The organism is Saccharopolyspora sp. NPDC000359 (assembly GCF_040300525.1).
In the GTDB taxonomy this organism is placed as follows: Bacteria; Actinomycetota; Actinomycetes; order Mycobacteriales; family Pseudonocardiaceae; genus Saccharopolyspora.
In genome coordinates, this window is the sequence record NZ_JBEPDU010000019.1 from 1 (window position 1) to 57,671 (window position 57,671).

Annotated in this window: 51 protein-coding genes and 1 pseudogene (1 of these 52 running past the window's edge); 19 read left to right on the plus strand and 33 right to left on the minus strand. The window is 72.8% G+C overall.

The features are described 5' to 3' along the window. Together ABT324_RS14485 and ABT324_RS14490 are read left to right on the plus strand one after the other, a co-directional pair. Nucleotides 1–276: helix-turn-helix transcriptional regulator (locus ABT324_RS14485; RefSeq protein ID WP_351176294.1), on the plus strand; the 276-nt coding region annotated here is incomplete at its 5' end. Between the two features lie 421 nt (nt 277–697). Further along, nucleotides 698–1,219, plus strand: a complete 522-nt coding sequence (locus tag ABT324_RS14490; protein WP_351176296.1) for a lytic polysaccharide monooxygenase auxiliary activity family 9 protein — start codon at nt 698–700, stop codon at nt 1,217–1,219. 61 nt (nt 1,220–1,280) lie between these two features. On the opposite strand, the gene ABT324_RS14495 is transcribed toward ABT324_RS14490, so the two are convergent. From ABT324_RS14495 to ABT324_RS14510, 4 genes are read right to left on the minus strand one after another with little or no spacing between them, the layout of a single operon-like run. Next, nucleotides 1,281–1,988, minus strand: a complete 708-nt coding sequence (locus ABT324_RS14495) for a YqjF family protein (protein ID WP_351176298.1) — start codon at nt 1,986–1,988, stop codon at nt 1,281–1,283. Then, the gene (locus tag ABT324_RS14500) at nt 1,985–3,025 is read right to left on the minus strand and encodes a type III polyketide synthase (protein WP_351176537.1); all 1,041 of its coding nucleotides are present in this window, start codon (nt 3,023–3,025) and stop codon (nt 1,985–1,987) included. The genes ABT324_RS14495 and ABT324_RS14500 overlap by 4 nt, the downstream gene beginning before the upstream one ends. Further along, complete coding sequence (locus ABT324_RS14505; protein ID WP_351176300.1) at nt 3,019–4,197, minus strand: acyl-CoA dehydrogenase family protein; 1,179 nt, start codon at nt 4,195–4,197, stop codon at nt 3,019–3,021. The genes ABT324_RS14500 and ABT324_RS14505 overlap by 7 nt, the downstream gene beginning before the upstream one ends. Before the next feature lie 6 nt (nt 4,198–4,203). Continuing rightward, nucleotides 4,204–4,923 carry a methyltransferase domain-containing protein gene (locus ABT324_RS14510; RefSeq protein ID WP_351176302.1) on the minus strand — a complete coding sequence of 240 codons (720 nt, stop codon included), beginning with the start codon at nt 4,921–4,923 and terminating at the stop codon, nt 4,204–4,206. Between the two features lie 27 nt (nt 4,924–4,950). Between ABT324_RS14510 and ABT324_RS14515 the strand changes: the two genes are divergently transcribed. Then, nucleotides 4,951–5,775, plus strand: coding sequence for a UbiA family prenyltransferase (locus tag ABT324_RS14515; protein WP_351176304.1), 825 nt, complete (start codon nt 4,951–4,953; stop codon nt 5,773–5,775). A 3-nt stretch (nt 5,776–5,778) separates the two neighbouring features. Here ABT324_RS14515 and ABT324_RS14520 read toward each other — a convergent pair whose 3' ends face one another. After that, the gene (locus ABT324_RS14520; protein WP_351176306.1) at nt 5,779–6,414 is read right to left on the minus strand and encodes a class F sortase; all 636 of its coding nucleotides are present in this window, start codon (nt 6,412–6,414) and stop codon (nt 5,779–5,781) included. Between the two features lie 10 nt (nt 6,415–6,424). Continuing rightward, nucleotides 6,425–6,841: a hypothetical protein gene (locus ABT324_RS14525; protein ID WP_351176307.1), complete on the minus strand. Its 417-nt coding sequence runs from the start codon at nt 6,839–6,841 to the stop codon at nt 6,425–6,427. A gap of 192 nt (nt 6,842–7,033) precedes the next feature. Between ABT324_RS14525 and ABT324_RS14530 the strand changes: the two genes are divergently transcribed. The 3 genes from ABT324_RS14530 (at nt 7,034) to ABT324_RS14540 (ending at nt 10,337) form a co-directional block, all read left to right on the plus strand. Beyond that, nucleotides 7,034–7,732, plus strand: a complete 699-nt coding sequence (locus tag ABT324_RS14530) for a response regulator (protein ID WP_351176309.1) — start codon at nt 7,034–7,036, stop codon at nt 7,730–7,732. Further along, a complete protein-coding gene (locus ABT324_RS14535; protein WP_351176311.1) occupies nt 7,722–9,596 on the plus strand; it encodes an ATP-binding protein in 1,875 nt (624 codons plus the stop codon). The genes ABT324_RS14530 and ABT324_RS14535 overlap by 11 nt, the downstream gene beginning before the upstream one ends. Before the next feature lie 135 nt (nt 9,597–9,731). Further along, nucleotides 9,732–10,337, plus strand: a complete 606-nt coding sequence (locus ABT324_RS14540; RefSeq protein ID WP_351176313.1) for a dioxygenase family protein — start codon at nt 9,732–9,734, stop codon at nt 10,335–10,337. Nucleotides 10,338–10,561: 224 nt separating this feature from the next. On the opposite strand, the gene ABT324_RS14545 is transcribed toward ABT324_RS14540, so the two are convergent. The 3 genes from ABT324_RS14545 to fabG all read right to left on the minus strand — a co-directional run bounded on the left by ABT324_RS14545 (nt 10,562) and on the right by fabG (nt 13,251). Then, nucleotides 10,562–11,584, minus strand: a complete 1,023-nt coding sequence (locus ABT324_RS14545) for a ferrochelatase (RefSeq protein ID WP_351176315.1) — start codon at nt 11,582–11,584, stop codon at nt 10,562–10,564. A gap of 69 nt (nt 11,585–11,653) precedes the next feature. Then, a complete protein-coding gene (fabI, locus tag ABT324_RS14550; protein WP_351176316.1) occupies nt 11,654–12,424 on the minus strand; it encodes an enoyl-ACP reductase FabI in 771 nt (256 codons plus the stop codon). A 122-nt stretch (nt 12,425–12,546) separates the two neighbouring features. Beyond that, nucleotides 12,547–13,251 (minus strand): 3-oxoacyl-ACP reductase FabG, encoded by a 705-nt coding sequence (gene fabG, locus ABT324_RS14555; RefSeq protein WP_351176318.1) that lies wholly within the window; start codon nt 13,249–13,251, stop codon nt 12,547–12,549. A gap of 184 nt (nt 13,252–13,435) precedes the next feature. Between fabG and ABT324_RS14560 the strand changes: the two genes are divergently transcribed. Both ABT324_RS14560 and trxA read left to right on the plus strand, forming a co-directional pair. Further along, a complete protein-coding gene (locus ABT324_RS14560; protein ID WP_351176320.1) occupies nt 13,436–16,297 on the plus strand; it encodes an FAD-binding and (Fe-S)-binding domain-containing protein in 2,862 nt (953 codons plus the stop codon). A gap of 77 nt (nt 16,298–16,374) precedes the next feature. After that, the gene (trxA, locus tag ABT324_RS14565) at nt 16,375–16,728 is read left to right on the plus strand and encodes a thioredoxin (protein ID WP_351176322.1); all 354 of its coding nucleotides are present in this window, start codon (nt 16,375–16,377) and stop codon (nt 16,726–16,728) included. Between the two features lie 86 nt (nt 16,729–16,814). Here the strand turns inward: trxA and ABT324_RS14570 are convergent, their stop codons facing one another. The 8 genes from ABT324_RS14570 to ABT324_RS14605 all read right to left on the minus strand — a co-directional run bounded on the left by ABT324_RS14570 (nt 16,815) and on the right by ABT324_RS14605 (nt 24,590). After that, nucleotides 16,815–17,504, minus strand: coding sequence for an MgtC/SapB family protein (locus ABT324_RS14570; protein WP_351176539.1), 690 nt, complete (start codon nt 17,502–17,504; stop codon nt 16,815–16,817). A gap of 65 nt (nt 17,505–17,569) precedes the next feature. Further along, nucleotides 17,570–18,166, minus strand: a complete 597-nt coding sequence (locus ABT324_RS14575; protein ID WP_351176324.1) for a class I SAM-dependent methyltransferase — start codon at nt 18,164–18,166, stop codon at nt 17,570–17,572. 106 nt (nt 18,167–18,272) lie between these two features. After that, complete coding sequence (locus ABT324_RS14580; protein ID WP_351176542.1) at nt 18,273–19,253, minus strand: VWA domain-containing protein; 981 nt, start codon at nt 19,251–19,253, stop codon at nt 18,273–18,275. A 2-nt stretch (nt 19,254–19,255) separates the two neighbouring features. After that, nucleotides 19,256–20,137: a DUF58 domain-containing protein gene (locus ABT324_RS14585; protein ID WP_351176545.1), complete on the minus strand. Its 882-nt coding sequence runs from the start codon at nt 20,135–20,137 to the stop codon at nt 19,256–19,258. A gap of 83 nt (nt 20,138–20,220) precedes the next feature. After that, nucleotides 20,221–21,348: an AAA family ATPase gene (locus ABT324_RS14590; protein ID WP_502949740.1), complete on the minus strand. Its 1,128-nt coding sequence runs from the start codon at nt 21,346–21,348 to the stop codon at nt 20,221–20,223. A gap of 227 nt (nt 21,349–21,575) precedes the next feature. Then, entirely contained in the window at nt 21,576–22,136 is a 561-nt protein-coding gene (gene mobA, locus ABT324_RS14595; protein ID WP_351176326.1) for a molybdenum cofactor guanylyltransferase, read from the minus strand. Between the two features lie 126 nt (nt 22,137–22,262). Then, the gene (locus ABT324_RS14600) at nt 22,263–23,552 is read right to left on the minus strand and encodes an NlpC/P60 family protein (RefSeq protein WP_351176328.1); all 1,290 of its coding nucleotides are present in this window, start codon (nt 23,550–23,552) and stop codon (nt 22,263–22,265) included. Nucleotides 23,553–23,768: 216 nt separating this feature from the next. Further along, nucleotides 23,769–24,590: an SIR2 family NAD-dependent protein deacylase gene (locus ABT324_RS14605; protein ID WP_351176330.1), complete on the minus strand. Its 822-nt coding sequence runs from the start codon at nt 24,588–24,590 to the stop codon at nt 23,769–23,771. A gap of 172 nt (nt 24,591–24,762) precedes the next feature. Between ABT324_RS14605 and ABT324_RS14610 the strand changes: the two genes are divergently transcribed. Genes ABT324_RS14610 through ABT324_RS14640 form a run of 7 tightly spaced genes read left to right on the plus strand, consistent with a single transcriptional unit; the run spans nt 24,763 to nt 34,238 of the window. Then, nucleotides 24,763–26,151, plus strand: a complete 1,389-nt coding sequence (locus ABT324_RS14610) for a nitrate/nitrite transporter (RefSeq protein ID WP_351176332.1) — start codon at nt 24,763–24,765, stop codon at nt 26,149–26,151. Further along, nucleotides 26,144–28,219 carry a molybdopterin oxidoreductase family protein gene (locus tag ABT324_RS14615; protein WP_351176334.1) on the plus strand — a complete coding sequence of 692 codons (2,076 nt, stop codon included), beginning with the start codon at nt 26,144–26,146 and terminating at the stop codon, nt 28,217–28,219. The genes ABT324_RS14610 and ABT324_RS14615 overlap by 8 nt, the downstream gene beginning before the upstream one ends. Then, nucleotides 28,216–29,601, plus strand: coding sequence for an FAD-dependent oxidoreductase (locus ABT324_RS14620; RefSeq protein WP_351176336.1), 1,386 nt, complete (start codon nt 28,216–28,218; stop codon nt 29,599–29,601). Before ABT324_RS14615 ends, ABT324_RS14620 begins: the two co-directional genes overlap by 4 nt. Continuing rightward, nucleotides 29,598–32,117, plus strand: coding sequence for a nitrite reductase large subunit NirB (gene nirB / locus ABT324_RS14625; protein WP_351176338.1), 2,520 nt, complete (start codon nt 29,598–29,600; stop codon nt 32,115–32,117). The genes ABT324_RS14620 and nirB overlap by 4 nt, the downstream gene beginning before the upstream one ends. Further along, the gene (nirD, locus tag ABT324_RS14630; protein ID WP_351176340.1) at nt 32,114–32,440 is read left to right on the plus strand and encodes a nitrite reductase small subunit NirD; all 327 of its coding nucleotides are present in this window, start codon (nt 32,114–32,116) and stop codon (nt 32,438–32,440) included. Before nirB ends, nirD begins: the two co-directional genes overlap by 4 nt. Then, a complete protein-coding gene (locus ABT324_RS14635; protein ID WP_351176342.1) occupies nt 32,437–33,573 on the plus strand; it encodes a uroporphyrinogen-III synthase in 1,137 nt (378 codons plus the stop codon). Before nirD ends, ABT324_RS14635 begins: the two co-directional genes overlap by 4 nt. After that, a complete protein-coding gene (locus ABT324_RS14640; RefSeq protein ID WP_351176344.1) occupies nt 33,558–34,238 on the plus strand; it encodes a sirohydrochlorin chelatase in 681 nt (226 codons plus the stop codon). The genes ABT324_RS14635 and ABT324_RS14640 overlap by 16 nt, the downstream gene beginning before the upstream one ends. A gap of 34 nt (nt 34,239–34,272) precedes the next feature. On the opposite strand, the gene ABT324_RS14645 is transcribed toward ABT324_RS14640, so the two are convergent. Further along, nucleotides 34,273–35,205, minus strand: coding sequence for an EamA family transporter (locus tag ABT324_RS14645; protein ID WP_351176346.1), 933 nt, complete (start codon nt 35,203–35,205; stop codon nt 34,273–34,275). A 254-nt stretch (nt 35,206–35,459) separates the two neighbouring features. Between ABT324_RS14645 and acnA the strand changes: the two genes are divergently transcribed. Next, complete coding sequence (acnA, locus tag ABT324_RS14650) at nt 35,460–38,276, plus strand: aconitate hydratase AcnA (protein ID WP_351176348.1); 2,817 nt, start codon at nt 35,460–35,462, stop codon at nt 38,274–38,276. A 98-nt stretch (nt 38,277–38,374) separates the two neighbouring features. On the opposite strand, the gene ABT324_RS14655 is transcribed toward acnA, so the two are convergent. The 3 genes from ABT324_RS14655 to ABT324_RS14665 all read right to left on the minus strand — a co-directional run bounded on the left by ABT324_RS14655 (nt 38,375) and on the right by ABT324_RS14665 (nt 43,152). Then, nucleotides 38,375–39,604: an MFS transporter gene (locus ABT324_RS14655; protein ID WP_351176350.1), complete on the minus strand. Its 1,230-nt coding sequence runs from the start codon at nt 39,602–39,604 to the stop codon at nt 38,375–38,377. 253 nt (nt 39,605–39,857) lie between these two features. After that, complete coding sequence (gene htpG, locus ABT324_RS14660; RefSeq protein ID WP_351176352.1) at nt 39,858–41,768, minus strand: molecular chaperone HtpG; 1,911 nt, start codon at nt 41,766–41,768, stop codon at nt 39,858–39,860. 124 nt (nt 41,769–41,892) lie between these two features. Then, nucleotides 41,893–43,152 (minus strand): cytochrome P450, encoded by a 1,260-nt coding sequence (locus tag ABT324_RS14665; protein ID WP_351176354.1) that lies wholly within the window; start codon nt 43,150–43,152, stop codon nt 41,893–41,895. A 70-nt stretch (nt 43,153–43,222) separates the two neighbouring features. Here ABT324_RS14665 and ABT324_RS14670 point away from each other — a divergent pair. After that, nucleotides 43,223–43,633: pseudogene (locus ABT324_RS14670) on the plus strand (BTAD domain-containing putative transcriptional regulator); the annotation flags it as partial. Here ABT324_RS14670 and ABT324_RS14675 read toward each other — a convergent pair. Both ABT324_RS14675 and ABT324_RS14680 read right to left on the minus strand, forming a co-directional pair. Next, a complete protein-coding gene (locus ABT324_RS14675) occupies nt 43,603–44,268 on the minus strand; it encodes a class I SAM-dependent methyltransferase (RefSeq protein WP_351176358.1) in 666 nt (221 codons plus the stop codon). The pseudogene ABT324_RS14670 and the gene ABT324_RS14675 sit on opposite strands and share 31 nt — an antisense overlap. 311 nt (nt 44,269–44,579) lie before the next feature. Next, nucleotides 44,580–44,705 (minus strand): hypothetical protein, encoded by a 126-nt coding sequence (locus ABT324_RS14680; protein ID WP_351176360.1) that lies wholly within the window; start codon nt 44,703–44,705, stop codon nt 44,580–44,582. 280 nt (nt 44,706–44,985) lie between these two features. Between ABT324_RS14680 and ABT324_RS14685 the strand changes: the two genes are divergently transcribed. Continuing rightward, nucleotides 44,986–46,050, plus strand: a complete 1,065-nt coding sequence (locus ABT324_RS14685; protein WP_502949741.1) for an NAD(P)-binding domain-containing protein — start codon at nt 44,986–44,988, stop codon at nt 46,048–46,050. 128 nt (nt 46,051–46,178) lie between these two features. On the opposite strand, the gene ABT324_RS14690 is transcribed toward ABT324_RS14685, so the two are convergent. The 3 genes from ABT324_RS14690 to ABT324_RS14700 all read right to left on the minus strand — a co-directional run bounded on the left by ABT324_RS14690 (nt 46,179) and on the right by ABT324_RS14700 (nt 48,474). Beyond that, nucleotides 46,179–46,982: an SAM-dependent methyltransferase gene (locus ABT324_RS14690; protein WP_351176363.1), complete on the minus strand. Its 804-nt coding sequence runs from the start codon at nt 46,980–46,982 to the stop codon at nt 46,179–46,181. A 71-nt stretch (nt 46,983–47,053) separates the two neighbouring features. Then, nucleotides 47,054–47,251 carry a ferredoxin gene (locus tag ABT324_RS14695; RefSeq protein WP_351176365.1) on the minus strand — a complete coding sequence of 66 codons (198 nt, stop codon included), beginning with the start codon at nt 47,249–47,251 and terminating at the stop codon, nt 47,054–47,056. Further along, on the minus strand, nt 47,242–48,474 hold the full coding sequence (locus ABT324_RS14700) for a cytochrome P450 (RefSeq protein ID WP_351176367.1): 1,233 nt from the start codon (nt 48,472–48,474) through the stop codon (nt 47,242–47,244). The genes ABT324_RS14695 and ABT324_RS14700 overlap by 10 nt, the downstream gene beginning before the upstream one ends. Nucleotides 48,475–48,616: 142 nt before the next feature. Here ABT324_RS14700 and ABT324_RS14705 point away from each other — a divergent pair, with 142 nt between their 5' ends. Further along, nucleotides 48,617–49,273, plus strand: coding sequence for a TetR/AcrR family transcriptional regulator (locus ABT324_RS14705; RefSeq protein ID WP_351176369.1), 657 nt, complete (start codon nt 48,617–48,619; stop codon nt 49,271–49,273). On the opposite strand, the gene ABT324_RS14710 is transcribed toward ABT324_RS14705, so the two are convergent. From ABT324_RS14710 to ABT324_RS14740, 7 genes are all read right to left on the minus strand, one after another. After that, nucleotides 49,258–50,613 (minus strand): uracil-xanthine permease family protein, encoded by a 1,356-nt coding sequence (locus ABT324_RS14710; RefSeq protein WP_351176371.1) that lies wholly within the window; start codon nt 50,611–50,613, stop codon nt 49,258–49,260. The two genes, ABT324_RS14705 and ABT324_RS14710, sit on opposite strands and share 16 nt — an antisense overlap. A gap of 138 nt (nt 50,614–50,751) precedes the next feature. Further along, the gene (locus tag ABT324_RS14715; protein WP_351176374.1) at nt 50,752–51,750 is read right to left on the minus strand and encodes a TIGR03842 family LLM class F420-dependent oxidoreductase; all 999 of its coding nucleotides are present in this window, start codon (nt 51,748–51,750) and stop codon (nt 50,752–50,754) included. Nucleotides 51,751–51,859: 109 nt separating this feature from the next. After that, nucleotides 51,860–53,260, minus strand: coding sequence for a dihydropyrimidinase (hydA, locus tag ABT324_RS14720; RefSeq protein WP_351176377.1), 1,401 nt, complete (start codon nt 53,258–53,260; stop codon nt 51,860–51,862). Further along, nucleotides 53,257–54,555 carry an aspartate aminotransferase family protein gene (locus ABT324_RS14725; RefSeq protein WP_351176380.1) on the minus strand — a complete coding sequence of 433 codons (1,299 nt, stop codon included), beginning with the start codon at nt 54,553–54,555 and terminating at the stop codon, nt 53,257–53,259. The genes hydA and ABT324_RS14725 overlap by 4 nt, the downstream gene beginning before the upstream one ends. A 10-nt stretch (nt 54,556–54,565) precedes the next feature. Continuing rightward, entirely contained in the window at nt 54,566–55,408 is an 843-nt protein-coding gene (locus tag ABT324_RS14730) for a nitrilase-related carbon-nitrogen hydrolase (RefSeq protein ID WP_351176383.1), read from the minus strand. A 258-nt stretch (nt 55,409–55,666) separates the two neighbouring features. Continuing rightward, nucleotides 55,667–57,148: an amidase gene (locus tag ABT324_RS14735; protein WP_351176386.1), complete on the minus strand. Its 1,482-nt coding sequence runs from the start codon at nt 57,146–57,148 to the stop codon at nt 55,667–55,669. 45 nt (nt 57,149–57,193) lie between these two features. Beyond that, a protein-coding gene (locus ABT324_RS14740) for an NAD(P)/FAD-dependent oxidoreductase (RefSeq protein ID WP_351176389.1) crosses the window boundary here: on the minus strand, nt 57,194–57,671 show its 3' portion. It continues 920 nt past the right edge of the window; only the last 478 of its 1,398 coding nucleotides appear in the window; its start codon lies beyond the right edge, outside the window; its stop codon occupies nt 57,194–57,196.

Genomic DNA, 57,671 nt, shown 5'->3' on the forward strand with positions numbered 1-57,671 from the left:
CGGGACCGCGACGGCACCGCGCTGGGCGCGCAGGTCGGGGCCAGCGAGCGTACGTTGAGCCGCCTGTTCCGGGCCGAGATGCGGATGACCTTCCCGCAGTGGCGCACCCAGCTGCGGCTGTGCCACGCCCTGCGCCTGCTGGCCGACGGCGAGGCCGTCACCGCGGTGGCCCACCGCACCGGCTGGTCCTCGGCCAGCGCGTTCATCGAGGTGTTCCGCCGGACGTTCGGCCACACGCCGGGAAAGCAGCCCACCGGGAATCGGCCAGGAGTGTGACTGGCAAATGGCGGATGCCGGCTTGCCTGATCACACGGGAACACACCCGGTCGGCGGATCGACCACGACCACCGCAGCGGCGAATTGGCGCTGGTCAGCGACCACTCACACACCCGGAGCCGGGATGCGCGCATTTCGGTGACGACCGCCAGAAGGCGCAACTTCGCGTGTGCCGCGCATTTCGCCGCCTCGGGAAAAACGGGAAGTCACGTGGGAAAAACGCGTCGATGTTCGAGTAACGCGCAATCCTTGACCCCGGTTGAATCGCCCACTTATGGTCCAGACCACGGTTCGCACGGTTAAGCCGCGGTGAACCGGCGGTCGTCGGAGTGCCCCTCTCCCCTTCCTCGGCCAGGTTTTAACAGCGCCGCTACCAGGACGTTCGCCGTCGCTGGGCGCGGTCTCCCCCGAAGGAGCAGAGATGAACAGAAAGCCGAAGTTCGCCGCCGCCGCAGTCGGTGCAGCGATCGCGCCCTTCCTGGTGGCGATCCCGACCAGCACCGCCAGCGCGCACGGCTACATCGACTCCCCGCCCAGCCGCCAGGCGCAGTGCGCCGCGGGCACCGTCCCGTGCGGCCCGATCAAGTACGAGCCGCAGAGCGTCGAGGGCCCCAAGGGCCTGACCAGCTGCAGCGGCGGCAACGAGGCCTTCTCCGAGCTGGACGACGACGGCAAGGGCTGGGAGGTCACCCCGGTCGGCAACTCGGTGACGTTCAACTGGACTCTCACCGCGGCCCACGCCACCAGCACCTGGGAGTACTTCATCGGCGGCAACCGGGTCGCCGTGTTCGATGAGGGTGGCAAGCAGCCGCCGAACCAGCTGTCGCACAACGTGGACCTCAGCGGCGTCAGCGGCCCGCAGAAGGTGCTGGCGGTGTGGAACGTCGCCGACACCGCCAACGCCTTCTACGCCTGCGTCGACGTCAACGTCGGCGGCAAGTGACGGACCACTTCCGGTGATGGGCGGGCCCGCACTCCGATCTCGGAGGCGGGCCCGCCGCTTGTCACCACCCGCTCGGCGCGCCGAACCGGGCGTCCACCCTGGACGCGGTGAGCGCCACCGGCCGGTCCGGGCCCGGCAGGCCGAGCGAGTCGATCAGCCCGGAGTCCGCGCAGGACAGCAGTTCGGCGCTGCGCAGGGCCCACGGTTCGTGCTCGACCGGGATGTGCAGGGGGTGCCCGTGCCAGGTGCAGAACATCCGCCAGCGCGCGGTGGCGAACCGGGCGGCCTCGTCCGAGGCGGTGCGCGGCCCGCGCCGCACCCGCAGTTCCACGCCCTTCCCGCCACGCTCCACCCGGTAGCCGATCTCGCGCCCGCTGCGCACGCAGTCGACCTGGGCGAACCGGTACGGCAGACCGGCCACGGCACGCGCGACCCGCACGAAGGAGCGGTTCGACGCCTCCATGCTCAAAAACACCAGCCCCCGGCGGCCCCGGTCGTCGACGGCGTAGGTCCGGACGTTGACCTCGCTGAACTCTCGGAACTCCCGCGGGGTCGGCGCACCCAGCACCGACGTGACGTTCATCCGCAGGCCGATCAGCCCGATCCAGCCGGTACCGGCGAACACGTCGGGGCGGGTGCCGCGCGGCAGCACCGGCCGCAGCAGGGCGGGCTCGCACGGCCAGTGGGCGAACACCACGTCGCGCCAGACCTGGGCGGTCGTGGGCCAGCGGATGCGGTGCGGGGCGGTGAGCGTCAGTGGTTCGGTCATCCGCTCACCTCCAGCAGGGCGGCGTAGAGCGTCAAGCCCGGGCCGAAAGCCAGTGCCACCACGTGGCTTCCGGGTGGCATGCCGCTGCCGGTCAACTGCCGGAGCACCAGCAGCAACGTCGCCGAGGAGCAGTTCCCGTGCTCTGCCAGCACGTTCCGCGACTCCCGCAGCGCAGTCGCGGGCAGCCCCAAGGTCTCCTCCACGGTGTCGAGGATGCGCGGCCCGCCGGGGTGCACCGCCCAACCCGCGACGTCGCGCAGGCCCAGCCCGTTGCGGCCGAGCAGGTCGCCGACCACCGGGCCGAGGTGGCGGGCCAGCACGTCGGGCACCTGCGGCGAGAGCCCCATCCGGAAGCCGAGGTCGGTGATGTCCCACGTCATGTGGTCCAGCCCGCTGGTGTCGGTGAACGCCACCAGGTCGACCACCGCGAGCCCGGCCGCGCGCGGGTGCACCACCACCGCCACCGCCGCGTCGCCGAACAGCGCGTGCGAGACGATCTGCTGCGGGTCGGCGGTGGGCGGCTGGATGTGCAGCGAGGTCAGCTCCAAGCACAGCAGGACGGCGGGCTGGCCGCGCGCGGCGACGAAGTCGACCACGCCACCGAGCGCCGGGAGGGCCGCGTAGCAGCCCATGTGCCCGACGAACAGCCGCCGCAGGTCCGGGCGCAGGCCCAGCGAACCGGCGAGCTTGATGTCCAGGCCCGGCGTGCCGTAGCCGGTGCAGGAGGCGACGGTGAGCAGGCCGACCTCCCGCGGGTCGAGCCCGGCCGCGGTCAGCGCGGCGCGCACCGCGCGGTGCCCCAGGGGCGGCGCCTGTTCGTCGAAGCGGCGCATCCGGGCCGCTGTCGACCACCCGGAGAGGTCCTCCTCGACCGGGTTCACCACGGTGTGCCTGCGTTGCACCCCGACCGCCGAGAACAGCCGGCGCGCCAAGGCGCTGCCCCCGAAGTGCGCGGCGAAGAAGCCGTGCCACAGCTCGGTCTGCTCGGCGCTCTCCGGCAGCGCCGAGCCGAACCCGGTGATCGCCGGGGTCACCAGCGCGGTGCTTCGGTGTCGCGGTCGGGGTCGCCGCCGAGCGCGGCGACGCCGAGCCAGTCGGCGCAGACGTCGGAGGTCGCCGGTTGCAGCGCGCCGCAGCGGGCGTCGCGGTAGATGCGCTCCAGCGGGTGCCCGCGCCGGGTCGCGGAGGTGCCCGCTGCTTCCAGCACCGAGGAGGCCACCTGCGCGGCGGTGTCGCCCGCGACCAGCTTCGCCCGCCACACCCAGCGGTTCGTCTCCGGCTCGCCGGGTTCCAGCGCCACCCGCCGCGCGGCTTCCCGCACGACTGCTTCGGCCGCCGCCACCGCGGCGTCAGCTCGCCCCATCCGGTTGCGCACCGCCGGGAGGCCGTGCAGCCCGCGCTCGCGCAGGTGCGCGCTGCCCACGCGCAGCGCCGAGCGGGCGACTCCGACGTACACCGCGGCGTAGGACGCGACCAGCCACTGCGGCATCACCTGCGCGACCAGCAACGTCAGGCCCTCCAAGCCACCGAGCAGCGCCTCCGGACCGACGGCGACGTCGAAGTGCACGTCGTGGCTGCCGGTGGCGCGCATGCCCAGCGAATCCCAGGTCGGCTCGACCTGGACGCCCTCCCCCGCCGGGACCAGGAAGTACGACACCTGGGGTTCGGTGCCGTCGACGTCCTTGGCGGTGACCAGGTAGGCGTCGGCGTGCCCGGCGCCGGAGACGAACGCCTTGCGCCCGGTGATGCGGAACCCTCGGTCCCCGCGGCGGTACCCGGTGGTGGTGCGCGACAGCCGGGATCCGCTGCCGCGCTCGCTCATCGCCACCGCGTACAGCGCCCCGTCGGCGGCGTCGGACAGCATCCGGTCCCGCGCGTCGAAGCAGCTCTCCGGCGCACCGAGCTGGTGGAGCAGGTCATCGGGCGTGTTCGCGAGAGCTCCGGTCACCGAGGCGTGCATGTTGAAGATCAGCGCGGTGGCACCTGCCCCGGTGGCCAGTTCGGTCGCCACCGCCGCGTAGTCGGCGAACGAAGCACCCAAACCGCCCAGGTCCCGGGGAACCATGAGCCCGAGCAGCCCCCGGTCGCGCAGGTCGGTGAAGTCCTCGGCGGGGAAGGTGCCCCCGGCGTCGTAGTGCTCGGCTCGCGCGGCGATGCGCGGAACGAGGTCGCGCACCACCTCCTGCGCGGACGCAGCTGACAGCGACACCGGCTCTCACCCCTTCTTCCACCCGATGGCCTGGAACAGCACGGCGGTGGCGCGCGTCGGGACCATGCGGACGGCGTTGCGCCGTCCGGCCGTCCACGCCGCCAGGTCCCGCAGCGACGGCCGCAGCCCCCGCAGTGCCAGGTCGACACCGTGCCGGGCCGCCGCACCGGCCAGCACCCCGCGGTCGACCAGCAGGGCGGGGTCGTGCGCGCCACGCGGCGCGATGCCGGGCAGCCGCTCGGCGACACCGATGGCCAGCACCCGGCACAGCGCGGTAGCGGCCAGCGTGTCCAGCACGAGCAGACCGCCGGGCCGCAGGATCCGGCAGGCTTCGGCGACCGCGGCCCGCAGGTCCGCCACGTGCTCCAAAACCTGCCCCGCCACAACGCAATCCGCGCTGTCCGCCGCGAGCGGAACCGCCTGCACGTCCCCGACCAGCGGGAGCACGCCGTGCGCAGCGGCTTGGCGCAACGCGCTCTCCGACCGGTCCACGCCGATGTGCTGGTAACCCTTGTCCACCACGTGCGGTGCCAGCAGACCTGCCCCGCACCCCAGGTCGACCAGGACGGCGTCCGTCCGCGGAGCGGTGGGCACGAGTGCTGCGCGGGCGGCGGCGAGCCAGTGCAGCATCGCGAAGACGCCCCGCGGCTGCCACCACTGATCCGCGTAGGTCTCGTAGAGCTGCGGGTTGTCGCGCAGCGCGGTCCGTGTCCCGCCGCGTGCCATGCGCTCAAGGCTGGCACACTCGGCCGGGTGCGGCACTTCGCAACCGCCTCGGCGCTGCTGCGCGCCGCGCACCCCGTCCCCGCGCTGGCGGTCACCGCGATGACAGCCGGACTGGCCGCAGCGGTGGGCAGCGGAGCGCTCGGAATGCTCGGGGTGGTGGCCGCGGTGCTGTCCGGGCAGTTGTCCGTCGGTTGGCTCAACGACCTGGTCGACGCCGACCGCGATGCTCGGGTGGGGCGGGCTGGCAAGCCGGTGGCGACCGGCGCGGTGTCCCGGCGGGCGGTGCTCGTCGCGGTCGCCGCCTCGGCGCCGGTCGCAGTCCTGCTGTCGCTGCCGTTCGGTGTGGCGGCGACGGCGGCGCACCTGGTCGCGCTGGTGTCGGCCTGGGCGTACGACCTCGGGCTGAAGTCGACGGTGTTCTCGGCGCTGCCTTACACCGTCTCCTTCGGACTGCTGCCGGCGTTCGTGGCACTGGCCTCTGCCGTGGCGCCGCCGCCGTGGTTGGTGCTGGCCGCAGCGCTGCTGGGCTCCGCGGCGCACTTCGTCAACGTGCTGCCCGACATCGCCGACGACGCCGCCACCGGTGTGCGTGGCCTGCCGCACCGGCTCGGCGCGGTGCGGAGCACTGCGATCGCGGCGGTCCTGGTCCTGGCCACCGCTGCACTGCTCGCGCTGGGTCCGGTGGGTGCCTCCCCCGCTGGGCTGCTGCTGCTCGCGCTGGCGGTGGTGCTGCTCGGCACGGGGCTCGTGCTGGGCCGCCGCCCTGGTTCCCGGGCCGCTTTCCACGCCGTGCTGCTGGTCGCGCTGCTCGACGTGGTCGTCCTGCTGGGCAACGGGGTGCCGCCGAGTTGAGCGCTAGCCGCTCGGGACGGTTCCGGTGAAGGTGGCGAAGGCGATGATGTTGTCCCGGTAGCTGCGCGCGGTCGCGTCGAACGACCCGCCGCAGGTGATCAGCCGCAGCTGCGGGTCGGCGGTGTCGCCGTAGACCTCGTCGGCCGGGAAGCCGGTCTTCGGCTCCTGCGCCATGCGGTGCACCACGAACCGGGCGACCTGGCCGTCCTGGCGGCCGATCAGGACCTCGTCACCCGGGCGCAGCTCCCGCAGCCGCGCGAAGATGCCGTCCTGGCCGTCGCCGTTGACGTGCCCGAGCACCACGGCGGGCCCGACCGCGCCGGGCGTCGGGCTGTACTGGTACCACCCGGCCTGCATCGGTTCGTGCACCGACGGGGTCTCGATCGTGCGGTCGGGGTTGAGCCCCAGCGGGACCAGCGAAGACCGCGCGGCTATCCGGGGGACCTCGATCCACGTCGGCGGCGAGGGCGCCAGCGCGGTCGAGGCCTGCACCTGCTGGGGTGTGGTGGTGGCGCCGAGGTCCAGGGGCCGGTCCGCCGCCGAACACCCCGACAGCACCAGGGACAGCGCGGCTACCGCGAGGGCCGGGGCGGTCGCGCGACCGCCCCGGCTCCCCCGTGCGCGGGAGGGCACGTTCATCCCGGACGCCTCAGTTCGCGCCCGCACGCCGACGGCGCAGCACGACCGCAGCACCGCCACCGGCCACTGCCAGCGCGGCCGCCCCGCCGAACGCCGCGGCGCCGAACCCGGACTCCTCCGGGCCACCACCGGTTTCCGGCGCGCCGACCGGGCGCTCGGTGACCTGGGACAGCTTCTCCCGCTCCGGCGAGACCGGCTCCGCCCGCGGCGGCTCGACCGGTCGGCTCTGCTCCGCCCGCGGCGGCTCGGCCGGTCGGCTCTCCTCCGGCGCCGGCACCTGCTGCTCGGCCGCCGGGGCCGGGTACTTCACCTGCTCGTCGCCCGCCGGGACGGCCTGCGGCTCGTCGGCCCAGCCGACCGCGGCGGTCAGCGGCAGCGCGGTGGCCCCGAGCAGCGCGGCCGCGGCGACGGTACGCCCAAGCTTCATGTTGCGTCCTCTCGTCCTTGCGGTCCGGGAGTTCCGGACGAGGACCAGCATGCGGAGCGCTTTTCAAGATCCGGTGCAGCAGGTGTGAAGAACCTGTTTGGATTTGCGCACCGCAGCGCCAGTTGTGAAGAACCTGTTCAGATGCGCTGTCCGGCGCACCGCCGCGCACCGGCGGGGGCGATAATGCGCCGCGTGAGCGCACACGTGCTGGTCGCCGAGGACGACCCGAAGCAGGCCGAACTCATCCGGCGGTACCTGGAGCGCGACGACCACCGGGTGGTGGTGGTCGCCGACGGGCGGGCGGCGATCGACGAGGCGCGGCGGCGCAAGCCGGACCTGGTCGTGCTCGACGTGATGATGCCCAAGGTGGACGGACTGGACGTCTGCCGGGTCCTGCGCGCCGAGTCCGACGTGCCGATCGTGCTGCTGACCGCGCGGACCACCGAGGACGACGTGCTGCTCGGCCTGGACCTCGGGGCCGACGACTACATCACCAAGCCCTACAGCCCGCGCCAGCTCGCCGCGCGGGTGCGCGCGATCCTGCGGCGGGTGCGGCGCGTGCAGGACCGCGGCCACCAGCCGCTGCGCGTCGGTGACCTGGTGGTCGACCAGCAGCGGCACGAGGTCACGCTGGGCGGCACCGCGCTGGACTGCACACCCGCGGAGTTCCGGGTGCTGGCAGTGCTGGCCGCCGAACCCGGGCGGGCCTTCACCCGCGGGCAACTGCTCAGCCAGGCGTTCGGGATGGACAAGTTCATCACCGAGCGCACAGTGGACGTGCACGTGATGAACCTTCGCCGCAAGCTCGAACCGGATCCGCGCCGACCGGTCCGGCTGCTCACCGTCTACGGCGTCGGCTACAAGCTGCAGGACTGCCCCGATGGCGCGTAGGCACAGCCTGCTGGCGCGGCTGCTGGCCATGTCGGTGGTGGTGGCCGGGTGCTCGATCGGGGCGACCGCGTGGCTGGCCGCGCAAAGCACCAGCGGGGCGATCAACCAGGAGATCGGCGAGAGCCTGGCCACCGACGCCAAGATCTACGACGCGCTGCTCGGTTACGCCGCCAGCCACCCGCAGTGGTCCGGCGTGCAGGACGTGGTGACCGAGCTGTCCGGGCGCACCGGTCGACGCATCACGCTGACCACCCCGGCCCGGGCGCTGATCGCCGACTCCGGCGACCCGCGGGACACGCCGCTGCCGCGGACGCCGTCGGCCGTGGTCGACCCGCTCGCCGTCGACCCGGTGCTCAAGCCCGGGGACGCGATCGACCCGCGAGCCGTCGGTCCTTACCAGCTGACCACCGCCGAGCGCGCGAAGCTGGCCGCCGAAGCGGAGCGCCAGCTCTCCTGCGTCCGGCGCAGCGGCGCGGACGGCCGGATCGTCGAGCTGCCCAACGGCCGCTCGACGGTCGAGGTCGTCGAACCGCAGCAGGACGAGGAGCGCAAGCGGGCACGGCCGACCGAGGACCCCGACCGACCGAGGGCGGAACCCGCCCAGTCCCAGACGCCGGAGACGTCGGTCCCCGCGTCCCCGCCGCTGGAGTCCTGCGCGGCACCACCGGCGACCACCGAGACCGAGCGCGCGGCCAACACCGAGCTGCTGGAGCTGGCCAACGCCTGCCTGGCCAGGCAGGGCGCGGACCCGCTGCCCGTCGAAGCCGCCGAGACCACCTGGCCGAACGGGTTGCGCGCCGCGCCGGAGGACCAGCGGTGCGTGGACGCCGCACGCCGCGAGCAGCTCGGCGCGCACGTCTCGCCTGCCGCGCAGCTGTTCATCACCAGGGCGGGCGGCGACCAGGCGACCACCGATCTGTCCACTGTGGGCATCTGGCGGATCGCCTGGACGGCGCTAATGGTGCTGGTGCTCACCGTCGGCCTGACCGCGCTGGCCGCCAGCCGACTGGTCCGCCCGATCCACGCGATCACCGCGGCGGCCCGGCGGATGGGCGGTGGGGACCGCTCCGCGCGGGTGCGCACCCGCGCGCGCGGCGAGATCGGCGAGCTGGCCGCGGCGTTCAACGCGATGTCCGAGCAGGTCGAGCGCACCGAGCAGCAGCGCAAGACGATGGTCAGCGACGTCGCGCACGAGCTGCGCACCCCGCTGGTGAACGTGCGCGGCTGGCTGGAGGCGGCGCAGGACGGGGTGGCCACCCTGGACCAGCCGCTGGTGTCCTCGCTGCTGGAGGAAACCCTGCTGCTGCAGCACCTCGTCGACGACCTGCAGGACCTCGCCCTCGCCGACGCCGGGAAGCTGCGTGTCTACCCCGAGCCGGTGCACCTCGGCGCGCTGCTGGAGCACGTCGCCGCCGCGCACCGCGGCCGCGCCGAGGCGGGTGGTGTCGAGCTGGTCGCCACCGTCGAGGGTGATCCGGACCTGGCCGCCGACCCCACCCGGCTGCGCCAGGCGCTGGGCAACCTGGTGTCCAACGCGCTGCGCTACACGCCTGCGGGCGGGCGCGTGGTGCTGTGGGGGCGACGGGTGGCCGACGAGGTGCTCATCGACGTCAGCGACACCGGGGTCGGCATCGACGCCAGGGCGCTGCCGCACGTCTTCGACCGCTTCTGGCGCGCGGAGAAGTCGCGCGGCAGGCACGGTGGTGGCAGCGGGCTGGGCCTGGCGATCACGCACCACCTGGTGGACGTGCACGGCGGTAGCATCGAGGTGCGCAGCACGGTGGGCGTCGGCACCACGTTCACCATCCACCTCCCGGCGATGATGTCCATAGTGGACTTCGCCGAGCGGAGCAACGGGGACTAGCCCGAAGGGCGCAGCTGGTGCCGCATAGCACTTTTCGTCTACAGCTGTACCAACTTTTCGCTGTCGCCGCGTCGGGCCGCTCGGAGTGAAATGGTTCACACCATTTTCGTGCTGTTCCCGAAAGGCGGCTCGCTCATGACCGAGGAAGAACGGCGGATCCGTCGAGCCACGTTCCTCAAAGCCGGCCTGGCCACCGCGGTCACCCTCCCCGCGGTCGCCAGCGAGGTGGTGCGCGCACCCCGCGCCGCCGCCGGACCGCTGACCCCCACCCCGATGTGCGACGACGGGGACGACCCGACGCCCCCGCAGATGGAGGGCCCGTACTTCAAGCCGAACTCACCGGAGCGCAGCGACCTGCGCGGTGACATGCCCGGCACGGCGCTGACCATCACCGGCGTCGTCTACAGCCGCTCGTGCACCCCGCTGGACCGGGTCCTGCTGGACTTCTGGCAGGCCGACAACGCTGGCAACTACGACAACATCGGCTACCGCGGGCGCGGCCACCAGTTCACCTCCGCCGACGGCCGCTTCCAGCTCGACACGATCGTGCCCGGCCTCTACCCGGGCCGCACCCGGCACGTCCACGTCAAGCTCCAGGCCCCGAACCAGCCGATCCTGACCACCCAGCTGTACTTCCCGGGCGAGCCCGGCAACGACTGGGACGCGATCTTCGACCCCGCGCTGCTGATGGACGTCCAGGGTTCCAACGCCACGTTCGACTTCGTCCTCGACCTGCCGTGACCGAGGGCGAACCGGGATCGCCACCCCGGCAGCGGACTGTCCGCACCCGCCAGTCGCGCTGAGCCAAGGACGTGGCGTCGCCAGGCACCCCCGATCCGTTCCCCGGTCGGGGGTGCCCCCGCGCGCTCGCAGCCGCCCGCTCGTGACGTGAGTTCCCGCAGCAGCGCGAAGCCCTCGTCTGTCCTGTTCGGACGGACGAGGGCCTCGGCGCGCGTGGACCGCTGTCAGCAGCAGCCGGGGGCGCAGGGCTCCCCGTTGGCGGTGCAACCCGCCGCCGGGAGCTCCGAGAGCTTGCGGGGCCTCGCACCGTCGGTGTGCTCGGCGACCAGTTCCACGATCAGCTTCGCGAACCGCGGGTCCGGCCCGGCGGTGCCCGCGCGGGCGAAGCCCATGCCCAGCTCCGCGGCCTTGTCCTTGGCCTCGTTGTCCAGGTCCCAGATAACCTCGAGGTGGTCGGAGACGAAGCCGATCGGGCTGACCACCACCGCCTGGACGCCCTTGCCGTGCAGGTCCTCCAGGTGGTCGCAGACGTCCGGCTCCAACCACGGCACCTGCGGCGGCCCGGAACGGGACTGCCACACCACGTCGTAGCCGTCCACGCCGACCGCCTCGGCCACCAACCGGGCGGCTTCGGCGACCTGGCGGGAGTACCAACGCGGCTGGCCGTCCGGGCCCGGCTGGTCGTCGGCCCGCAGCGGCACGGAGTGCGCGGTGAACACCAGCCGCGCCTGCTCCCGCTGCGCCGGGTCCAGCTCCTCGAACGCCCGGCGCACCGCGTCCGCGTTCGCCTCGACGAACAGCGGGTGGTCGAAGAACTGCCGCAGCTTCACCAGTTCCGGCGCCCGCTCACCGACCGCTTCGCGGGCCCGGGCGATGTCCTCGTGGTACTGCTTGCAGCCCGAGTACCCGCCCCACGCCGAGGTGGCGAACACCAGTGCGCGGCGCACCCCGTCGTCGGCCATCTTCCCGACGGTGTCCTCCACCATCGGGTGCCAGTTGCGGTTGCCGAAGTAGACCGGCAGCTCACGGCCCTGCGCGGCCAGCTCGGCCTCCAGCGCGGCGATGATCTCGTGGTTGAGCCGGTTGATCGGCGACACCCCGCCGAAGTGGTGGTAGTGCTCGGCGACCTCGTCGAGGCGTTCCGGCGGAACTCCCCTGCCTCTGGTCACGTTCTCCAGGAACGGCCGGACCTCCTCCGGTCCCTCCGGTCCTCCGAACGACAGGAACAGCAACGCGTCAAAGCTCACCGGTCCATGATGGCTGCGCCTGCCCGGTCACGCGCAGCCGGGGCCACCGGCTGCGCGCGGGACCACACCTCAGACGCCCAGCGCGTGCACGCCACCGTCGACCATGATCATCGAACCGGTGGTCTTGGGCAGCCAGTCCGACAGCACCGCGCAGATCGACTTGGCCACCGGAGTCGGGTCGTCGACGTCCCAGGGCAACGGCGATCGGTCGCTCCACCCGGCCTCCACCAGGTCGGTGAAGCCCGGGATCGACTTGGCCGCCATGGTCCGCACCGGACCGGCCGCGACCAGGTTGACCCGGACGCCCTTCGGACCGAGTTCGCGCGCCAGGTAGCGGGTGGTGGACTCCAGGGCCGCCTTCGCCACGCCCATCCAGTCGTAGGACGGCCACGCGACGCGCGCGTCGAAGTCCATCCCGACGATCGAGGCACCCTCGCCCAGCAGCGGCAGCGTCGCGGTGGCCAGCGACTTCATCGAGAACGCCGAGACCTCCAGCGCGGTGGACACGTCCTCCCACGGCGCGTCCAGGAAGCCGCCGCCCAGGCACGACCCCGGGGCGAAGCCGATGGAGTGCAGCACGCCGTCGAGGCCGTCGACGTGCTCGCGGACCCGCTCGGCCAGGCTGTCCAGGTGCTCGGTGTTGGTCACGTCGAGCTCGATCACCGGCGCGGGCTTGGGCAGCCGGTTGGCGATGCGCTCGACCAGGCTCATCCGGCCGAACCCGGTGAGCACCACCTCGGCACCCTGCTCCTGGGCGACCTTGGCGGCGTGGAACGCGATCGACGCGTCGGTGATCACGCCGGTGATCAGGATCCGCTTGCCTTCGAGCAAACCGCTCACGTGAAAATCCTCCGCTTGCTTTCTCCACCAGGTGCCGAGCTGCCTGGTCTTGTTCCTGGGAGCGGCGCGTCCGCTCAGCTGCCCGGCCCGCCGCGAGGGGCGGGCGCTGGGACAGGTCGTGCTCAGTGGCCCATCCCGAGGCCGCCGTCGACCGGGATCACCGCGCCGGTGATGTAGGCGGCCGCATCGGAGGCCAGCCACTGCACGGTGCCCGCGACCTCCTCCGGGGCGGCGAACCGGGACAGCGGGATCTGCCCGAAGATCTCCTTCTTGCGCTCCTCGGACAGCGCGTCGGTCATGTCCGTGGTGACGAAACCGGGGGCGACCACGTTCGCGGTGATGCTGCGCGAGCCCAGCTCGCGGGCGATCGAGCGGGCCAGACCGACCAGGCCCGCCTTGCTCGCCGCGTAGTTGGCCTGCCCGGCACCGCCGGAGAGCCCGACCACCGACGAGATGAAGATCATCCGGCCCCGGCGGTTGCGCAGCATGCTGCTGGCCGCGCGCTTGGCCACCCGGTAGGACCCGGCCAGGTTCGCGTCGATGACCCGGCCGAACTGCTCCTCGCTCATCCGCAGCAGCAGAGTGTCGTCGGTGATGCCGGCGTTGGCCACCAGCACCTCGACCCGGCCGTGCGCGGCCTCGACCTCGTCGAAGGCCGCCGCGACCTGCTCCGGGTCGGTGACGTCGCACTGCACCCCGAGCAACCCGTCCGGTGCGCCCGATCCGCGGTGCGTGACCGCGACCTTGTCCCCGGCGGCCTGGAAGGCCTTCGCGATGGCCAATCCGATGCCGCGGTTGCCGCCGGTCACCAGTACGGACCGTGCCACTGTGGATCTCCCCTCAAGGTGGTGCCGCTTCGGTTCAGCCGCGACATTATCCGTTCGATGTTGACCACCGCTCGTCGCCTCCATACAGAAATCGGGGCACCGTGTCGTGGTGCGCCTACAGCGCCGATGGCGGGCAGACTGCGCTGTGCGGCCGATCACCCCCACCGATCCGGGAGGCGCTCCGATGCACCATCCGCCCGCTGACCTCGTCACCGAGCTGCGCGCCGCGCTGTCCGGACCGGCGCGGTTCGACCCCGGCACCCGCGCGCTCTACTCGACCGACGCCTCCAACTACCGCCAGGTGCCGACCGGGGTGGTCTTCCCGCGCGACGAGGACGACGTGGCCGCCACCGTCGACATCGCGCGGCGCCACGGGGTGCCGATCACCACGCGCGGCGCGGGCACCAGCATCGCGGGCAACGCGATCGGCACCGGGCTCGTCCTGGACTTCGCCCGCCACCTGAACCGGATCGTCGACATCGACCCCGAGCGGCGGCTGGCCCGCGTGCAGCCCGGGGTGGTGCTGGACTCGCTGCGCTCCGCGGTGGCCGGGCACGGGCTGACCTTCGGCCCCGACCCCTCCACGCACAGCCGCTGCACGCTCGGCGGGATGATCGGCAACAACTCCTGCGGGACGCACTCGGTGGCCTGGGGCAAGACCGTCGACAACGTGCACTCGCTGGACGTGCTGCTCTCCGACGGGACCCGGCTCGAGGTCGGCGCGACCCCACCCGAGCAGCTGGCCGAGCTGTGCGCGCGCGGCGACCGCGTCGGGCGCCTGCACCAGGACCTGCGGGCGCTGCGCGACGACGTGGCCGACCTGGTCCGCCGCACCTTCCCCGACCTCGCGCGCCGGGTCTCGGGTTACAACCTCGACCAGCTGCTCCCGGAGAACGGCTTCCATCTGGCACGAGCGCTGGTCGGCACCGAGGGCAGCTGCGCGGTGGTGCTGGGCGCGACCGTCGAGCTGGTCCCCTCGCCCCCGGCGCGGGCCCTGACCGTGCTCGGGTTCCCCGACACCTACGCCGCCGCCGACGAAGTGCCCCGACTGCGCGGGTTGGGAGCGCTGGCCATCGAGGGGCTCAGCGCCGAACTGGTCGACGTGGTGCGGCTGCGCAACCCCGCCTCCCCCGCGCTGCCGCTGCTGCCCGGCGGGCGCAGCTGGCTGCTGGTGGAGAGCGGCGGCGCGGACCGCGGCGAGGCCGAAGCCGCGGCCGAGGCCATCATCCGGGCGATGGGTGAGCGCGCCGAGAGCGTCGTGCACACCGATCCGGCGCGGCTCGCCGCGCTGTGGAAGATCCGCGAGGAGGGTTCCGGCTACTCGACCCGGATGGCCGGGTCGGAGCGCTGGTCGGGCTGGGAGGACGCCGCCGTCCCGCCCGAGCAGCTGGGCTCCTACCTGCGGGAGTTCGACGCTCTGCTGGCCCGGTTCGGCCGCCGCGGCGTGACTTACGGCCACTACGGCGACGGGTGCATCCACGTCCGCATCGACTTCGACCTGCTGTCCCGCCCCGGCACCGCGGAGTACCGCTCGTTCCTGGAGGCCGCGGCGGACCTGGTGGTGGCGCACGGCGGCTCGGTCTCCGGTGAGCACGGCGACGGCCAAGCCCGTTCCGCGCTGCTGAGCCGGATGTACCCGCCGGAGGTGATCCGGGCGTTCGAGCGGTTCAAGGCGGCCTTCGACCCGCACGAGCTGCTCAACCCCGGGCAGATCGTCCACCCGCGACCGGTCGACGCCGACGTGCGCCCGCTGGTCGCCCCCGCGCGAATCCCGACGCGCACGGCGCTGGCGCTGCACGCCGACTCCGGCGACCTGGCCGCCGCGACCCGCCGCTGCGTCGGCATGGGCAAGTGCCTGAACACCACGGGTGGGGTGATGTGCCCGAGCTACCGGGTGACCCGCGAGGAGCAGCACTCCACCCGGGGCCGGGCCCACCTACTGTTCGAGATGCTGGCCGGGCGCGTCATCCGGGGTGGCTGGCGCTCCCCGGAGGTCCGCGAGGCACTGGACCTGTGCCTGTCCTGCAAGGGCTGCAAGTCCGACTGCCCGGTCGACGTCGACATGGCCAGCTACAAGGCGGAGTTCCTGCACCAGCACTACCGGCACCGGCTGCGCCCGGCCGCGCACTACTCGATGGGCTTCCTCCCGCTGTGGCTCAAGCTCGGGCAGCACGCCCCGCAGCTGGTCAACCGGGTGCTGTCCGGACCGCTGGCACCGGCGCTCAAGCGGCTCGGCGGGATCGACCAGCGCCGGGCGGTGCCCCAGCTCGCCCCGCAGGCACTACAGGCGTGGTGGTCCGGGCGCGCCCAGCGCGACGACTCCACCGCGCAGGTGGTGCTCTTCCCCGACACCTTCACCAACCACTTCGACCCGCACATCGGCCGCGACGCCGTCGCCGCGCTCGAAGCCCTCGGCCAGGCCGTGCACATCCCCCGCCAACCGCTCTGCTGCGGGCTGACCTGGCACTCCACCGGCCAGCTCGGCACCGCCCGCCGCGTGGTCCGCCGCACCGCCCGCGCGCTACGCCCGCTGCTGGACCGGGGCCTGCCGGTGGTCGGCCTGGAACCCAGCTGCACCGCGTTCCTGCGCCACGACGCGCTGGAGCTCGCCCCGGACGACCTCGACGTCGCCGCCCTGGCCGCGGCGACCCGCACCTTCGCGGAGTGGGTGGAACCGACCCGCGACCAGTGGCAGCAACCCGCCCACGACCGCCAGGCGCTGGTGCAGGTCCACTGCCACCAGCACGCCGACCTCGGGTTCACCGCCGACCAGGCCACGTTGGACGCCACCGGTACCAACGCCCGGGTGCTCGACGCCGGGTGCTGCGGGCTCGCGGGCAACTTCGGCTTCGAGCGCGGCCATCACGAGGTCTCGATCGCCTGCGCCGAGCAGGGCCTGCTCCCGGCCGTGCGCGCCGCCGAACCCGGCACCGACGTCATCGCCGACGGCTTCAGCTGCCGCACCCAGCTGCGCCAGACCGCCGGGATCGAACCCCTCCACCTGGCCACGCTGGTCGCCCGTACCCTCGACCGGACCCGGCGGTGAGCGAACCGACAACCGCCGACGGAATGCCGGGGCGGCGCACCGCGTTGTCCCGGTACCCAACCTCAGGAGGAACGCAGATGGCAACGGTCGAGCTCACCAAGGACAACTTCGAGGAGGTCGTCACCGACGACAGCTTCGTGATCATCGACTTCTGGGCGTCCTGGTGCGGCCCGTGCCGGCAGTTCGCCCCGGTCTTCGAGCGCAGCTCCGACAAGCACGAGGACATCGTCTTCGCCAAGGTCGACACCGAGGCCCAGCCGGAGCTGGCCGGTGCGTTCAACGTCCAGTCCATCCCGACGCTGGCCGTCATCCGGGACAACGTGCTGGTCTTCCAGCAGGCGGGCGCGCTGCCGGAGAACGTCTTCGAGGACCTGGTCGGCCAGGCCCGCGGCCTGGACATGGACGAGGTTCGCCAGAGCGTCAGCGAGTGAGCCGAGGCCGTCCACCACGCGGTCGTGAGCGCTGATGGTCGCAAGAACCACCATCGCCGCTCACGACTCCCGCGGACGGCACACCCTCAGAACCCCGGCTCGAACATCTCCCCCGTCGCGGCGTGCAGCACGCCCGGCAACGCGCTGACCTCCTCGACCAGTGCCGAGACCGGGGCCTTGCCCTTCAACCGCAGCACCACCATCGCGGTGCGCTGCTGCTCGTCGTCGGTGTCCTCGCGCTCCACCTCGAGGTCCACCACCGTCCAGCCGCGACTGGTGCACAGGGTCATGACGCTGCGCAGCACCCCGTGGCCGTCGAGGTAGCCGACCCGGAGCACCTGCGGCTCCCGCAACGACTTGCGCAGCAGGCGCAGCAACCGCGGGTAGCCCACCACCACCAGGAAGTGCACCGCCGTGGTCGCCGCGGCCAGCACCACCAGGCCGCTGCCGCAGGCCATCCCCACCGCGGCGACCACCCACACGGTGGCCGCCGTGGTCAGCCCGCGCACCGCGTCGCGGCGCACGAAGATCAGCCCACCGCCGATGAACCCGATGCCGGAGATGATCTGCGCGGCCACCCGGGACGGGTCGAACGAAACCCGGTCGAACACCAGCAGGTCGCCGAAGCCGTACTTGGACACCAGCATGAACAGCGCCGCACCGACCCCCACCAGGGCGTGCGTGCGCAACCCGGCGCTTTTGGCGCGGATCTCCCGCTCCAACCCGATCAGGCTGGAGAGCAGCAGCGCCGTCCCCAGCTCGACCAGCAGCGGCATCTCGGCGAGCCCGGTCACCACCGCATCCGACGACACCCCTGGAACCTAACACCGCCGGGGCCGGGTCACGATCGCCGCGGCCGCCGCGCCAGGTAGACCACCGCGGGCGGCAGGTTGCGCCACACCGTCCGGCTGACCACCGTCTCCTCGAACTCCGCGCGCAGGTCCGCGAGCTGCCTACGCGCCGGGGGCGCCCACCGCGTCCAGGTGTAGGCGAACTGCGTGAACGCCCCACCCGGTGCCAGCGACTCCGCGACCAGCCGGACCAGCGGGACCCCGTCGACTGCCACGTGCGCCGCCCAGGGCAGCCCGCTCACCACGACATCGGCCCGCAGCCCGCGCTCGCGCAGCAGCACCGGGAGCTCGCGGGCGTCGGCGCACACCGAGTCCACAGCGGGGAACCGCTCCCCCAGCTGCGCGGCCCACCGCGAGTTGAGCTCCAGCGCCAGGTGGCGCCCGCGCCCGCCGAGGCGGCGCTGGAGCACCTCCGTGAAGGCGCCGGTGCCGGGTCCGAGCTCGACCACCACCGGATCACCGCGGTGCGGGACCGGCGCCACCACCTGCTCGGCGAGCGCCCGCGAGCTGGGCCCCACCGCGGCGGTCGTGGTCGGCGCCTTGACGAACTCCCACAGGAAACCCGCTGCCGTGCTCAGCCGTGCCACTCCTGATCGCCTCCCGACCCCGCGTGCCCGGCCGAGCATCGCGGAACCGGTCGGCACCCGAGGTGCGATCAGGTGACCACCGGCGCAACACGGCACCAACAGTTGCTCACGGCAGCCGCCGCCCGGTGAACATCGAGACGCCGGAAGCGACGATCGCGGTGAGCGTGCCCAGCACCAACCACGGCTTGCTGGCGTCGGTGTGCTTGGTCTCGTAGCCGATCTGCTCGCCCAGCGTGGCGTAGACCTCGCGGAGCTGCTCGGCGCTGGCCGCCTTGTGGAACTCCCCGCCGGAGAGCTTGGCGATCTCCTGCATGGCCTCGTCGTCGACCTCGACCAACTCCTGCTGGCCCTGGATCTCGATGCTGCCGTGCCGGGTGCCGAAGGAGATGGTGGAGATCGGGACGCCGGCCTGCCGCGCCTCCTTCGCCTTGGTGTAGGCGCCGCGCGGGGCGTCCATGTCGCGCGGGATCGTCTGGCCGCCGTCGGCCATCAGCACGATCCGCGCGGGCGGCGCCCCGGCCGGACCGCCGACCATCTTGCCGAAGGAGTCGATCGCCTGCATGGAGGCGTTGATCCCGTCGCCGGTGGCGGTGGCCTCGGCCAGCTTGAGGCTGTCGATGGCCTGCTTGACACCCGCCCGGTCGGTCGTGGGCATCACCAGCACGGTCGCGGTACCCGCGAACGACACCACCCCGAGGTTGATGCCCGGGGTGAGGTTGTCCGCGAACTCCTTGGCGGCGACCTTCGCCGCCTCCAACCGGCTCGGCTCGACGTCCTTGGCCTTCATCGACAGCGAGACGTCGATGGTCAGCATCACGGTGGCCCGGTTGCGCGGGATGCGCTGCTCCGCGGTGGGGCCCATCAGCGCCACCGTGAGCATGATCAGCGCCACCCCGAGCAGCGCCGGGGGCACGTGCTTCCACCAGCCCTGCTGCCGGGCGGCGACCCGGTCCAGCACCTCCAGGTTGCTGAACCGCATCGTGTCCCGGCGACGGCGCCGCATCGCCCACAGGTAGCCCGCGACCAGCGCCGCGACCACGAACAGCAGCAGGAACCACCACGGCGTGGCGAATCCCGACAAACTCAACATCAAGCAGCTCCTCCGGACCAACCGCGCTTGCGGGCCACCACGAACCGCACGACGTCGGCGATCCAGTCCGAATCCGTCCGCAACACCAGGTGCGCGCAGCCCGCGCGCCGCAGCACCGCCGCGACCTCCTCGCGGTGCGCCGCGGCAGCCGCGGCGAACTCCTTGCGCAGCACCGGGGTGGTGTGCACCTCCCGCTGCTTGCCGGTCTCCGGGTCCGACAGCAGCACCGTGCCCACGTCGGGCAGCTCCAGGTCCCGCGGGTCCAGCACCTCCACGGCCAGCAGCGAGTGCCGGGCACCCAGGCCCCGCAACGCGCGCTGCCAGTCCGTCGGGCCCAGGAAGTCCGAGACCACCACCGCGAGCCCGCGGCGCCGCGGCGGGCGGCGCAGGGACTCCAGCAGCTGGGTGAGGTCACCGCGGGTGCCCTCCTCGGCGCGCGGGCTCCCGGCGACCTTGCGCAGCAGCGCCCGCGCGTGCGCCGCGCCGCCGCGCGCCGGGAGCCGCACCGGGCCGGTGCCGTTGTCCAGCACCGCGCCGATGCGGTTGCCGCCGCCGCTGGTCAGGTGCACCACCGCGGCCAGCGCCGCGATGGCCAGCTCCCGCTTGTCACAGGCCGCCGAACCGAAGTCCAGGCTCGGGGAGAGGTCCATCGCCACCCAGGTCTCCAGCTCCCGGTCGGCGACGGTCTGCCGGATGTGCGGCTCGGCGGTGCGGGCGGTGACCGCCCAGTCCATCCGCCGGACGTCGTCGCCGGGCTGGTAGACCCGCGCCTCCCCCGGTTCGGTGCCCGGACCGGGCACCAGCCCCAGGTGGTTGCCCTGCAGCAGACCGTCCAACCGGCCCCGCACGCTCAGCTCCAGCGACTTCAGTGCCGCTTCCATCCGCCCGGTTTCCAGCGCCGGGGGCGCCCAGCTCGGGCGGTCCCCACCCGTGGGTTGAGCGGTTGCCGACACGCCCTGGCTCCTCACTGGTGCGGGTTCGGCGCGTGCGGCGGCTGGCCGTAGCCACCAGGACCGCCGACCGGGGCGGGCGCGGGCGGGCCGGACTGCGGGCGGGCCGAGACCTGCGGCAGCGGCACGGTCTGCAGCACCCGGTTGACGATGTGCTCCACGGGGATGCCGTCGGCCAGCGCGTCGTAGGACAGCACCAACCGGTGCCGCAGCACGTCCGGCACCACGTCCACCACGTCCTGCGGCAGGACGTAGTCGCGGCCGCGCACCAGCGCCAGGGCCCGCGCGGCGGCGATGATGCCGAGGCTCGCGCGCGGCGAGGCGCCGTAGGACACCCAGCCCGCGATGTCGGAGAGCCCGTGCTCGTTGGGCAGCCGGGTGGCCACCACCAGGCGCACCACGTAGTCGACCAGCGCGTGGTGCACGAACACCGAGGCGGCCACCTTCTGCAGCCGGATCAGCTCGTCCGGGTTGAGCACCGGGTTGGGCTCCGGGGCGGCCACGCCCATCCGGTAGATGATCTCCCGCTCCTCCTCCGCGGAGGGGTACTCGACCGGGAGCTTGAACAGGAAGCGGTCGCGCTGCGCCTCCGGCAGCGGGTAGACCCCTTCGTTCTCGATCGGGTTCTGGGTGGCCAGCACCAGGAAGGGGGCGGGCATCGGGAAGCTCTGGCCGCCGATGGAGACGTGCCGCTCGGCCATCACCTCCAGCAGTGCCGACTGGACCTTCGCCGGAGCACGGTTGATCTCGTCGGCCAGCACGAAGTTGGCCAGCACCGGGCCGAGCTCGACGTCGAAGCGCTCGCTGCCCTGCCGGTAGATGCGGGTGCCGAGGATGTCCGCGGGCACCAGGTCGGGGGTGAACTGCAGGCGCGAGAAGCTGCCGCCGACGACCCGCGCGAAGGTCTCCACCGCGAGGGTCTTGGCCACGCCGGGCACGCCTTCCAGCAGGATGTGCCCCTTGGCCAGCAGCCCGGTCAGCACCCGCTCCACGAGCCGGTCCTGGCCGACGATCACCCGCTTGACCTCGAACACGGTGCGTTCCAGCAGCTGCGCGTCACGCGCCGGGGTGCTCACCTGGTCCGCCGGACGCGCCGCCGCGGCTCCGGCGCCCCCGCTCTCACCGTTGCCGGCCTCGGTCACTTCTCCCAGCCTCCTGTCGTCGATCCGGCCGTTCCCGGCCGATCAAGATCCTGGCACGCCCCCGCCGCGCGACCGCGCGGGGGCACTGCGCCCACCCCACCCAACCCCACAGCCGGTATGGCCCCGGTAAAGCGACCGACCGGCGGATTGATTTCACTCCACACTGAACTCATCGATCTCGTTGATGTACCAGGTGTGCCGCCTCCGGTCCCCGGGTAGCGGGCAGCTCACCTGGCGCGGGCCTCCCGGAGGTCCTCCGGGGTGTCCACATCGGATGCTTCGGACTCGACCGCCGGGACGTGCACCGGGGCGAGCGGGGCCAGGACCGCGCGGAGCGGGCGGTCGCGGACCTCGGCGGGCATGGCCTCCCGCAGCGCGGCCACGCGCCACACCCCCACCAGCCACTGCGGACGGTTGTCGGAGTCGGTGAGCACCGCCCCGGCAGAACTCGTGCGCAGTGCGGCGAGCAGCCGGGCGGTCGTGGCCGGGGTCAGGTGCGGGTGGTCCCCGGCGAGCACCGCGACGACGCGGGTTTCCGCCGGGAGCAGCGCGAGTCCTGCCTTGAGCCCGGCGAGCGGGCCGCCGTCCGGCGGGTCCTCCGCGGTCCAGCGCACCGGTCGAGCCGTTGCGCGCGGCGGCCCGACCACGACCAGCGGATCGGCGGCGGCGACCGCGTCCAGGGTGCGGTCCAGCAGGGTCCGGCCACCGACCGGCAGGAGGACCTTGTCGACCCCGCCCAGCCGACGCGCCCGACCACCGGCCAGCACCACAGCCGCGAATTCCGCCACACCGCGATGCTTCCAGCCGCCCGCACCGCCGCACCACCCGGGCCGGGGAACCGCTGGCCAGGTCGGCCACCCCGGTCCGCACCGCCGAAGAGGGCTCGGTAGGACCGCCAACGGTTCCCGGCCGGGTCAGAGCACGCGGACCGCGTACGGGGCGATGCCGCCGTAGCGGACCGAGGTCACCCGGACCTGGGAACCCGAGTACGGGGCCTCCACCATGCGGCCGCCGCCCAGGTAGAGCGCGACGTGGTGGACCCGGCCGCCGGTCTGCCAGAACAGCATGTCGCCGCGGCGCATCTGCGACAGCGGCACCCGCCGCCCGGACTGGTACTGGTAGCCGCTGTAGTGGTCGAGCGAGACGCCCGCACCGGCGAAGGCGTAGATCATCAGCCCCGAGCAGTCGAAGCCGACCTTGGCGTAGTCGCCGTAGGAGTCGGCCACTCCCCCGTCGCGGATGCCCCGGGTCGGCCCGCGCGAGTTGCCGCCGCCCCAGGCGTACTGCACGCCCAGCTGGGACAGCGCCCGGTTGACCACCACCTCGACCGACCGGCCGCTGGCCGGGGCGGTGGGCCTGGCCGGGGCCGAGGAGCTCGTCGACTGCGCCGCGGCCGCTGCGGCGGCGGCTTCTTCGCGTTCCTTGGCCGCCAGCCAGTCCTGGTACTGGCCGCGCTGCTGCTCCAGGCCGGACACGTGCGACCGCGCTTCGGCCAGCTGCGCCTCGACCCGGGCCTGGTCGGCCTCCAACTGCCGGGCCTGACCGGCTTGGGTGGCCTGGGCGGCCACAGCCGCCTGCTCGGCCCGCTCGGCCGCGCGGCGCGCCTCGTCGGCGGCCCGCCGCTTGGCCTCGGCCTCCTCGAGCGCCGCGCGGGCCAGCGAGTCCTTGTTGACCTTCTCCACCCGGGCGCGTTCCAGGTCGTCCAGGACGTCGAGCTCGGACCTGCTGATCACGTCCAGGAACAGCGCCCGGTCGAGCACGTCCTGCGGGTCCCGGGAGCCGACGAACGCCGTCGCCGAGCCGATCTGGCTGCCCTGCCGGTAGCTGCCCGCCACGAACCGGTCCAGCCGCTGCCGGTGCTGCTCGATGCGCTGACCGGCGACGTTGGCCTCGACCCCGGCCGCCTCCGCGGTCCGGCGGGCCTCGGCGTAGGCGCCCTCCGCGCGCTTGAGGTCGACGCGCGCCTTGTTCGCGTCCTCCATCGAGACCTCTACCCGCGCCTGCAGGTCGATCAGCTCGGCCTCCGCCTCGGCCAGCCGGTTCGCCAGCTCCCCGACCCGCCCGGCCGCCTGCTGCGACTGCTGCCGACCGGCCTGGAGCTCGGCGTCGCTGGGGTTCGGCGGTGGTGGCGGCACGGCCAGGCCCAGCCCTGGTGTCGCCAACCCGAGGGCGACGAGCATCGCGAGGGCGCCGGTTCCACGCACGCTTCGACTTCTCGGCACGACCGTCACCTCCGCTGTTGCACCCATTCAGCGGTCATTCGTTGGGCTGAATGGAGTCACACGACGGCCTAGAACCTTGCCACTCGCGTCCCTACCACACCACTGGGAACAAGCACGACATGCGCAACATCAACCACACGGGTTACATGAAATCCCAACCGGTGGAATCGAAGGATGATCAGCTCGGGTGAAGCCCGCTCAGGACCAGGTGGTCGGGTCGCCCCAGGTGCGCAGCGGGCGGGGCGGTTCGGTGAGCGGGGCCGAGACCAGCTCGGGCAGCACCTCGACCAGGGGCTCGCGCAGCACCGCGGCGGCCAGCTCGTCGTAGGGCGTGGGCTCGGCGTTGCAGATGACCAGCTCGGCACCGGCCTTGACGGCCAGTTCGGCAAGCCCCGCCGCCGGGTGGACCGTCAGCGAGGTGCCCGCCGCGACGAACAGGTCGCAGTCCAGCGCGGCGCGCTGCGCGGCCCGGACCACTTCGGGGTCCAGGGACTGCCCGAAGGAGACGGTGGCCGACTTGAGAATGCCGCCGCAGGACCGGCAGGGCGGGTCGACTTCCCCGGCGGCGACCCGCTCCAGCGCCGCGCGCATCGGGCCGACCGCGCCGCAGCCCAGGCACACCACCTGAAAGATCGTGCCGTGCAGCTCCACCACCCGGTCGGGGTCCAGACCGGCGCGCTGGTGCAGCTCGTCGATGTTCTGCGTCAGCAGCGCGCGGAGCCGCCCGGAGCGGTCCAAGTCGACGAACGCGCGGTGCGCGGCGTTGGGCTCAGCGGTCCAGGCCGGGTGCTCGGCGCGGCCGCGCCAGGCCTGCTCGCGCACCTGCGGGTCGGCCACGTAGCTGTCGATGTCGCTGAGGCGCTGGGCCGCCGGGTTCTTCGTCCACACCCCGTTGGGGCCGCGGAAGTCGGGGATGCCGGACGCCGTGGACACCCCAGCCCCGGTCAGGGCGGTGACCCGGCGTGCCCCGCCGAACAGCTCTCGGGCCCGCTGCTGGTCGCCCACGCTTCCTCGCACCACGCCTACACGGTCCCACGAACCCCTGGGCCGCTGCGCGATCCCCCTGGCTCCCACCTGCTCACACCGCGCGGACCCGGCCGCGTGAAGGCTGGTTTGCACTCCGGTAACGCCGCGCGAGCCCGGCGGAAACACCAGGTTCCTACGTTCGGAGCAACCGACGGAAGGAGCCGAGTTGACCGCGAGAGCACCTACCCGCAGCGGCCGCTGGATCGAGGGCTGGAACCCCGAGGACGAGCGGTTCTGGGCCGCCACCGGCAGGCGCGTGGCGCGGCGCAACCTGATCTTCTCGATCCTCTCGGAGCACATCGGCTTCTCCGTCTGGAGCATCTGGTCGGTGCTGGTGCTGTTCATGTCACCGGAGATCGGCCTGCCGTTCACCGCCGCCGAGAAGTTCCTGCTGGTGGTCACGCCGAACCTGGTGGGCGCGGTGCTGCGGTTGCCCTACGCCGCGGCGGTGACCCGCTTCGGCGGCCGCAACTGGACGGTCCTCAGCTCGGCGGTGCTGCTGGTGCCCGCCGCGCTGGCCTGCTACTTCGTGCAGCAGCCGGGCACACCGCTGTGGGTGTTCCTGCTCATCGGCGCCACCGCCGGGGTCGGCGGCGGGAACTTCTCCTCGTCGATGACCAACATCACGACCTTCTTCCCGCAGCGCCACCAGGGCTGGGCGCTGGGGCTCAACGCCGGGGGCGGCAACCTGGGCGTGGCGGCGGTGCAGGTCGTCGGCCTGCTGGTGATCGCCGCCGCGGGCAGCACCAGCCCGGCCTACGTGGCCGCGATCTACCTGCCGCTGATCGTGGTGGCCGCGGTGTGCGCGGCGCTGTTCATGGACAACGTGGACGCGGTGCGGGCGCGGCCCGGCGCGCTGCGGGAGGCGGCCGCGAACAAGCACACCTGGTGGATCTCCGTGCTCTACATCGGCACGTTCGGCTCGTTCATCGGCTACAGCTCCGCCTTCGGCCTGGTGCTGCAGACCGAGTTCGGTGCCACCCCGCTGCAGGCGGCCAGCTGGACGTTCCTGGGGCCGCTGCTGGGGTCGGTGTCGCGCCCGGTCGGCGGCTGGATGTCCGACCGGCTGGGCGGCGGCCGGGTGACGCTGTGGGCGTTCGCCGGCATGGCCGCGGGTACCGCGGCGCTGCTGCTGGCCTCGTCGGCGGGTTCCTTCGCGGGTTACCTCGCGGCGTTCACCGCGCTGTTCGTGCTGACCGGGATCGGCAACGGCTCCACCTACAAGGTGATTCCGGCGATCTTCGCCCGGGAAGCCGAGGACGAGGTGACCGGCGGTGGCGAGGCCGTGGTGGCCTTCGCCCGGGCCCGCCGGTTGTCCGGCGCGGTCATCGGTATCGCCGGGGCGGTCGGCGCGCTCGGCGGGGTGGGTATCAACATGGCCTTCCGCGCCTCCTACGGCAGCGAGGCGGCCAACGGCGACGCGGCGCTGGCGGTGTTCCTCGGCTACTACCTGCTCTGCGCGCTCGTCACTTGGACGGTCTACCTGCGGGGTGCGCTCAGGAGCACCCCGGCACCGCAGCCCGCGCCGTCGAGGGCGGAGGCCGCCCGTGCCTGAGCTGCGAACCGTCGCCACCCACTGCCCCTACTGCGCCCTGCAGTGCGGCACCCACCTGACCCGTGAGCGGCGCGGGGTGTCGGTGCGGCCCGCGGACTTCCCGGTCAACCGGGGCGGGCTGTGCCAGAAGGGCTGGACCGCACCGGCCCTGCTGGACGTGCCGGACCGGCTGCGGAACCCGCTGGTGCGCAAGGACGGCGTGCTCACCCCGGTCGACTGGGACACCGCCCTCGACGTCGTCGCCGACGGCCTGCGGCGGCTCCGCGCCGAGCACGGGCCGGACTCCGCCGGGGTGTTCGGCGGCGGTGGGCTGACCAACGAGAAGGCCTACCTGCTGGGCAAGTTCGCGCGGCTCGCGCTGGGCACCAGCCAGATCGACTACAACGGCCGGTTCTGCATGTCCTCGGCCGCGGTGGCGGGCGTTGCCGCGTTCGGGGTGGACCGCGGGCTGCCGTTCCCGGTCACCGACCTCGGTGGCGCCGACGTGGTCCTGCTGGCCGGGGCCAACCCCGCTGAGACGATGCCGCCGCTGATGCAGCACCTGCGGTCCGCGCAGCTGGTGGTGATCGACCCGCGCCGCACCGCCACCGCCGAGCGGGCCGCGCTGCACCTGCAGCCCGCTCCCGGCACCGACCTGGCGCTGGTGCTGGGCCTGCTGCACGTCGCGGTGGTGGACGGCTGGGTGGACCAGGACTACGTGCGCACCCGCACCACCGGCTTCGACGCGGCCTGGCAGCGGGCGACGAGCTGGTGGCCGGAGCGCGTCGAGCGCACCACCGGGGTTCCGGTGACCGCGCAGCGGCAGGCGGTGCGGATGCTGGCCGAGGCGGCGAGCGCGTACGTGCTCACCGGTCGCGGCGCGGAGCAGCACAGCAAGGGCGTCGACACCGTCGCCGGGTTCATCAACCTGGCCCTCGCGCTGGGCCTGCCGGGCCGTCCCGGTCGCGGTTGCGGCTGCCTGACCGGGCAGGGCAACGGGCAGGGCGGTCGCGAGCACGGCCAGAAGGCCGACCAGCTGCCCGGTTACCGCGTGATCAACGACCCGGCCGCGCGGGAGCACGTGGCCGGGGTGTGGGGTGTGCCGCCCGAGGTGCTGCCGGGTCCGGGGCGCAGCGCCTACGAGCTGCTGGACGCCCTCGGCACCGCGGACGGGCCCCGTGCGTTGCTGGTCTTCGGCTCCAACCCGGTGGTCTCGGCGCCCAACGCCGCGCACGTGGTGCAGCGGTTGTCCGCTTTGGACCTGCTGGTGGTGGCCGACTTCGTGCCGTCGGAGACCGCGCAGCTGGCCGACGTGGTGCTGCCGGTCACGCAGTGGGCCGAGGAGGAAGGCACCATGACCAACCTCGAAGGCCGGGTCCTGCGGCGGCACCGGCTGCTGGTGCCGCCCGGTCACGCGCGCAGCGACCTGGAGGTCCTGCACGGCCTGGCGGTGCGGCTGGGCGAACCCGGCCACCGCTACCCCACCCGCCCGCGGGAGGTCTTCGAGGAGCTGCGCCGCGCCTCCGCCGGAGGCAAGGCCGACTACGCCGGGATCAGCTACGAGCGGCTCGACGCCGGAGAAGCACTGCACTGGCCGTGCCCGGACGAGGAGCACCCCGGCACGCCCCGGCTGTTCCTGGACGCCTTCGCCCACCCCGACGGACTGGCCCGCTTCGCCGCCGTCGAGCACCGCGATCCCGCGGAGGGTCCACAGGGGACGTTCCCGCTGACCGCCACCACCGGGCGGGTGCTCGCGCAGTACCAGTCCGGGGCGCAGACCCGGCGGGTGGCCGAGCTCGACGAGGCCGCGCCGGAGGCGTTCGTGGAGATCCACCCGGACACCGCCGACCGCGCCGGGCTCGCCGACGGCGCGCTGGCGCGGGTGACCTCGCCGCGCGGCAGCACGCTGGCGCGGGTGCGGGTGGTGGCCACGATGCGCACCGACACGGTGTTTCTGCCGTTCCACTTCCCCGGCGCGGGGCGGGCGAACCTGCTCACCGGCGACGCGCTCGACCCGCGCAGCCGGATGCCGGAGTTCAAGGTCAGCGCGGTGCGGGTCGAACCGGCGCGGGAGGTGGCAGCGCGGTGAGGCGGATCGTCATCGTCGGCAACGGCCCGGCCGCGCACCGGTTGGTGGAGCGGCTGCGGGCGCACGGCCACACCGGGCCGATCACGGTACTCGGCGCCGAGCGGCACCCCGCGTACAACCGGGTCCTGCTGGGGTCGGTTCTGGAGCGCTCGCTGCCCGCCGAGTCCGTGCGGCTGCCCGAGGTGGACGCCGAGGTCCGGCTGCGGGTCACCGCGACCGGCATCGACCGCGACCGCCGGGTCGTGTGCACCGACACCGGCGAACATCACCCCTACGACGTCCTGGTGCTGGCCACCGGGTCCCGCGCACTGCTGCCCGAGATCACCGGGCTGCGGGAGGACCGGATCCAGCCGCTGCGCACCCTGGCCGACTGCGAGCGGATCGGGGGTGCCTCGGGGCCGCTGGCGGTGCTGGGTGGCGGGGTGCTCGGGGTCGAAGCAGCGCGGGCGCTGCTGGCACGCGGACACGGGGTGACGCTCGTGCACCCGCATCCGCACCTGATGGACCGGCAGCTGGACCCGGCGGGCGCGCGGCTGCTCGCCGAGCGGCTCAGCAAGCTCGGCGTCGAACTCCGCCTGGGACGTACCGCGACCGCCTACCGGCCGGGCCGGTTGATCCTGGACAGCAGCGAAGTGGTCCCCGCCCGGCTGGTGATCGCCTGCACCGGGGTGGTGCCGGAAACCGCGCTGGCGGTGCGGGCTGGGTTGTCGGTGCGGCGCGGGGTCGTGGTGGACGACCAGCTGCGCACCAGCGATCCGCACGTCCACGCCATCGGCGACTGCGCCGAGCACGACGACGCCACCCCCGGGTTGATCTCTTCGGCGTGGGAGCAGGCCGAGGTGCTCGCGGAGCTGCTCAGCGGCGGTGCCGTCCGCTACCTGGGCACCCGCGCGGTCACCCGGCTCAAGGCGCGCGGCATCGACCTGGTCTCGCTCGGCTCGGTCAGCGCGCTGGACAGCGGCGAGGCCGAGGTCGTCACGCTCTCCGACCCCGCCCGGGGCCGCTACGCCAAGCTGGCGCTGCGCGACGAGCGGATCACCGGCGCGGTGCTGTTCGGCTTCCCGGAGGCGATCGCCTCGGTCACCCAGCTGCACGACCGCGACCTGGCGGTGCCCGCCGACCGCCTGGCACTGCTGCTGGGCACCCCGACCGCGGTGCCCGAAGCCCCGGTCGAGCTCCCCGACGAAGCGGTGCTCTGCCGCTGCAACAACGTCACCAAGGAGTCCCTGACCACCGCCTGGCAGGGCGGTGCCCGCTCGGTACCAGACCTGGCCCGTGCCACGCGAGCGACCACGGGCTGCGGTGGCTGCGTCGACGAAGTCGCACGTCTCTGCACAACCCTCGCCCAACGCGCAGAACACCAAGAGGAGGGCGCCGCATGACCCCCACCCGCACGCTCGTCGTCGTCGGCCACGGGATGGTCGGCCACCGACTGGTCGAGGTGCTCCGCGAGCGCGACACCGCCGGGGCTTGGCGGATCGTCGTGCTCGGCGAGGAACCGCGCCCCGCTTACGACCGGGTGGCGCTGTCGTCCTACTTGGACGGCAAGAGCGCCGAGGACCTGGGCCTGGCCAGCCACGAGCTGCTGGCGGACCCGCTGGTCGAGCTGCGGCTGGGCACCGCCGCGACCGGCGTCGACCGGGCCGCCCGCACGGTGTCCACATCGGACGGTTCGGTGCTGGGCTACGACGCGCTGGTGCTGGCCACCGGATCGCGGCCGTTCGTGCCGCCGGTGCCCGGCCACGACCTGGACGGCTGCTTCGCCTACCGCACCATCGAAGACCTCGACGCGATCCGGGACGCGGCCACCGGAGGTGCCCCCGGCGTCGTCATCGGCGGTGGCCTGCTCGGCCTGGAGGCGGCGAACGCCCTGCGGCTGCTGGGCATGCGCGCGCACGTCGTGGAGATGGCGCCGCGGTTGATGCCGCTGCAGGTCGACGAGGGCGGCGGGCAGGTGCTCGGGCGGTTGGTCGGCGACCTCGGGCTGACCGTGCACTGCGGGGCGGCGACCCAGTCCATCGACGGCGACGGCCGGGTCCGCGCGGTCACGCTGGCCGACGGCACCGTGATCGACACCGACCTCGTGGTGTTCTCCGCCGGGGTCCGGCCGCGCGACGAGCTGGCCGAGGTCGCCGGGCTGGACCGGGCCGAGCGCGGCGGCATCCTGGTCGACGAGTTCTGCCGCACCAGCGACGACCGCATCTGGGCCATCGGCGAGTGCGCCGCCGTGCAGGGCCGCTGCTACGGGCTGGTCGCACCCGGCTACAGCATGGCCGAGGGGGTCGCCGAGCAGCTGCTGGAGCGCGGCGGTGGCGCGTTCCCCGGCGCGGACCTGTCCACCAAGCTCAAGCTGCTCGGCGTCGACGTCGCCAGCTTCGGTGACGCGCACGGCCGGACCGAGGGCGCGCTGGAGGTCGTCTACGCCAACAACGCGGCGGGCACCTACGCCAAGCTCGTGCTCAGCGACGACGCGCGGGTGCTGCTCGGTGGCGTCCTCGTCGGTGATGCCAGCGCGTACTCGGTGCTGCGGCCGCTGGTGGACCGCGAGCTGCCCGCGCCACCCGAGCAGCTGCTGCTGCCCGCCGGGTCCGGGGTGGACGCCGGTGCCCTGCCCGCCGACGCCACGGTCTGCTCCTGCAACAACGTGACCAAGCAGGACATCACCAATGCCATCGGCGAGCAGGGGCTCACCGACGTGCCGGGCATCAAGGCCTGCACCAAGGCCGGGACCAGCTGCGGTTCGTGCGTGCCGATGCTGAGGGACCTGCTCGGCGAGTGCGGGGTGGCGACCTCCAAGGCGCTGTGCGAGCACTTCCCGCAGTCGCGCGGCGAGCTGTTCGAGATCGTCCAGGCCACCGGGATCGGCTCGTTCTCCGAGCTGGTCGGCCGGCACGGCAGCGGACGCGGGTGCGACATCTGCAAGCCCGCCGTCGCCTCCATCCTGGCCAGCCTCGGCCACGGGCACATCCTCGACGGCGAGCAGGCCGGGCTGCAGGACACCAACGACCGGTTCCTGGCCAACATGCAGCGCAACGGCACCTACTCGGTGGTGCCCCGGGTGCCCGGCGGAGAGATCACCCCGGACAAGCTGATCGTGCTGGGCGAGGTGGCCAAGGAGTTCGGCCTCTACACCAAGATCACCGGCGGGCAGCGCATCGACCTGTTCGGCGCGCGGGTGGAGCAGCTGCCGCTGATTTGGCGGCGGCTGGTCGACGCCGGGTTCGAGTCCGGCCACGCCTACGGCAAGGCGCTGCGCACGGTGAAGTCCTGCGTCGGCGACGACTGGTGCCGCTACGGCGTGCAGGACTCGGTGGCCATGGCGATCCGGCTGGAGCTGCGCTACCGGGGGCTGCGGGCACCGCACAAGATCAAGGCCGGGGTGTCCGGGTGCGCCCGCGAGTGCGCCGAGGCGCGCGGCAAGGACTTCGGCGTGATCGCCACCGACAAGGGCTGGAACCTCTACGTCGGCGGCAACGGCGGATTCGCCCCGCGGCACGCCGAGCTGCTGGCCGCCGACCTCGACGACGAGCGGCTGGTCCAGCTCATCGACCGGTTCCTGATGTTCTACGTGCGCACCGCCGACCGGCTGCAGCGCACCTCGGCCTGGCTGGAGTCGCTGGAGGGCGGGCTGGAGCACCTGCGCGAGGTCGTCGTCGAGGACTCGCTGGGCATCGCCGCGGAGCTGGAGGCGGCCATGCGGCGCCACGTGGACAACTACTCCGACGAGTGGGCCGGGGTGCTGGCCGACCCGGCCAAGCTGGCCCGCTTCGTCTCCTTCGTCAACGCCCCGGAGGCACCGGACCCGACTATCCGCTTCGTGCGGGAGCGCGGGCAGATCCGGCCCGGCCCGGTGGCGCTGCCGATGCCCGCCCTCGCAACCCAGGAGGTTTCCAGGTGACCTGGCAACGGATCTGCGCACTCGACCTGCTGCCGCCCGAGTGCGGGGTGCCCGCGCTGGTGCAGGACCGGCCGGTGGCGGTGTTCCGCACCCACGACGACGAGCTTTTCGCGGTCGGCAACGTCGACCCGTTCTGCGGGGCCGGGGTGATCAGCCGCGGCATCGTGGGCGATCGCGGCGGCGAGCCGACCGTGGCCTCCCCGATGCTCAAGCAGGTCTTCTCGCTGCGCACCGGGCAGTGCCTGGACGACCCTGCGACGCGGCTGCCGGTCTACCGGGTGCGCCGCGGGGCGGGGGACGTGGTGGAGGTCGCGCTTCCTTGACCGACGAACTCGCTGGGTACACGGTCGCGGTCACCGCGGCGCGGCGGGCTGACGAACTCGGGTCGCTGCTGGCCAGCCGCGGCGCCCGGGTCCTGCACGGTCCGGCGCTGCGGATCCTCCCGCTGGCCGACGACGTCGAGCTGCGGCGGGTCACCCGCAGCTGCCTGGACGCACCGCCGGACGTGGTGGTGGCCACCACCGGCATCGGGTTCCGCGGCTGGGTCGAGGCGGCCGACGGGTGGGGCATCGGCGCGGAACTGCTCGACGCGCTGCGCCCGGCGCAGCTGCTGGCGCGCGGCCCGAAGGCGCGCGGGGCGGTGCACGCCGCCGGGCTGCCCGACCCGTGGTCGCCGCCCTCGGAGTCATCCGCGGAACTGCTGGCGCACCTGCTGGAGCAGGACCTAGCGGGGGTGCGGGTCGCGGTGCAGCTGCACGGGCAGCCACTGCCGGACTTCGTCGACGCGCTGCGCTTCGCCGGGGCGGAGGTGGTCGAGGTCCCGGTCTACCGCTGGACCGCGCCCGCCGACCTCGGACCCCTGGAGGACCTGCTGCGGTCGGTGTGCGCGCTGGAGGTCGACGCGGTGACCTTCACCAGCGCGCCCGCCGCCGCCAGCCTGCTGGCGCTGGCCGCCGAGCGGCGGTGCCGGGACGACCTGCTGGCGGCGTTGCGCGGTCCGGTGCTGGTCGCCTGCGTCGGTCCGGTGGCGCACGCGCCGCTGGCCGACCACGGCGTGCCCGCGGTGATCCCCCAGCGGTTCCGCCTGGGTGCGCTGGTGGGTTCGCTGTGCGACGCGCTGCCCGGCGGGGCGCCGACGCTGCCGGTGGCTGGTCGGCAGCTGCAGGTGCGCGGGCACGCCGCCGTGGTGGACGGGGAGGTCCGGCCGCTCTCCCCGCAGGGCCGGACGCTGCTGGGAGTGCTGGCCGAGCGGCCGGGGCGCGTGGTGGCGCGGCCGGAGCTGGCCGAGGCGCTGCGCCGCGCCGGGGGCTCGGCCGACGAACACGCCGTGGAGCAGGCGGTGGCCCGCCTGCGGGCGGCGCTCGGGGCGCCCGAACTCGTGCAGACCGTGATCAAGCGCGGCTACCGGCTGCCGCTGGAACCGGTGGGGGACGACCCGCGATGCGCCCGACCGTGAACCCGCCGCTGCTACTGGTCGCCCACGGCACCCGCGACCCGGCCGGGCCCCGGGTGGTCGACCGGCTGGCCGCCGCCGCGGCCGAGCACCTCGAGGTCCCGGTGCACGTGGGGTACGTCGACGTCATCGGGCCGACGGTGGCCGAGGCGCTGGGCGGCATCGACGGACCGGTGGTCGTGCTGCCCGCGTTCCTGGCCGCCGGGTACCACGTGCGCACCGACCTGCCCGAGCAGATCGGCGCCACCGGGCGGGCGGACGTGGCCGTCGGCGCGGCGCTGGGACCAGCTCCGGAACTGGCCGAGGTGATGCGGGAGCGGTTGCTCGCGGCCGGGTGGCGCCCTGGCGCCGGGATCGCGTTCGCCGCCGCCGGGTCCTCCGACGAGCGCGCGCTGGCCGACGTGCGCGCGGCGGCGCACCTGCTGGGCCGACGCTGCGAGCAGTGGTTGACCCCGAGCTACGTCAGCACCGCCGCCCCGGCCACCGCCGAGGTCTGCGGTCCCGGCGACTTCGTCGCCCCGTACCTGCTGGCCCCGGGGCTGTTCCACCGGCGGCTCGCGGAGCTGCCGGTTGCCGGGGTCGCCGAACCGATCGGCTGCCACCCCGCCGTGGTGGAGCTCGTCGCGCGCCGCTACCGGCAGGCCCGGCGCGCGGTGCCCGCGGCCTGAGGAGCACTGCGCGGTCCACAGCGGACAGGCCCGGCTACACCCCCGCCAGCTCCGAGGCTTGAGTCCTCGCCGGTGCCGAGCGCTGGGCGACGTAGGCACCGGCGAGGATCAGCGCACCGCCCAGCAGCTGGACCGGCCCCAGCGCCTCGGACAGCAGCGCCCAGGCCAGCACGGTGGCCACGACCGGCTCCAGGAACGCCACCGCCCCCGCCACCTGCGGCGACAACCGGCGGACCGCGACGATGCCGGTCAGGTAGGCCAGCACCGTGCTGAGCACGACGATCCACGCCACCGCCACCAGCGCCGGGAACTGGTGCCCGGCCATCTCGACGTCGCCGAGCAGCAGCGCCCAGTCCAGCTCCCACGGCTGCGCGATCAGGGTGACCACCCCCGCGCCGAGCAGCAGCCCGAACCCGGCGAGGGCGAACGGGTCGACCTCCGGGCCGCTGTCGGAGAGCAGGAAGTACGCGGCCTGGCAGCCCGCGGCGCCCAGCGCCAGCAGCAGGCCGACCGGGTCGAAGCTCAGCCCGGACCACAGCTCGACCACGCAGGCCAGGCCGACCACCGCGATCGCGACCCCGATCGCGGCCGAGCGGCTCACCGGCCGCCGCCGCACGAACCGGATCCAGCCCAGCACCAGCACCGGCCCCAGGAACTCGATCAGCAACGCCACCCCGACCGGCACGCGGGCGATCGAGGCGAAGTAGAAGACCTGCACCCCGGCGATGGCGAACAGCCCGTAGCCGACGAGCAGCTTGGGCACCCGACGCACCGCCGCGGCGTGCCGCAGCGCGAACGGCAGCATCAGCAGCGCGCCCCCGGCCAACCGCAGCCACGCCACCTGCAGCGGGCTGAACCCCGCGGTGATCAGTGGTTTCGCGAACGGGCCCGAGCCGCCGAAGCAGAACGCGGAGACGATCGCGACCGCCACCCCGGCGGACTTGGCACTGCTGGTCAGGTTGCGCACCGCACCATCGAAGCACGCGTTCCCGGCCGCCCAGAAGTCGATTCCGGTACCGGCGTCCCAATCCCTGGGAAGACCCGGAAAATCGACGGTTTTGCACGGAGTGGTACATGTGATCGAGAGTTTGCCTACCCTTGGTTGAGGGCCAATACAGGACAAGCGTACTGTTAACAGTGAAGTGAGAGCGGGTTCTGCGCGCACGCTCGGCCGACGTGCGCGAGACTCGCAATCGTTCCCGAACTTGCGCCCGTCGCGAGATGGAGTTGAACGTGACTGCACCTGCGAGCAAGGACAGCTTCGGCGCCCGCGGCACGCTGAACGTCGGTGACGCCTCTTACGAGGTGTTCCGACTCAGCGCCGTCGACGGGGCCCAGCGGCTGCCCTACAGCCTCAAGATCCTCCTGGAAAACCTGCTGCGCACCGAGGACGGCGCTAACATCACCGCCGACCACGTGCGCGCGCTGGCCGGTTGGGATGCCAAGGCCGAGCCGTCCACCGAGATCCAGTTCACCCCGGCGCGGGTGATCATGCAGGACTTCACCGGTGTGCCGTGCGTGGTCGACCTCGCCACCATGCGCGAGGCCGTCGCCGACCTCGGCGGCGACACCTCCAAGGTCAACCCGCTGGCCCCGGCCGAGCTGGTCATCGACCACTCGGTGATCATCGACGTGTTCGGCAAGCCGGACGCCTTCGAGCGCAACGTCGAGTTCGAGTACGGCCGCAACAAGGAGCGCTACCAGTTCCTGCGCTGGGGCCAGGGCGCCTTCGACGAGTTCAAGGTCGTCCCGCCCGGCACCGGCATCGTGCACCAGGTCAACATCGAGCACCTGGCCCGCACCGTGATGTCCCGCAACGGCCAGGCCTACCCGGACAGCTGCGTCGGCACCGACTCGCACACCACCATGGTCAACGGCCTGGGCGTGCTGGGCTGGGGCGTCGGCGGCATCGAGGCCGAGGCCGCGATGCTCGGCCAGCCGGTGTCGATGCTGATCCCGCGCGTGGTCGGCTTCAAGCTCACCGGTGAGATCCCGGCCGGTGCCACCGCCACCGACGTGGTGCTCACCATCACCGAGATGCTGCGCAAGCACGGCGTCGTCGGCAAGTTCGTCGAGTTCTACGGCTCCGGTGTCGCCTCGGTGCCGCTGGCCAACCGCGCCACCATCGGCAACATGAGCCCGGAGTTCGGCTCCACCGCGGCGATCTTCCCGATCGACGAGGAGACCGTCCGCTACCTCAAGCTCACCGGCCGCCCGGCCGAGCAGGTCGCGCTGGTCGAGGCCTACGCCAAGGAGCAGGGCCTCTGGCACGACCCGGACCACGAGCCCGAGTACTCCGAGTACCTCGAGCTGGACCTGTCCACCGTGGTCCCGTCCATCGCCGGCCCGAAGCGCCCGCAGGACCGGATCGTGGTCTCCGAGGCCAAGCAGGCGTTCCGCACCGCGCTGACCGACTACGCCAAGGTCGAGAACGCCGACGACAACGCGCTCGACGAGGCGGGCAAGGAGTCCTTCCCGGCCAGCGACGCCCCCGCGGTGTCCCACAGCGAGGCCGCGCCGCAGGTCTTCTCCGCCGCCAACGGCTCGAAGGGCCGGGTCTCCAAGCCGGTCAAGGTCTCCTCCGAGGAGCTGGGCGAGTTCGAGCTCGACCACGGCGCCGTGGTGATCGCCTCGATCACCTCCTGCACCAACACCTCCAACCCGTCGGTGATGCTGGGCGCGGCGCTGCTGGCCCGCAACGCCGTGGACCGGGGCCTGACCCGCAAGCCGTGGGTGAAGACCTCGATGGCCCCGGGCTCGCAGGTCGTCACCGACTACTACGAGAAGGCCGGGCTCTGGCCGTACCTGGAGAAGCTGGGCTTCCACCTGGTCGGCTACGGCTGCACCACCTGCATCGGCAACTCCGGCCCGCTGCCGGAGGAGATCTCCGCCGCGGTGCAGGACAACGACCTGTCGGTGGTCTCGGTGCTGTCGGGCAACCGGAACTTCGAGGGCCGGATCAACCCCGACGTCAAGATGAACTACCTGGCCTCGCCGCCGCTGGTCATCGCCTACGCGCTGGCGGGCTCGATGGACTTCGACTTCGAGAACGACCCGCTGGGCACCGACACCGAGGGCAAGCCGGTCTACCTGCGCGACATCTGGCCATCGCCGCAGGAGGTCCAGGACGTCATCGACTCGGCGATCACCAACGAGATGTTCACCAAGTCCTACGAGGACGTCTTCAAGGGTGACGAGCGCTGGCGGTCGCTGCCCACCCCGGAGGGCCAGACCTTCGAGTGGGACGCGGAGTCCACCTACGTGCGCAAGCCCCCGTACTTCGAGGGCATGGCGATGGAGCCCGCGCCGGTCACCGACATCTCCGGTGCCCGCGTGCTGGCCCTGCTCGGCGACTCGGTCACCACCGACCACATCTCCCCGGCCGGTGCGATCAAGCCGGACTCGCCGGCGGGCAAGTACCTCACCGACCACGGCATCGACCGCAAGGACTTCAACTCCTACGGTTCCCGCCGTGGCAACCACGAGGTGATGATCCGGGGCACCTTCGCCAACATCCGGCTGCGCAACCTGTTGCTGGACGACGTGCAGGGCGGCTACACCCGGGACTTCACCCAGGAGGGCGGCCCGCAGGCGTTCATCTACGACGCCGCGCAGAACTACGCCGCGCAGGGCACCCCGCTGGTGGTGCTCGGCGGCAAGGAGTACGGCTCCGGCTCGTCCCGCGACTGGGCGGCCAAGGGCACCCGCCTGCTCGGGGTCCGCGCCGTCATCGCCGAGTCCTTCGAGCGCATCCACCGCTCGAACCTGATCGGCATGGGCGTCATCCCGCTGCAGTTCCCGGAGGGCCAGTCGGCCGGGTCGCTGGGCCTGGACGGCACGGAGACCTACGACTTCGCCGGGATCACCAAGCTCAACGAGGGCGAGACCCCGGAGGCGGTGCAGGTGACCGCGACCAAGGCCGACGGCTCCAAGGTGGAGTTCGACGCCAAGGTCCGCATCGACACCCCCGGTGAGGCGGACTACTACCGCAACGGCGGCATCCTGCAGTACGTGCTGCGCAAGATGATCCGCTCCTGATCCCTCGCCGACCCGGCGGGTGCAGTAGCTGAACGGGCCCGGTGCGCCACAAGCGCACCGGGCCCGTTCCTGTTTGAGGGCAGAAGTTCCGGCGGCCCCTAGGCCAGTTCCGCACCACGGCGCTCGGGGATGGCGAACATCGCGGCGAAGGCCAGGAGGTAGATCGCCGACAGCAGGGCCAAGGCGAACGGGAAGCCCTGCGCGGAGGCGACCAGCGCGATCACCACCGGGGCGAACCCGCCCAGCCCGCGGCCGATGTTGAACAGCACGTTCTGCGCCGTGGCCCGCGCTTCCGTCGGGTAGAGCTCGGCCATCAGCGCGCCGTAGCCACCGATCATGCCGTTGGCGAACGCGCCCATCACCGCACCACCGACCAGCAGCGCCGCCGGTGTGGACAGCTGGCTGTAGACCAGCACCGAGGCCGCCGCGCCCAGCTGGAAGGTCCAGAACGTCCGGCGGCGGCCGATCTGGTCCGCGAGGTGCCCGAACGCCACGGCGCCGACGAGCATGCCCACCACCGTCACCGCGGTCCACAGCGAGGACTTGGTCAGGCTGTAGCCGAACTGCTCGGACAGGTAGGTCGGCAGCCAGGTCATGATCCCGAAGTAGCCGAAGTTCTGCACCGTGGTCAGCACGACCAGCGCGAGGCTGGTCCGCACCGTCCGGGCATCGGCCAGCAGCAGCCGCACCGGGCTCGGGCGCGGCGCCGGATCAGCGTTGCCCGCCAGGAACTTCGGCGACTCGCGCAGGCGCTTGCGCAGCACGACCGCGAAGACCGCCGGGAGCGCGCCGACGACGAACAGCCCCCGCCAGCCGAACGCACCGATGACCCACGGCGACACCAGGGCCGCGGCGAGCACGCCGAGCTGGAAGCCGACGCCCACCCAGGACGTCGCCCGGGCCCGCAGCCGCGCGGGCACGGCCTCTGCCGCCAGCGTCATGCCGATGCCGAACTCCCCGCCGATCCCGACACCGGCGGCGAACCGGTAGGCCGCGAGGTCGGCGAACCCGACCGCGAGCGCGGACAGCCCGGTGAACACGGCGAACACCAGCACCGACCAGGTCAGCACCCGGACCCGGCCGAAGCGGTCGCTGAGCACCCCGAACGCGAAACCACCGGTCACCGCGCCGAGCAGGGTGATCGTCGTCAGCGAACCGGCCTGCGGGTCGGACAGCTGCAGGTCAGCGGTGATGCCGCCGAGCGCGAAGCTGAGGATCAGCAGGTCGAACCCGTCGAGGGCGTAGCCGACCGACGAGGCGAACACCGCTCTGCGCCCGTACTCCCCCAGCGGCTCGGCCACGGCCGCGCGTTGTCGTTCAGCGGTCATCACTTCTCCTGGACGGCGACGAAGGTCACCGGGTGCTCCCGGGACCTCGCCGCACGCGCGGCGGACCGGCCGGGACCACCGCTGTTCCCGGCCATCACCCGCGGACACCGAGCAGCGCCCCGGCTCGGGCTCGCGGCACGCTCACCCCCGGCTCCGGAGAACTCTACGACAACGCCCACCGTGGCTGGCTCGACACGATTCGCGACCGCGCGGGTCCCCGGTGCTGGCACTGGGAACCCGCGCGGCTGCGGGACTACAGCGCGTTCGCCAGGCGGTTCGCCAACAGGCGGCTGAAGCGGGCCGGGTCGGCGAGCTCACCGCCCTCGGCGAGGAAGGCCATGCCGTGCAGCAGTTCGACCACTTCGGACAGCCCGGCGTCGTCGCCCTTGTCCGCGTGCGCCTCGCGCAGTCCCGCCACCAGCGGGTGGGCCGGGTTGAGCTCGAGGATCCGCTTGGTGCGCGGCACCTCGTGGCCCATGGCGCGGTAGATCTTCTCCATCGTGGGGGTCAGGTCCGCGGACTCGCCCACCAGGCAGGCCGGGGAGGTGGTCAGCCGCGAGGTCAGCCGCACCTGCCGGACCTCCTCACCCAGCTTCTCCGACATCCACGCCAGCAGCGCGGCGTAGTCCTCCTGCTGCTGGTCCCGCTCGGTCTCGTCGGTCCCGCCGTCCTCGTCCGCGTCGAGGTCGACCTCGCCCTTGGCGATGGACTGCAGCGGCTTGCCGTCGAACTCCGGCACCGCGTCGACCCACATCTCGTCGATGGGGTCGGTGAGCACGAGCACCTCGTAGCCCTTGGCCCGGAACGCCTCCATGTGCGGCGAGCTCTCCACGACCTGCCGGGAAGCTCCGGTCAGGTAGTAGATGTGGCGCTGACCGTCCTTCATCCGCGCCACGTACTCCCGCAGGGTGGTCAGCTGCTCCGGGTCGTGGGTGGAGGCGAAGGAGACGACGTCCAGCAGCGCCTCGCGGTTCTCCGGGTCGCTGAGCAGGCCCTCCTTGACCGCCTGGCCGAACTCGGTCCAGAAGGTCCGGTAGCGCTCGGCGTCACTGGTCAGCATGTCCTTGACCGCCGAGAGCACCTTCTTGGTCAGTCGGCGGCGCATCAGGCTGATCTGGCGGTCCTGCTGCAGGATCTCCCGCGACACGTTCAGCGACAGGTCCTGGGCGTCCACGACGCCCTTGACGAACCGGAGGTACTCGGGCAGCAGCGCCTCGCAGTCGTCCATGATGAACACGCGCTTGACGTAGAGGTGCACGCCGCGGGTGCGCTCGCGCGCGAACAGGTCGGCCGGGGCGTGCGACGGGAGGAACAGCAGCGCCTGGTACTCGAAGGTGCCCTCCGCCTTGACCTGGACGGTCTCCAGCGGGTCGCGCCAGTCGTGGCTGAGGTGCTTGTAGAACTCCCGGTACTCGTCCTCGCCGACCTCGTCCTTGCTGCGGGCCCACAACGCCTTCATCGAGTTGAGGGTCTGGACCTCGCGCCGGGCCTCGCCGGAGGCGTCCCGGGCCTCCACCTCCATCCGGATCGGCCAGGTGATGAAGTCGGAGTAGCGCTGGACGATCTGGCGGATCTTCCACTCGTCGGTGTAGTCGAAGAGGTGGTCCTCGGCGTCCTCGGGCTTGAGGTGCAGGGTGACGGAGGTGCCCTGCGGGGCCTCGTCCACGGTCTCGACGGTGTAGGTCCCCGCCCCGGCCGAGCTCCACCGGGTCGCGGTGGGCTCCCCGGCGCGCCGGGTCACCAGCGTCACCTCGTCGGCGACCATGAAGCTGGAGTAGAAGCCGACGCCGAACTGCCCGATGAGCTCGTTGGCCGCCGCGTCGCTGGACTCCTTGAGCTTGCGCAGCAGCTCACCGGTGCCCGACTTCGCGATGGTGCCGATCAGGCCCACCACGTCCTCGCGGGACATGCCGATTCCGTTGTCCCGCACGGTGAGCGTGCGCTGCTCGCGGTCGACCTCGATCGCGATGTGCAGATCGGAGGTGTCCACCTCGAGGTCCTTGTCCCGGAACGCCTCCAGCCGGAGCTTGTCCAGCGCGTCCGAGGCGTTGGCGATCAACTCGCGCAGGAAGACGTCCTTGTTCGAGTAGATCGAATGCACCATCAACTGCAGGAGCTGCTGCGCCTCGGCCTGGAACTCGAGGGTTTCGGCCTGCGTACTCACTTGAGCTGCTTCCCCTTTCCCTTCGGGCCCTGCGGGCGCGGGCCGGACCGCAGGGGCGCCCGCGCACCACGACAATTATGTCCAGCGCGCGCAGGCACCCCTGCGGGAACCGGGGCAGAAGCTGTTACCGGTCCGGATCTCCCCAGGTGACGGGCAGTTCGTGGACGCCATAGATGTTCATGTCGGTCCGCAGCCGGACATCGCGGGCCGGGACGGCCAGCCGCAGGGTCGGGAAGCGGCGCAGCAGTCCCCGGAATCCGGCCCGCATCTCGATGCGGGCCAGCTGCTGGCCGAGGCACTGGTGCACGCCGTGGCCGAAGGCCATGTGACCGCGGGCCCCGCGGTGCACGTCGAGGGTGCCGGGTTCCGCGAAGCGCTCGGGGTCGTGGTTGGCGGCCAGCAGCGAGACGACGACCGTCGTCCCCTCGCGGATCTTCTCCCCGCAGAGCTCGATGTCCTCCGTGGCGTAGCGGAGCAGGACGTCGACGACGGACAGGTGGCGCAGGAACTCCTCGACCGCGTCGGTCAGCAGGTCCGGGTCGGCGCGCAGTTCCGCCAGCTGCTCGGGGTTCTCCAGCAGCGCGAAGGTGCCCAGGCCCAGCATGTTGGCGGTGGTCTCGTGGCCCGCGAGCAGCAGCAGGAAGGCGAGGCCGACCAGTTCCTCGACGGCGAGGTCCTCGTCGCGGGCCAGGTCGGACAGGATGTCCTCGCCGGGCTCGGCGCGCTTGCCGGTGACCAGTTCGGCGAGGTAGCTGGACATCGCGGTGAAGGCGGCCACCTTCTCCTCGTCCGGGATGTCCCGGCGCAGGACCTGGCTCGAGTTGGTCTGGAAGGTGTCCCGGTCGGCGTAGGGCACGCCGAGCATCTCGCAGATCACCAGCGAGGGCACCGGCAGCGCGAACTGCTCGACCAGGTCGACCGGCGGGGTGCGCCGCTCGAGCTGGTCCAGCTGCCGCTCGGTGATCTCCACGATGTGCGCTTCGAGCTGCTTCATCCGCTTGACGGTGAAGGCGCCGGTGAGCTTGCGCCGCAGCCGGGTGTGGTCCGGCGGGTCCATCGCGATGAACAGGCCGGGCTCCGGCGCGGCCGGCTCGGTGAAGATCGGCATCCCCGGCACCTCGTAGGGCAGGTGGAGGCCCCCGAGGTCCCGGCGCGAGCTGAACCGGGTGTCGGCCATGACCTGGCGGACCACGTCGTAGCCGGTGACCAGCCAGCCCTCGTGCCCGTCGGGGAAGACCATCGGGCTGACCGGGCGGGCCGCGCGCAACCGGGAGATCCGGCGGGGCGGGTCGAACGGGCCCGCATCGCGCTCCGTGGGCAGGCCGTGCGGGACGGGGACGGCTTGAGTCGTCGAACTTCCCTTCGTGGTGCGTGCAGCGCCCACCGTCACCGACGGCGCTGTCACCCCACTGACACGGCGCTGACACACCACGTGCGCGCAGCACCAGCGGCCAGCCGGTTGTTGCAGCGAGGCCCTCGCGAACGGTCCTGCCCTGCAGGCCTTGGAGCTCGCGGGCAGCGCAGTGCTCAACGCGGTGGTCGCCCGGCCCGACCGGCTGCGGCTCGCTGCGGCGGAGGACAGGTGCGACGCGGAGACCGGCCTCGGTGGCCAAGCGTGCCTGGTCGCGGAGCTGATCGACCTGGTGGCCGAGCACCCGCCGCGGAAACGGCTCGTCGCCGCGCTCAAGCGCGCCTCGTCACGCCCGGTCGCGACTCCGAGGCGCTGCCTGGCACTCGGGCACCTGGTCGGCACGTCGTGCGGGACCGCCTCAGCCACGCCCGGTGCGCCGAGGCCCGGCGCGGACTGGTCGCAGCCGCGCTCTCCCGCTGAGCGTCAGTCCAGGTGGGGGCGGCGGCAGACGTAGATGCGGGCCGGCGGGACGTTGCGCCACACCGTGTGCGAGGTCAAAACCTCGTCGAAGGTCAGGTCCAGGCGGCGGCGGAACTGGCGGGCGCCGGTCATGCCCAGCGCGTGCACGTAGGCGAAGGTGGTGAACGCGCCACCGGGCGCGAGGACGCTGCCGACCTGGCGCAGGATGTCGCGCTGCAGCGTCGCCGGGAAGATCGACCACGGCAGGCCGCTGACCACCGCGTCCACCTCGCTGACACCGATCTCGGCGAGCAGCTCGCCGAGCCGGGCCGCGTCACCCTGGACGACCTCCAGCCACGGCAGCTCGGCGCGCAGGTACTCGACCATGCCGCCGTCCAGCTCGATGGCCACCTGGCGGCCACCCGCCGGGAGCCGCTCGGCGATCGCGCCGCTGATCGCCCCGGTGCCCGGGCCGAGCTCCACCACCACCGGTGCGCCCGAGCTCGGCACCACGGAGGCCATCTCCCGGGCCAGGCTGGGGGAACTCGGCGCGACCGCGCCGACCAGGTTGGGCTTGCGGACCGCGCGCTCGAAGAAGGCGCGGTAGTTGGCCAACGTCGATCCGGCACCGGACCTGAGCGGTGCGGCAACGCCGCGCTGCCGACCGCGGGTCTGTTCGGCAGGAGTCACGTGGAGCCCTTCCCGGGGTAGGTGGTTCGGCATGGCTCGGGCCACCCTATCGGGCTCCGCGGAACCGCGGACGACCATGTGCCGCACCACATGCCGAACACCGCGACTACCGACCGCGTCCAGGCAATTACCGAACGAATGGATCCGCCCCAGGAAAAGGGGATCAGGACGTGTCGAATGGCGGAGTGAATTCCGCGGGAATTGTGTAACGAAAACCGGCGGGTCGGCGATGGAGACCAAATGCGCCGACCGCCGGTCGAAGGGGTACGGGCTCGGGCGGAACCAGCTGCCGAGCCCGCGCGCGCGTCCGCTCAGGCGATGCGCTCGACCACCGGGCCGACCGGATCGACCGCCTGGTCAGGGGTGCCGGGCTGGGACCGGTTCACCCACTTGACCATCGCTCCAGCCACCGCCAGCAGAACAACCGCCTCAGCCACCAGGGCCACCCACACCGTTGCCACTTCTTGCCTCCCTTCTGCGAACCTCCCCGTCTTCCGCACGCGCGCGCAAGAGCGCCCGACCGCAACAGCGGGCAGGACGAACGGAAGAAGGTTTGGGGAACCGTGCTTGCAACAACAATCGTAGGCCCCTGTTTCGGTCGAATTAAAGGGACCCCGGGGTGTCTTGCGTCTCCCCCTCTTGGCCGTATCCGGGCAATGGCGCGACCGGTGGCGCAGACCACTTCGGGGCGGGGAAGAAACCGGCTCCTCGGATGTTCTGCTGGGTGTGCAGCTCATCGACGTCGTGGTGGTCGGGGCCGGGCAGGCCGGGCTGACCGCCGCCCACCACCTGCAGCGGACCGGGGTCGACCACGTCCTGCTGGACCGCGGTGCCGGTCCGGGCGGCGCGTGGCGGAACCGGTGGCCGTCGCTGCGCCTCGGCGGCGTGCACGGCATCCACGCGCTCCCGGGCAGCGCGGTGGCCGAGTCCGACGGCGCGCGCCCGGCGTCCGAGGTCGTCCCGGAGTACTTCGGACGCTACGAAAGGGACCTCGCGCTGCCGGTGCTGCGCCCGGTGCGGGTCGACGCGGTTCGCGACGGCGGCGAACGGCTGCTGGTGGAGACCTCGGCGGGCACGTGGGCAGCGCGAGCCGTGATCAACGCGACCGGCACCTGGGACAACCCGTTCTGGCCGCACTACCCCGGTCAGCGCGAGTTCACCGGGCGCCAGCTGCACACCGCGGACTACCGCGGCGCGGCGGAGTTCCGCGGGCAGCACGTCGTCGTGGTCGGCGGCGGCATCTCGGCGGTCGAGCACCTGCTGGAGATCTCCGAGCTCGCCAGCACCACGTGGGTGACGCGCCGTCCACCGCGGTTCACCGGCGCGGCGTTCACCCCGGAGGACGGGCGCGCCGCCGTCGCCGAGGTCGAGCGCCGGGTCCGGGAGGGCTTGCCGCCCGGCAGCGTGGTCAGCGCCACCGGGCTGCCCAACAGCCCCGCGGTGGTCGCCGCGCGCGAGCGCGGGGTGCTCGATCGGTTGCCGATGTTCCAGCGGATCACCGCCGACGGGGTCGCCTGGGCGGACGGCCGCGCCCAGCGCGCCGACGTGATCCTGTGGGCTACCGGGTTCCGGCCCGCCATCGCGCACCTCGCCCCGCTGAACCTGCGCGCGCCGGGTGGCGGCATCCAGCTGGACGGCACCCGCGCGGTCGCCGAGCCCCGGCTGCACCTGGTCGGGTACGGGCCCTCGGCGAGCACCATCGGCGCCAACCGCGCCGGGCGGGCCGCCGCTCACGAGGTGCGCGCTCTGCTGCGCGAGCGGGATCAAGAATGCCTTAAGTGACCCTGTCCAGGGACCAAATGCCCTGTGCGCCGCGCGTACCGGGCAGCAAGCTGCCCGTTGGCGACTCAACCGCGCCGAAGCGGCGCCATCTCCAGGAGAGGGGGAGGTGGCGCCGCTTCTTGCTCGCGTCAGGGTTTGCGGGCCACTCCCCCGGGCCCGGTGGTGAGCGGGGCGTCCACCCACTTCTCGCCGGGGTCGGGGTGCCAGTCGAGCAGGTCCACCAGGCCGGGTTCGACCAGCTCCAGGTCGCCGAACATCGCGGCGACCTCGGCGTTGGTGCGCAGGAAGAACCCACCGATGCGCTCGCTGTAGAGCGCGGAGGCCCGGACGCGAGCCTCCTCGACGCCGTCGCTGCCCGCGTGCGAGATCGCCACGTAGCTGCCGGGGCACAACCGGTCGGCGTAGCGTGCCACGATGCCCGCCGGGTCATCGCTGTCGGGCACGAAGTGCAGGACGGCGAAGAACAGCACCGCGACCGGCTGGTCGAAGTCCAGCGTGGACTGGACGCGCACGTCGCCGAGCACTTCGTCGACGTCCCGGAAGTCGGCGCGGATCGCTACCGCCCCGTCGTTGCCACGCAGGATCGCCTGGCTGTGCGCGACGGCGACCAGGTCGTTGTCGACGTAGACGACCCGGCAACGCGGGTCGACCCGCTGGGCGATCTCGTGCACGTTGCCCACCGTCGGGATGCCCGAGCCCAGGTCCAGGAACTGGCGCACCCCGAGCTCGGCGAGGTGCTGCACCGCCCGGCGCAGGAACGAGCGGTTGGCCCGCAGCACGGCGGGCAGCGTCGGCATCATCTCCGCGGCCCGCTCGGCCAGGTCCCGGTCCACCTGGAAGTTGTGCGAACCCCCCAGGTGCACGTCGTAGACCCGGGCCGAGCTGGGCCGCCGGACGTCCACGCCCTTCGCCCACCACGCCTGCGCCTCCACCCGGCACCTCCGATCTCGTCGACGTGGTCCACTGCACCGGATCGGCGCCGGGAGCGCAAGACCCCGGTAGGTCACCGCTCCACCAGGGACAGCGCCTGCGACGGGCACACCGACACCGCTTCGCGCACCGCCGCCACCCCGTCCTGGTCCACTTCGGCCGCCAGCACCAGCACCCGGCCGTCCTCGTCGTCCTGGTCGAACCGCGCCGGGGCGGTGAGCACGCACTGCCCGGCCCCGACGCAGCGGTCCAGGTCCGCGATCACGCGCACGCCCGCTCCTCCCCCCAGGTGACCGGCAGCTCGTACAGCCCGAAGACGGTGGCCTCGGACTTCACCGGCACCTCGTCGACCGGGATGGCCAGCCGCAGGTCCGGCAGCCGCCGGAACAGGGTGTCGAAGACGACCTGCAGCTCCATCCGCGCCAGGTTCTGCCCGAGGCACTGGTGCGGGCCGAACCCGAAGGCCACGTGGTGGCGGGCCCCGCGGTCGACGTCGAGCTCGTCGGGCCGGTCGAAGGCCCCCGGGTCGCGGTTGGCCGCGGACACCAGGGCGATCACGCCCTCCCCCTCCCGGACCAGGACCCCGCCGATCTCCACGTCCTCCCGCGCGACCCGCGAGGTCGCGCCCTCGACGATGCTGAAGTAGCGCAGCAGCTCCTCGACCGCGGGCAGCGTCCTGGCCGGGTCGGCGACGATCGCCGCCCGCTGCTCGGGGTGCTCCAGCAGCGCGAGGGTGCCCAGCGAGATCATGTTCGCGGTCGTCTCGTGCCCGGCCACCAGCAGCAGGAACGCCGCGCTGACCAGCGCCGGGTGGTCGATCCCGCCGGAATCGAGCTGCTTGCGGGCCAGCCGCCCGAGCAGGTCGTCGGGCAGTTCGCGCTCCTTGGCCGCCACTAGGTCGTCCAGGTAGGACCGCAGTTCCCGGACCGCGCGGATGCGCTCCTCGAACGGCGTGGAGCGGTGCACCAGCCGCGAACTGCGCTGCTGGAAGAACTCGTGGTCGTCGTAGGGCACGCCGAGCAGCTCGCAGATCACCAGCGACGGCACCGGCAGCGACAGCGCCGCCACCAGGTCGACCGGGCGGGGTCCGGCGAGCACCGCGTCGACGCACTCGTCGACGATCTGCTGGATCCGCGGCCGCAGCGCCTCGATGCGCCGCACCGTGAACTCGCCGAGCACCGCGCGGCGGGCCTCGGCGTGGTGCGGCGGGTCCATCCCGATCATCGACGGCGGCAGGTCCCCGAAGACGTTCTGCTGGTTGGCGGTGAAGCGCGGGAACCCGGGGCGGCGGCGGTCCGAGCTCAGCCGGGTGTCACCGAGCACCTGGCGGACCAGGTCGTGCCGGGTGACCAGCCAGGCGGAGTTGCCCCCGAGCATCGAGACCTTCGTGACCGGCTCCTCGGTGCGCAGCCGGGCGTACTCCGGGTCGACGGTGAAGGGGCAGGTCCGGGGCTTGGGGTAGGTGGTGGATGAGCTGGCGGTCGGTTCGGCCATCGTGTCTCCCTGGTCACCGAGCGAACAAGTGGACGGATACCCTCCATTTGTAGCGCAAGCGGAAGGATATCGTCCAGTTCTTCCCGGGTGCGGCCATGCGACAATCCGCCCGCAAAGCCAGCGGGCAGCACGAGCGAGGACCATGAGCACCGACACCACGCCGCCACTGAGGGCCGACGCGCGCCGCAACCGCGACCGGATCATCGCCGCCGCGCGCGCGGTGTTCGCCGAGCAGGGCCCCGAGGTGCCGATGGAGGAGATCGCGCGGGCCGCCGGGGTCGGCACCGGCACCCTCTACCGCCGCTTCCCGGACCGCGACTCGCTGATCCGGGCGGTCGGCCAGGACGTCTTCGGCCGGGTGCTCGTCGAGGCCCGCGCGATCGCCGAGCGGGAGACCGACCCGTGGCGCGCGCTGACGGAGTTCCTGCTCACCGCCTCGGACATGCACACCGTGCTGCGGCTGGCGGTGCACTCCCCGCGCGCCCGCGCGGTCCTGGGCACCGACCCGGAACTGGCCCAGGTGCGCGGTCAGATGCTGACCATCCTGGACTCGATGGTGCGGGACGCCCAGGAAGCGGGCGCGCTGCGCCCGGACGTCGGCAGCGGCGACGTCGCCCTGCTGCTCGCCAGCGTGCTGCACGGCGTCCGCAACGTCCCCGAGGACGTCCGCCGCGACGCCCCGGCCCGCTACCTGACCCTGGTCCTCGACGGGTTGCGCGCCAGCCCCGGCTCCACGCTGCCGGGGCGTCCGGTGACCGGTGCGGACATCTCGATGGCGCGGGTCTACCCCGCGGAGTGATCCCGCTGGCCCGGCACCAGCAGCCGCAGCAGGTGGTAGCCGACCAGCGTCACCAGGGTGCCCAGCGCGATGCCGTTGAGACTGAACTGCGGGGTGATCTGCAACGACACGCCCCCGATGCCCATCACCAGCCCGGCGGCCAGCGGCAGCAGGTTGACCGGGTTGCCGAAGTCGACCCTGTTCTCCACCCAGATCTTGGCGCCCAGCAGGCCGATCATGCCGTAGAGCACCACGGTGATGCCGCCGAGCACCCCGCCCGGGGTCGCCGCGATCACCGCACCGAACTTCGGGCACAGCCCGAACAGGACCGCCACCACGGCCGCCACCCAGTACGCCGCGGTGGAGTACACCCGGGTGGCCGCCATGACGCCGATGTTCTCCGCGTAGGTGGTGGTGGGCGGGCCGCCGACGGCGGTGGACAGGGTGCTGGCGAACCCGTCGGCGAAGATCGCGCGGCCCATGCTGCCGTCCAGCTTCGCCCCGGTCATCTCCTCGACCGCCTTGACGTGCCCGGCGTTCTCCGCGATCAGCGCGATCACCACGGGCAGCACGACGACGACGGCGGCCAGGTCGAAGCTCGGTGCGTGCAGCGTCGGCAGCCCGAACCAGGGCGCGTCCGCGACCGCGCTGAGGTCCAGCCGCGGGTGGGTGCTCACCACCCCGCTGGCGTCCGGCGCGGTGATCGGCCCGAAGACCCGGTCGAACAGCCAGGACAGCGCGTAGCCGACGACCAGCCCGATGAACACCGCGATGCGCGACCAGAACCCGCGCAGCAGGGCGCTGCAGCCGAGCACCAGCAGCATCGTGATCAACGCGACCCACTGGTCCTGCGGCCAGTAGGTGGAGGCCACCACCGGGGCCAGGTTGAAGCCGATCAGCATCACCACGGCGCCCGAGACGGCGGGCGGCAGCAGCCGGTTCACCACCTGCGCGCCGACGAAGTGGATCAGCAGTCCGACGGCCGAGAGCACCAGCGCGCACACCAGCAGCGCGCCGGTGACCACCGAGCTGTCCCCGCCCCCGGCGCGGATCACCGCCACCACGCCCACGAAGGAGGCGCTGCTGCCCAGGTAGCTGGGGATCTTGCCCTGCACGATCAACAGGAACAGGATGGTGGCCACCCCGGAGACCATGATCGCCAGGTTGGGGTCCAGGCCCATCAGCACCGGGAACACGAACGTCGCCCCGAACATCGCGACCACGTGCTGGGCGCCCAGCCCGACGGTGCGCCCCCAGGACAACCGCTCGTCGGGGGCCACCGACTCCCCGGGCCGCGGGGTGCTGCCGTCGCCGTGCAACCGCCAGCCGATGCCGAGCTTGGCGCCGAGTCCCTGCCGCATGGCGTGCCTTCCTGCTCCACCCGCCGCGCGGGCCCGTGATGTCGCGCGGAACTCTACAAAGCACGTGCGGTGTGATCAGCAGCGCCACCGCGATGTGACCGGCTGTGCTCCACCGGTCGCTGACCGCGGTGTGGACGCTCAGCCCAGGGCCGGGATGACCTGCTCGCCGTAGCTGTCCACAGTGGTGTCGATGGCGTCGTGCATGGCGTAGACGGCGAACTGGTCCACCCCCACGTCGCGGAGCTCCCGCAGCTTGGCCACGTGCCGCTCGGGCGGCCCCAGCACGCAGAACCGGTCCACGATCTCGTCGGGAACGAAGTCGGTGCTGCGGTTGCCCGCCCGGCCGTGGTGGGCGTAGTCGTAGCCCGCCCGCTCCTTGATGTAGTCGGTCAGCTCGGTGGGCACCGCCGCCGCGGCGCCGCCGTAGCGGGCGACCAGGTCGGCCACGTGGTTGCCGACCATGCCGCCGAACCAGCGGCACTGCTCGCGGGCGTGCGCGAGGTCCTCCCCGACGTAGGCCGGGGCGGCCACGCACACGGTGATCGACGCCGGGTCGCGCCCCGCGTCGCGCGCGGCCTGCCGGACGTGGTCGACCATCCAGCGCGTCAGGTACGGGTCGGCCAGCTGCAGGATGAACCCGTCGGCCTGCCGCCCGACCAGCTCCAGCGCCTTGGGGCCGTAGGCGCCCATCCAGATCGGCAGGTGCCCGTCGCGCACCCACGGCAGCCGCACCGGGGTGCCGTGCAGCTGGACCTCGCGGCCCTCGGCGAGCTCCTTGATCACGTGCATGGCCTGCTCCAGGGTGGCCAGCGTGGTCGGGTGCCCGCCGGTCACCCGCACCGCCGAGTCGCCGCGGCCGATGCCGCACACCGTGCGCGGCCCGAACATGTCGTTGAGCGTGGCGAACGTCGACGCGGTGACGGTCCAGTCCCGGGTCACCGGGTTGGTGACCATCGTGCCGACCCGCAGCCGCTCGGTGGCGGCCAGGACCTGGCTGTGCACCACGAACGGCTCCTGCCACAGCACGCAGGAGTCGAACGTCCACCCGTGGCTGAAGCCGAGCTGCTCGGCCCGCCGCATCCGCTCCACCACCGACCAGGCAGGCGGATCGGTCTGCAGCACCAACCCGAAGTCCATCTCGTGCTCCTTCCTCCGAATGCGGTGGTCGTCCTGCGTGGCGGTGCCGGCGGCGCCGAACCTCGGTGTCCGCCTGGGCTCCGAGTGCCCTTGCTCCTGCATGCCCAGCTCAGATCAGGTACTGGCAGGTGTCGCGGGGGAGGAAGCGGCCGTGCCCGGCGCGGCCGAGGTACTCGCCGTCGTCGACGACGACCCGGCCGCGGGAGAGCACCGTGCGGACCGCACCGGTGACCTGCTTGCCCTCGTAGGCGTTGTAGTCGACGTTCATGTGGTGGGTCCGCGCGGAGAGGACCTGCTCGCGGTTCGGGTCGTAGATCACGACATCGGCGTCCGCACCCGGCGCGATGGTGCCCTTGCGGGGGTGCAGGCCGAACATCCGCGCCGGGGTGGTGCAGGCCAGCTCGACCCAGCGGCGGCGGCTGATGTGGCCCTCCACCACCGCCTGGTGCAGCAGGTCGACCCGGTTCTCCACGCCTGGGATGCCGTTGGGGATCTTGGAGAAGTCCCCGCGGCCCAGCTCCTTCTGGTCGGCGAAGCAGAACGGGCAGTGGTCGGTGGAGACCACCGACAGGTCGTTGGTGCGCAGCGCCCGCCACAGGTCGGCCTGGTGCTCGGCGGGGCGCAACGGCGTCGAGCAGACGAACTTCGCGCCCTCGAACTCCGGCCGGTCCAGGTCGTCGAGGCTGAGGAAGAGGTACTGCGGGCAGGTCTCGCCGAAGACGTTGAGCCCGAGGTCCCGCGCCCGGGTGATCTCCGCGACCGCTTCGGCGGCCGAGACGTGCACGACGTAGAGCGGTGCACCGGCCACCCGGGACAGCTGGATCGCGCGGTGGGTCGCCTCGGCCTCCAGCAGCGGGTGCCGCACCCGCCCGTGGTTCCCCGGGTCGGTGCGCCCCTCCGCCAGCGCCTGCTGCACCAGCACGTCGATCGCGATGCCGTTCTCGGCGTGCATCATCGTCAGCGCGCCGTTGTCGGCGGCCTGCTGCATGGCGCGCAGGATCTGCCCGTCGTCGCTGTAGAACACGCCCGGGTAGGCCATGAACATCTTGAAGCTGGTGATCCCCTCGGCGACCAGCGCGTCCACCTCCTTGAGCGCGGCGTCGCCGACGTCGGAGAGGATCATGTGGAAGCCGTAGTCGATGGCGCACCGGCCGTCGGCCTTGGCGTGCCAGGCGTCGAGCCCCTCGCGTGGCGAGCCGCCCACCGGCTGGATCGCGAAGTCCACGATCGTGGTGGTGCCGCCCCACGCCGCCGCCCGGGTCCCGGTCTCGAAGGTGTCCGAGGCGAAGGTCCCGCCGAAGGGCATCTGCATGTGGGTGTGCCCGTCCACCCCGCCCGGGATCACGTAGTGGCCCTCGGCGTCGAGCACGGTGTCCGCGGCTGCCACCCACTGCTCGGCGACCTCGGGGGCGGCCACCGCGGCGATCCGCTCCCCCTCGACGAGCACGTCCGCGCGGACCTCCTCGGTCGCGGTGATCACCAGGCCACCGCGGATGACCGTCCGGCTCATCGCTGCCCCGCCTCCTTCAGTGCCGCCAGCAGGATCTGGGCGCCTTCGCGCGCCTCCGCCTCGGTCAGGCTCAGCGGCGGCGCGATGCGCAGCACGTTGCCGTCCAGGCCGCCCTTGCCGATCAGCAGGCCGCGGCGCCGGGTCTCCTCCAGCACTTCGGTGGCCAGCTCCGGGGCGGCGGCACCCCCGGGGCGCACGAGCTCGACGCCAATCATCAGCCCCTTGCCGCGCACGTCGACCACCGCGGGGATCCGGCCCACCGCGGCGTCGAGCTGCTCCCGCAGGACCGCCCCGACGCGCGCGGCGTTGCCCTGGAGGTCGTGGGCGATGAGGTGGTCGAGGTTGGCCAGCGCCCCGGCCGCGGTGATCGGGCTGCCGCCGAAGGTGGAGATCGAGTTGGCCCGGACGCTGTTCATCACCTCGGCGCGCGCGATCACCCCGCCGATCGACAGGCCGTTGCCGATGCCCTTGGCGAAGGTGACGATGTCCGGCGCGCCGCGGTCGTCGTGCGCCTGCCAGCCCCAGAAGTGCTCGCCGGTGCGGCCCCAGCCGGTCTGCACCTCGTCGCTGATCCACAGGATGCCGTGCCGGTCGAGCACCTCCTTGAACCGCGCGAACAACCCGTCGGGCGGTACCGCGAACCCGCCGACGCCCTGGATGGGCTCGGCGATCAGGCACGCGACGGTGCCGTGCAGCTGGTCGAGCACGTCCTCCAGGTCGGCCACGCAGGCGTCGGTGAACTCCGCGTCGGGCAGGTCGGCCAGCGGCGTGCCGCGTCGGCGGCTGCCGTGCACGTAGGCGGTCTGCACCGGGGACAGGCTCGTCGGCGACCAGCTGCGGTTGCCGGTCACGGCCAGCGCCGAGAACGAGCGGCCGTGGTAGCTGTTGCGCAGCGCCAGCACCTGGTTCGAGCCGCGGTGGGCGGTGGCCAGCAGCAGCGCGGTGTCGTTGGCCTCGGTGCCGCTGGTCGTGAAGAACACCCGCGGGTCGTCGATGCCGGAGAGCTCGGCGACCCGTTCGGCCAGCTCGACCATCGGCCGGTTGAGGTAGAGCGTCGAGGTGTGCAGGACCTTGCCCGCCTGCTCGCGGACCGCGGCGGTGACCTCCGGCAGCGCGTGCGCGGTCATCGTGGTGAGGATCCCGCCGAAGAAGTCCAGGTACCGGTTCCCCTCGGCGTCCTGGACGTGGCGGCCCTCGCCGCGCTCGACGTCGATGGGCTCGTCGTAGTACAGCGCCAGCCACTCGGGCAGCACGGCGCGGTGCCGCTTGGCCAGCTCGGCGTGCGTGCTCGTCATCTGCTCCCCCTCACGGCTCGGTCAGCGGCTGGTAGGCGTCGGGGCGCCGGTCGCGGTAGAACGCCCACTTCTGGCGGACCTCCTCGATCAGGTCGAAGTCGAGGTCGCGGACCACCAGCTCCTCCTCGGTGCCGCTGGCCGGTTCGCCGACGAACTGCCCGTAGGGGTTCACGAAGTAGCTGGTGCCGTAGAAGTCGTTGTCGCCGTACTCCTCCACGCCGACCCGGTTGATCGCCGCGACGAAGTACTCGTTGGCCACCGCCGCTGCCGGCTGCTCCAGCTTCCACAGGTAGGACGACAGCCCGCGGCTGGTCGCCGACGGGTTGTAGACCAGCTGCGCACCGGCCAGCCCGAGCGCCCGCCAGCCCTCCGGGAAGTGCCGGTCGTAGCAGATGTAGACGCCGACGCGGCCGACCGCGGTGTCGAACACCGGCCAGCCGAGGTTGCCGGGCCGGAAGTAGTACTTCTCCCAGAAGCCGGGCAGGTGCGGCAGGTGGTGCTTGCGGTACTTGCCGAGGTAGCTGCCGTCCGCGTCGATCACGGCGGCGGTGTTGTAGTAGAAGCCGGGCCCGTCGACCTCGTAGAGCGGGACGACCAGCACCATGCCGGTCTCCCGCGCCAGCGCACACATCCGCTGCACGGTCGGCCCATCCGGCACCGGCTCGGCCCACCGGTGGTGCTCGACCTCCTGCACCTGGCAGAAGTACGGCGCGTTGAACACCTCCTGGAAGCCGATGATCTTCGCCCCCTGCGCGGCGGCGGCACGGGCGTGCGCCTCGTGCTGCTCGACCATCGACGTGGTGTCCCCGGTCCACTTCGCCTGGACCAGAGCGGCACGAACGAGGTTGGACATGGTTGCGCTGCACCCCTTCGATCGGTGGCAGGACGAGCCGATCGGCCCGCCCACCGAAGGTATGACCACGAACCACCACGCGCAATGATCGTCCGGTTACGCAACGCACCCACTTCCCTCGCCCGCCGCCCCGGGCATGGGGCGATGCCCCGACCACACCACCGCCCACCCGCCCGAATTCCATCGAACAGGCGAAGCCCCGGTGTGTCGTCCCGAGCGACCGGACCCGGCCGCTCGACGTCTACTGTGGATCCGCGGTCACAGCGGTGGTTCGAGGTGGTCCCAGGGGGTCTCGGACTCGAGCTGGGTGGCCAGGGCCAGCAGGGTTGGTTCGGCGCCGAGGCCGCCGACGAACTGGACGCCCAGCGGGAGTCCGGTCGGGGTGCGGTAGGTGGGCACGCTCATCGCCGGACGGCCGGTGATGTTCGCCAGCTGGGTGAAGGGAACCTTCTCCAGGTTCTTCAGCACCACCGCGTCGACCGGCCTGGTCCGCGCCACCTTTCCCGCCAGGCCCACCTTCAGCAGCACCGCGATCGCCCTGCGCAGCAGCGGGGGTGTGTCGAGCTCGCCGATGCGGGCTGGCGGGTGCGCCAGGGTCGGGGTCAGTAGCAGGTCGTAGCGGTCGTGGAAGTCGGCGAGCGCGCGGTTGTAACTGTTCCAGCGGTCCAGCGTCGCGACGTACTCGGTCGCCCGCATCTCGCGGCCCGCCGCGGCGAGCAGCCGGGTGTCGAGCTCGAAGTCGTCCTCCGCCGCGCCGAGGGTGCGCCGCGCGCCCTCCAGGGTGTGGGCCATCTGGGCGTACCAGACCGAGAGGAAGTCGCGGGAGAGCTGGCGGCCGTCGATGGCGGGCTCGGCCTCCTCGACGTCGTGCCCCAGCCCGGCCAGCAGCGTCGCGGTGTCCTTGACCGCCGCCACCGCGTGCGGGCTCACCGGGAAGCCCAGTGGCGAGCGGCAGGTGAAGCCGATCCGCAGCCTCCCCGGCTCGCGCCGGGCGCACTCGGCGTAGGAGGTGTCCGGGCGGGCCGCGAGGTACGGGCCGCCGGGGTCGGGGCTGGCGGTGAGCACGTCGAGCATGACCGCCGTGTCGCGCACCGTCCGGGACAGCACCCCGTCGGTGGCGCCGCCGTGCATGAGCTCGGCGTGGTCTGGTCCGGCGGGCACCAGGCCGCGGCCGGGCTTCAGCCCGAACAGACCGCAGCACGCCGCCGGGATGCGGATGGAACCGCCGCCGTCGCTGGCCCCGGCCACCGGCACGACGCCCGCGGCGACCGCGGCCGCCGAACCACCGGAGGAGCCACCGGGCGTGTGAGCGGTGTGCCACGGGTTGCGGGTCGGACCGCCCTCCTCCGGCTCGGTGATCCCCTTCGCCCCGAACTCCGGCGTGCTCGTGCGGCCGAAGACCACCAGCCCGGCGTCCAGCCACCGCTGCACGCTGGCGCTGTGCCGGGTCGCGGTGGACCGGCGGGTGGACCGCGACCCGGCCCCGGTGCGGACCCCGGCGTAGTCCTGGTGCAGGTCCTTGAGCAGGAAGGGCACCCCGGCCAGCACACCGCTCAGCGGCTGGGCCGCGCGCTCGCGGGCGATGTCGAACATCGGCCGCGCGATCGCGTTGAGCCGACCGTCGACCTGCTCGGCCCGCTCGATCGCCACCTCCAGCAGCTCGCGCGGCGCCACCTCACCGCGGCTGACGAGTTCGGCCAGGCCCACGGCGTCGAAGCGCCGGTACTCCGCGTAGTCCATGCCCCCACGCTGGCACGGAGTTGATCGTTCTCCAAGCCCGCGCGCTCAGCTGCCCAGGCCGAGGCCCCGGCGGTCCAGGAACGTCAGCCACCGGCCTCGGCGGCCCGCGTCCTCGTCGGCGCGGGCCAGTGCCCGGCGGGTCAGCTGGACCAGCGGCCAGCGCAGCGGTTCCGGTGGGAAGGGCGTCGGTGCGCGGCGCACCAGCTCCAGGCGGGTCCGCTCGGTGTCCTCGTCCCACAGCAGGTCCAGCGCCGTCCGCGCGCCGAAGCGGGACGCTGCCACGCCGAGGCCGGTGTAGCCGACCGCGTAGGCGATCCGGCCGGTGCGGCCGATCAGCGGGGTGAACCGGGTCGTGGAGTCGATCGGCCCGCCCCAGCGGTGGGTGAACCGCACGCCCGCCAGCTGCGGGAAGGTGCGGGCGAAGTTGCGCGCCAGCTGGCGGTGCGCCGCGTCGTGGCGGGCCAGGGCGGGGTCGGTGCGCCCGCCGAAGTAGTACACCGCGTCGTAGCCGCCCCACAGGATC

Bases quoted from the DNA above. Each gene is read 5' to 3' on its own strand.
- ABT324_RS14490 (WP_351176296.1), top strand. From the start codon at position 698: ATGAACAGAAAGCCGAAGTTCGCCGCCGCCGCAGTCGGTGCAGCGATC.
- ABT324_RS14495 (WP_351176298.1), bottom strand. From the start codon at position 1,988: ATGACCGAACCACTGACGCTCACCGCCCCGCACCGCATCCGCTGGCCC.
- ABT324_RS14510 (WP_351176302.1), bottom strand. From the start codon at position 4,923: ATGGCACGCGGCGGGACACGGACCGCGCTGCGCGACAACCCGCAGCTC.
- ABT324_RS14520 (WP_351176306.1), bottom strand. From the start codon at position 6,414: ATGAACGTGCCCTCCCGCGCACGGGGGAGCCGGGGCGGTCGCGCGACC.
- ABT324_RS14525 (WP_351176307.1), bottom strand. From the start codon at position 6,841: ATGAAGCTTGGGCGTACCGTCGCCGCGGCCGCGCTGCTCGGGGCCACC.
- ABT324_RS14535 (WP_351176311.1), top strand. From the start codon at position 7,722: ATGGCGCGTAGGCACAGCCTGCTGGCGCGGCTGCTGGCCATGTCGGTG.
- ABT324_RS14540 (WP_351176313.1), top strand. From the start codon at position 9,732: ATGACCGAGGAAGAACGGCGGATCCGTCGAGCCACGTTCCTCAAAGCC.
- ABT324_RS14560 (WP_351176320.1), top strand. From the start codon at position 13,436: ATGCACCATCCGCCCGCTGACCTCGTCACCGAGCTGCGCGCCGCGCTG.
- trxA (WP_351176322.1), top strand. From the start codon at position 16,375: ATGGCAACGGTCGAGCTCACCAAGGACAACTTCGAGGAGGTCGTCACC.
- ABT324_RS14570 (WP_351176539.1), bottom strand. From the start codon at position 17,504: ATGCCGCTGCTGGTCGAGCTGGGGACGGCGCTGCTGCTCTCCAGCCTG.
- ABT324_RS14585 (WP_351176545.1), bottom strand. From the start codon at position 20,137: ATGGAAGCGGCACTGAAGTCGCTGGAGCTGAGCGTGCGGGGCCGGTTG.
- nirB (WP_351176338.1), top strand. From the start codon at position 29,598: ATGACCCCCACCCGCACGCTCGTCGTCGTCGGCCACGGGATGGTCGGC.
- ABT324_RS14640 (WP_351176344.1), top strand. From the start codon at position 33,558: ATGCGCCCGACCGTGAACCCGCCGCTGCTACTGGTCGCCCACGGCACC.
- acnA (WP_351176348.1), top strand. From the start codon at position 35,460: ATGGAGTTGAACGTGACTGCACCTGCGAGCAAGGACAGCTTCGGCGCC.
- ABT324_RS14655 (WP_351176350.1), bottom strand. From the start codon at position 39,604: ATGACCGCTGAACGACAACGCGCGGCCGTGGCCGAGCCGCTGGGGGAG.
- ABT324_RS14700 (WP_351176367.1), bottom strand. From the start codon at position 48,474: ATGGCCGAACCGACCGCCAGCTCATCCACCACCTACCCCAAGCCCCGG.
- ABT324_RS14705 (WP_351176369.1), top strand. From the start codon at position 48,617: ATGAGCACCGACACCACGCCGCCACTGAGGGCCGACGCGCGCCGCAAC.
- ABT324_RS14710 (WP_351176371.1), bottom strand. From the start codon at position 50,613: ATGCGGCAGGGACTCGGCGCCAAGCTCGGCATCGGCTGGCGGTTGCAC.
- ABT324_RS14715 (WP_351176374.1), bottom strand. From the start codon at position 51,750: ATGGACTTCGGGTTGGTGCTGCAGACCGATCCGCCTGCCTGGTCGGTG.
- hydA (WP_351176377.1), bottom strand. From the start codon at position 53,260: ATGAGCCGGACGGTCATCCGCGGTGGCCTGGTGATCACCGCGACCGAG.
- ABT324_RS14725 (WP_351176380.1), bottom strand. From the start codon at position 54,555: ATGACGAGCACGCACGCCGAGCTGGCCAAGCGGCACCGCGCCGTGCTG.
- ABT324_RS14730 (WP_351176383.1), bottom strand. From the start codon at position 55,408: ATGTCCAACCTCGTTCGTGCCGCTCTGGTCCAGGCGAAGTGGACCGGG.
- ABT324_RS14735 (WP_351176386.1), bottom strand. From the start codon at position 57,148: ATGGACTACGCGGAGTACCGGCGCTTCGACGCCGTGGGCCTGGCCGAA.